Below are 45,300 nucleotides of genomic sequence, written 5' to 3'. Positions count from 1 at the left end.
TGCTCTATCCTGAAACCTCTTGGGAAGCTTCTCCAGAACAACAACAGCTCTCTCCTCCCTAGCTACCTTAATAACGAAAGACGCAACCTTGTTCCTCAAGTCTCTTTTAACGTGCTTCTCCCGTAGCTTCCTAAAAGCTATCCTGAGAGACCTCGTGTTATTTCCATGCTTTTTCTGGAGAATTCTCCTCCTGTAGGCGTAGCCCAGGACAATCCTGCTGTGGTTGGTTACGATCGTGATAGCCCTGCGATCGGGTAGTATGAGTAGAGTTACGTTGTTCTCGTTTACATCCACACCGACAACCTTGCCGTAGTTTTCCTCTTGCTTAGCACTCCTGGAGAACACCACGTAGAGCTTGAGCCTCTTGCTCTCAAGCTTCCACCTACAGGAGCTTCTGAGAACCCATCCAGTATTGTGGTATCTGTAGAACTGCTTGTGGAGTAGCAACGGTACTTTTACCCATCCCATGTGGGTAGCTACTGAAACTCCTTGTAGAGTGTGCTTCCACATCTGGTTATCACAGCCAACACTCCACGTTCTCACCTCTGGCTTGTCCGTGTAAGCAAGACCTTTCTTCTCCAGCTTGAGGAAAGACTTCAGCCTAGTAGATGCGTCGCGTACTGCTTCATGAATGTAGTGTGATGGTAGCTCTGGGTACTTCTCCCTAAAGTACTTGTAGGGTTCTTTCTTCGCTTTCACCCATGAGGTTGTGCCTTTGGTGTACATGTAGTCTAGTGCTTCTCTCAGCATCTCTCCATAGGCTTTGTAAACGTAGCTGAGGACTGTGAGCTTCTTGCTCGTAAGCTCTGGTGATACCAGTACCACTGTTCTCTCAAGAATCTCTGGTCGATTCTTCAACGCACTTCACCAGCTTCTCATACCCATGGCTTCTCTTACCGTATATCTTTGCCGCAAAAGACGTGACTATCTCGATCATGTCTTCAACAAGCTCCTGCATGTAGTCCTTCGGCTCCTCCTGGAAAGCAACAACTACGTCAACGCCGTAGGCTTTGAACACCTCGTGGAGGTAGGTGAAGCCAAACCTTGTTAACCTATCCCTGTAGGCAACAACGAGAACGTCGAACTCGTGCTTCTTAGCCATGTCCAGAACCTTCCTCAGTCCTCTCCTATCCTCATTCAACCCACTAGCGATATCTGATACTACTGCTACGAGCCTCCAACCCTATTTACGACAAAATATAAAAACTTTGTTTAGACAAATGCTTTGGTGATTAAGCTGAGGAACAGGGATAAAGTGATAGGTACTTTAAAGTTTGTTAGGAGGTTCTACGATAGGATTGGTTGGGGAGATAAGGTTGAGGAGGTTGACGAGATATTCATGAATTCGCTGGAGGAGCTTTTCTACTAGATCTACCGTTAAACCTCCACACCTATCATTCTCAGCGTCTTCCTCAATGTTGGAATGCATGCATCAGGAATCCAGATGTCGAGTATTCTCTCTATAGTGTTTTTAGTGTTAGCGACTATCTCTGCGACGTTACCGTACCCTGTTTTGAGATATCTGAGCCCCTGGAGGTATGTTGCTACCGCGTCTGAGAGCTTAACCAGCCTGGCTTCCGGACTGCCACCCCTATTAAGATCTTCAAGGAGTTCAGCGTAATCTCTCAGACCTAGCTCACTCATCGCCTCTAACTCAACTCCGTTAAATAGTTCCGGCGCTCGGGACTTAACCAACTTCACTATATCGCCGATCACCACCTCTGGTACGTCATGGAGTAGACTCATTCTCAGAACCTTCTCGACGCTAACTGTATCGCATTCGCTGTTAAGCACGTCAGCTAAATACATGCCTATTAAAGTGACTTCAAAAGTGTGTCCTGCAACGGTCTCAGCTATCGAATTAGGAACCCCCCTGATGACCCAGCCACTCCTAACAACGTATTTCAGATTCGAGATTCTCTCTAACCGCACACTAACACCCAGTAAGAACCATGGTTGAGACTCAATAAATCTACTGCCTCAGAGAATAATTGAGCGTGGTAGGATCTATATTAGTGATTTATGCATATAACCGGCATGACGGCGCTCCCAACGTCAACCTTATTAGTATGTTTTTCAAAAATATAGTTTTGGAGGGTTCGTGGTTGGGTTTTGATGAGGGTTTGTTAACGTGGTTAATCGATGAAGGCACTGCCTCAGGCGCTTCCTACGTCGAGACACGTTACCAGAGAGACCACGGCATCACGGTCGCCTTAAGGAATGGAAGGGTTCTCGGGCTTGCCTCGTTCAGCGAGGAGGGGGTTGGGATCAGGGTTCTGGTTAATGGGTCTCTAGGTTTTGCCGCTACCAACGACTTAAGTAGGGAAGGTCTGAGGGAAGCCCTTACCAAGGCGGTCGGTAGAGCCAGATCTATGGCATCGTTAAGGAGGGTGCCCATACAGTTTACTGATGAGAGAGTGGGCAGGGCATCATATGAGGTTTTAACCAGAATTAGGTTAGAGGAAGTTACTGCGGAAAGTCTAATAGACCTGGGTAAAGAAGTGCATGGGACGCTGCTTAAACTAGTTAATGAGGTCAAACTACCCGTATGCACGTTCGAGGCAGGAACACGCATGCAGGAGAAGGTGGTAGTGACTTCAGAGGGTGCCTACGTAAGGTCCAGAGTTCCGAGGATGTCAATAGGCGTTAACCTGGTTCTCACGCATCCGCAGAAGGGGACATTACAGAGGGTGAAGGACTTCGCGGGCTCTGGAGGTGGTGAATTACTTAAGGAATGGAGTCCTGCGGAAGTTCTTGCTGAGGAGGTTAAGAACCTTGAGATGGTGTTGGTTAAAGGAGTCGAGCCTCCTAAGGAGCCAGTCGATGTCGTTGTAGGATCTGAGATAGTGGGTCTCCTAGTTCATGAGTCAGCAGGCCATCCAATGGAGGCTGATAGGATATTAGGACGTGAGGCTGCTCAAGCAGGGGAGTCTTACGTCAAGCCTGATATGATAGGCAAGTTTAAAGTAGGCAGTGAATTAGCTACAGTTATTGAAGACCCAACGATCCCTGGTAGTAATGGATTCTACCTATATGACGACGAGGGAGTGCCCGCCAGAGCTAGGTACCTCTATAAGGAAGGGATAATTAACGAAGCATTGCACAATCGACACACTGCAAGCATTTTCGGGACTAGGAGCAACGCAGCCGCCAGAGCTATGAACTATGCTTCAGAACCGATAGTGAGGATGAGCAATACGTACTTCAAGCCAAGCAACATGAGTTTCGAGGAGCTTATAGAGGATATAAGTATGGGTATCTTCATGAAGTCCTATATGGAATGGAACATAGATGACATTAGGTGGAATCAGAGGTACGTTGGATTGGAGGCTTACATAATCAGAAGCGGTGAGCTGGCCGGGCCTGTTAGAAACCCCATCCTTGAGGTGACTACCCAGGGATTCTACAGCAACGTGGTGGCAGTGGACAAGGAACTCAGGTTCTATCCTGGGACGTGCGGTAAGGGTGAACCACCGCAAGGAGTCCCCGTGTGGTTCGGTGGACCTAACGTCAGGTTATCTAAGATTAGATTAGGGGTGAGCGCATGACAACGGACTCTATAGAAATAGGTAGAAGGGTAGTTGAGAAGTTAAGGAGTAGATTCGACGATGTTGCAGCACTTCTTAGAACCCGCGATAGAGTAATGGTTAAACTGTGGAATACAGAACCTTCCGTAACTCAGAATTGGCTGACAACAGAGGTAGCTCTCCTCCTAACTAAATCCAGGAGAGTGGTGATTCTAGAATTCTCTGTGGGCAGTCCTCATGAAGTGCTTGAAGCCGTTGAGAACGTCTCAGGAGTTGTGGAGAGGATTGAGGAGTCAGAACTGTATGCGCCTTTACCAGAGCCGCCGGAGGTTAAGCCCATTGAGGGCATGTTTGACCCGAATTTAGTGCATGTCATGAGCGATCCAGCGCCTTTAGCTCAAAAGATGATTGATGCAGCCCTCTCTGAAGGGGTCGATAGAGTCGCAGGCACTCTAACGTTGAGCAGGGAGCTTAGAGCCTTAGTGACTAGCAAGGGCTTCGAAGGCAGTGAAGAGAGAACATATGTTGAGACTTACTTAAGAGCGTTCAAAGGCGAGTTCAGCGGCCACTGGGCTCACGGATCATCACACATCAATGAGCTCGAGATTAAGAAAGTCGGCATGAGGGCAGGCATGTACGCAACTATAACCAAGAACAGGGTGGATTTGCAGCCTGGCAGATATGACGTCGTGTTATCCCCCCTAGTTGTAGGAAACTTAATGAATTACGTGTCACACATGTCTTCAGCGTTGGCCGTCCTAATGGGTTACTCCATATTTGTCAAGTACAAACCGGGGGAGAGAGTTGCTTCAGAAAAACTCACGTTGGTGGACGCCCCGAGGGATCCTGCGTTGCCTAACGCAACATCATTCGATGATGAGGGGATCCCAACATTCAATAAACCGATAATAGAGAAAGGAGTCTTCCGCAATCTACTCCACAACTCAGGCACCGCATCTAAGCTAAGAGCACGATCAACAGGCAATTCAGGGTGGTTAATGCCCACAGCCTGGAACCTGCATCTGGAACCGGGCGACCTGAACGAAGATGAACTACCTAACGAACTGAGAAACGGCGTGATAATAACTAATAACTGGTACACCAGATTACAGAATTACGTTGAGGGTCTCTTCTCAACAGTCGCCCGTGATGCAGCGCTCTTAGTTAAGAATGGTGAGATAGTAGGCGATGTTGGCAGGATAAGAATGGCAACAAGCTTCCCCATGTTATTGAGCAATGTGGATGAATTAACGAGACAGGTGTATGACATTATGTGGTGGGAGGTTCGGACGCCGACTAAATCACCCTACGTCCTAGTAAGGAACGTCGAACTAACTAAACCATTCATATGATTTTAGGATAATCGAAGTGTAAACTGATTCAAGGCCAGACCCTTCTTAAACTGCTTCCTCACCCTACAACTCGGCGGCTCCGTACTCCCCTGAGAACTCATCGCCTATCTCCTTGCTACACCAGGCTTCAGGACATCCTTTACCGTACCTTATAGCTGGTTTTGAGAGTTTCGTTAAGAGGGCTACCCTGGAAGGTGTTGAGTGTGACACTAACCTGTAGCCGGATTCCTCAGCCAGTTTGCTGGCAAAGTCAAGTACCTCATTCATTGAAGGCATGTTATCCCTGCTTAACCTGTCGGTAGAGCCGCCCACATGCATGTAGGCCTTAGGTTCGACATATGTTGGGGAAGCTATGTCAATCAATTTAGCGAACCCCTTAACATCCTTCTCACCCATGTTGAATCCCTTAACTAGGGTTATCCTTATGACTGTTGGAGAGGAGAACGAGGGCAATATCTCTAAGGTTTTTAATGTCTTTTCCCACCCCCTACTTACGAGAGGTCTGTTGAAATAGGAATACATCTCCTTGCTCCATGCCTCCAACGACACATACAGCTGAGTCGGCTCATCCTCCAAGGACGCCAGAACTTCTGGTCTTATACCTCTGGTCACTAGGAATGTTGTTAACCCTCTCCTATGATATGCCTGGATTAACTCTCCTAACCTAGAATACAACGTAGGTTCGCCAGTCAACGATATAGCAACATGTTTGGGATTCATAGCCTCACTCCACATTTCTTTAGAGGTCATGTGCTTGTACCCGCTCACGATCCTCCTGTGTTCCTCTATAGCTAGATCCGCTATGATGTCAGGATCGTCTAAACCATGTATCTTTATTAGATCCTCCTCTTTCAAACCTAGATCCTGAGGTCTCACTCTCCAGCAATGGAGGCAGGCGTTCCAACACCACAGCGTCGAGGGGGTGAATTGGACGCACCTATGTGACTCTATTCCATAAAACTTGCATTTATAGCAAAACCTCCCTTGGGTGAGGGCGTTATGAACCCAGAGACATTTCTTGACGGCTGAGTGTGAACCTATCAAATGATACTTCTGATTCTTCAGTCTATTCATAACCATGGTGTAAGGGTCTGCTTCCCCCGTCTGCACCGGAAGTCTTAATGCTCTCCTTATACTTGCCACCATGTCTCAAATAGTTAAAGCTGTAATAAACCTAGGTTTGACCATGACCCACGTCCGATGTTCCGGAGGAACCACTAGCACCCCATTTTCTAATGTACCTTCCCAGCGAATCGCTTATCCTTTGAGGGTCTAGGTAGAGCTCGCTAGCGTTTAACTCCCTAAGCATGTCGAACGCGCCGGCAATTACTGCATCCCCATCCTTTTGCCTCGCCAATTCAAACAGCGTCTCACTGAACGACCATGGATAGTAAATCCAAACCCACTTCTCAACTAGCTCGACATAATAGTCAGGTTTTAGAGAGCTTGAGGTCTTATAATGCAGGACTGCAGTCTTAACCTTCGATGCCCCCAGGTCATTCACAAGCCTAACGATTCTCGACATAGTAGACCCTGTATCTACAACCTCATCAACTATCAGAACCTTCTTCCCACCAAGGTTAAGCCCTCCATAATAGCTGATCTCAGGTTCTTTGAATATTATACCGCCAACCCCCCAGAACCTTGACCTAACCACGTGAAGATCGTCAACCCCGATCACATCGCTGACTATGCGAGCCGGCACCAGTCCTCCTCTTGATATGGTGACGACCGTTGAGAAGTCCTCACTCGAATCGAGTATGGACTCAGCCAACCTGTAGCACATGCTAAGAGCCTTACTCCAGGGTACGTAGAGAACCTCCATGAAAGCTCGCCTCAGCAAGGCTCTATAGTACTCGGTGGTTTGGATGTGATGGCGTACGTAACCATCGTCACCCTATTTAAACTCGACGTTATCCTTCTTGACATTAGATCTAAGATTTCGGGAGGAATTCTAACCCAATCAGCCGTCATACCGTCTGAGCTCTCAACTATTCTAATGGTTATCACGTAACCTTGATCCCTTTTATCCCCCTTAACTCCAACCCACGTATCGTCGCCCACTACTGCGAACGCTTGCCAAACACTATCATAAATACCGTGCTCCTTCAATGTATCCTCCACGATCTTAGAGGCCTTCCGGGCCAACTCAAGCTTTTCCCTATTAAAAGTTCCTATGATCCTCACGGCAAGGCCGGGTCCTGGAAAGGGATGCCTACGTAGCATGGTCTCCGGGAGCCCTAAGCGTCTGCTCAGCTTCCTCACTTCATCTTTATAAAGGTGTCTGAGTGGCTCGAGTATCTCCACGTCAAACCACTCAGGTATTCCACCTACATTGTGGTGAGTTTTAATTCTGCTTGATTCCTTAGTGGCGCCGCTTTCTATCACATCCGGGTAAGTCGTTCCTTGGACAAAATACTTTATCTCGGGGTCTCTCTCCATCAACTCCTTAAAGATCTTAACAAATTCCTCACCAATTAGTCTTCTGCGTTCCTCACAATCAGAGACGCCCTCAAGTACCTTTAGGAACCTCTCTTCAGCGTTAATGTAGACTGGATCAAGCCCTGCGTTCCTCAAGTTATTAAGGACTTCCTCATTTTCACCCTCTCTCAGAAGTCCGTGATTAACAAAGACACCTATTAACCTCTCACCGAATACCTTCTTAGCTATGAGGGCTGCTACCGCTGAATCGATGCCGCCGCTGACGGCAACCAAAGCCTTAGCTTTTAAGTCCACACGAACTGATAACTCCCTGACCGCTTCCTCAACGTAATCATCAAGAACCCAGCTCCGGTTAACCTTAACTATATTCAAGAAGTTCTCAAGAAGCACTGTTCCCTTCTCGGTGTGCTTAACCTCAGGATGGAACTGAACTCCATACACTACCTTACCGTTGAGGAAGGTCTTTAACGCTGCGATGCATTCACTATTTGAGATCGCTACTACCTCAGTGTTTGAGGGCAACGACGTAACACAGTCGTTGTGACTCATCCACACATATTCAGACTCATTCCACCCATCGAAGAGGGGATCGCATTTCAACAACCTAATGGCAGTTCGTCCGAACTCTCTTTTCTTCTCTACAAGACCTCCGATTAACTTAGCTATTAACTGATGCCCGAAGCATATACCGAGAACAGGTTTACTTCCGTTGATCACCACTTTAGATAATCGGTAAAGCTTCTCATCGTCTAACTCACCAACACTAAGCGGACTCCCCGAGAGAACTACGGCACTATACCGTGGTAAATCTACATCGTTTAAATCACTCAAAGGAACTACCGCGGTGTAGGCTCCTAATTCCCTGAAGCGCCTGGATATCAAATGAGTGTACTGACCACCTAAGTCAACGATTAGTACCCCGCCTTGCGACATTGACTCGATCAACCAGGATCCCTCTAAGTAATAGATTCAATTAAATAAAATTAAGCTTATGTTAACTCTCGGATGTTCAGCACTTAGTTTTTAACACAAATAAGCAATATATCCATTAGAGATTCTTGAATCCCTTATACTTGTTCATGATTTAACGCCTCTTCTGCCCTTCAGGATTAGAGGTTTCAGTTGCAAAATTGATTAAATATCTTGAAGGATAGCCCTTCCCGCGATCACTCCTGTGGCGGCAGCTACGTTCAGCCCTCTAGAAAGACCTGCACCGTCGCCAGCTACGTACAGACCTTCAATGTTCGTTTGGAGGTCTTTCCCCGTCTTAACTTTGATGCTGTAGTACTTGACTTCCGGTGCATACAGGATGGTCTGTGTTGCGTAAAGTCCCGGATAGATCACGTTTAATCTCCTGATAGCTTCAAGTATATTAATGACTATTCTGTAGGGAAGTATCACGCCCACATCCCCTGGTGTAACGTTCTTCAAGGTAGGCGTCACTACACTCTTCTCTATCCTGTCCCAAGTACTCCTTCTACCTTTCTCCAGATCTCCAAGTCTCTGGATTATGGGTTTACCTACGCCGACTCGGGTGGCTATTCTGGCTATGGATTTACCGAGTTCCGTAGCGTCTGAGTACGGATCCGTGAGTTTCAAAGTGACTAGCAGGGCAAAGTTAGTGTTCCTAGTCTTTATATTCCTGTAGCTGACCCCGTTGACTCCAACAGTCCCATCATCATATCTCTCCTGGACCACGAATCCATTAGGGTTCGTGCAGAAAGTTCTGACTCTATCATCATAGAACTTGGTGTAGAGTATTATCTTAGGGTCTGGATTGACCTTAGTGACATCCTCGGTTATGTACGAAGGCACCTCAATCCTAACTCCGACGTCTAGAGGACCTGGTTCATGCTCTATGTTTAAACTACTGAGAGTCTTCTGAAACCACGTGATGCCCCCTCTTCCTGGCGCTAGTAGAACCTTCCGTGAGGTGAACTCGCCCTTGTCCGTCAGTGACTTAAAGAGCGCGCCGTCCTTACGGATATCGTACACCGCAGTTTCAGAGAATACCTTGACGCCCTTCGTCTCTAAGTATGTGGTCATATTGTCTACTACCTTAATCATGATGTCGGTTCCTATTATCCTCTGAGGTGTTGGTATGTACTTAGCACCCGCTTTAGCCGCAAGCCTTTCAAGCGTGGCTATCTTTTCCCTATCTGGAACGTATAGTGTGTCCTCCGGAACTCCGAATGACGTAAAGATTTTGTCAATATAGAGAATTAATTCGTCAGCAACATTCCAGTCGCCGAGAAACTTGTCCAGGTCACCGCCCACGTCAGGCCGTAAGTTTATTGTCCCGCTACTTAAGGCGCCTGCGCCGCCTATGCCGTAGATGACGTTACACACCTTGCATCCAAGGCACTCAACACTGCTGTTCATCACATATGAGTTACCATTACCTCCTGACTTAATAGCTAACGGGCACCTCCTCTCACTAGCCCGTTTCCCCTTGTCGAAGAGGGCTACCTTAACATCGTTCTTGGCAAGGCTTACAATCTCGAAGGCCGCCATGAGGCCTGCTGGCCCGCCTCCAACTATTACTACATCGAAGTCCCTCAAGCCTCAACCCCCATCTCTTTCCTTCTGTCCACAATATGATTGACATCATCTCCAGTTCCAATTAGAGTGACGGGAACCCTAACTTTCCCCTCTAGTTCCTCTATCCATCTCCTAGCATCTGGAGGTAATCTGCTCCACTCTCTTACCCTTGCGGCCGCCGGGAATAGCTTATCCAGGCATGTCAGAGCTACTTGTGTAGCTGAGTTAATCAATACCGCCTTCCTCGCTAGCTCGTAGTTAAATGGCGCAGCCCTTCTTAATCTACCCGTGACTGAAGCCCTTTCAACCCAGCCTAATTTAACGACCTCATCTACGGGGAGTTCGCCTGGTAGGGGCCCGCTTCCGACGCGTGTTACGTAGGACTTAAACACCACTATCACCTCGTCGACGGACTTAGGACCCAGTCCCACCTCCGACAGAACACCTGAAGCCGTAGTGTCCCTGCTTGTCACATAGGGGTATGTTCCGTGATACAATGATAGGTAGGTTCCCTGAGTACCTTCAAGAAGAACCCCACCCCCTCTATCAAGCACTTTACCTACTTCCTCAGACACGTCGACTAAGTAATTCCCTAGCTCCGGAAAATCACGCGCAAGTCTCAACCTCCTCATCACTCTATCGACCATAGCCGCTCCTACCCCCTGCAGAGTCGACCCTATAGAGTTCCTGAGGTACTCGTCATTAACCTCGGTCTCGACGTGCTTCTCTTCAATAATTCCTGCATTTCTATCTACAAAGACCCTGCCAGCAACACCGAGAGCGCTAACTTCTCTGTTGAATACGTCTAGTCTAATCAGGGAACCGGCTGCTATGAATAGCTTAGAGCTCCCATTAACGAATGCTGAGGGTACTATCCTTAGCTTGAACTCCCTACCACTCCAGAACACCGTGTGTCCAGCATTGACGGAACCAACACGTACAGCAGCCTCAACACCGTCGTTGAGGGCTAGGTAAGCCACTATCTTACCCTTACCCTCATCACCGAAGAATCCACCGACCACCACGCTTAGCATATCATGTCCTAGATCTAACTTTTACTAGATAATATAAACATTAACGTTCTTCATGGAGTATAAGTCAGAACGGTTTTGTTATAGATGATGTCATAAAAATTAAGCAAGCAATACGAAAGTTATCCCAAATGAATTAAGTGGGAGGTGTTCCACAGGAGATGTGTTAGTGAAAGCATTAAAAACTCGTCACTGGTTATGTCTCTAGGATAGCTGGAGATGAGTATAGAGTGGATAACTAGAAAGTATTACGGACGTCTCAACATATTGCCACGGAGAAGGTTTCTGCTACTGATATACATCGGGCTGATAGTAGCGACAGGTCTTCTAAACACTGCAGAATACACGTTAGACAATGTCTTCAGGTCGATAGCCACTTACTTCGTCCTGGGTTCGGTGTTAACTCTAATCTACTTACCCTTAATGTTCACTAGACTCTTCAACACGAAAAGGGTTCTCGGTCTCTCGCTAGTCACTTTCGCCACGTCGCTAGTGGCTGAACTTCTTTTCTACAGGCTCATCGGGTTAAGAGGTTTAGGCCCGGTCGTAGCATCCGGCTTTGTAATGATAATATTATCGGTGTTTACATCCATGTACCAGGCTATAGCCGTGTCAACACTAACGCCCATACTTACGTTCACCTTAGTTAACACATTCTTGCTTAATCAGCAACTCAACTACACGCACCTGATTAGTGCAACCCTTATAGAGCTTGCTTCAATATCTTTAGGCATTCTCTTCATATATTATATAGACAGCAGGGGCAGAAGGTTAAGCGGGATATCACCCATAGTAGCTTTAAGAGCTTTTCTAAACACGTGGTTTACAGGAGACTCAGGAAGTCTTGAACTACTGTTCGATGGCATTGGAACTGCAGAAAGCGTTGAGATCAAAAGCATAGTGTTTAAACGCGTTAAAGAGCCCCACGTAGTCATGGTGTTCCCAAGAATTCACTTCGGACCTTTCGATGAGGTAGGCTCCTCCAGTTTCATACATTATCTAGACAGGGAGTTAGAACCTGAATTCAAGGTGCTCACCTTCCACACTCCAGGCTCACATGAACATAACCTGGCAAGTAGTAAAGATGCTGTAAGGGTCGCTCATGACGTAGCTGAAAATATAAGAAACTCCATCAATGATGAGGGAGGGAAGTTTCTGTGTCCACCCTATAGAGTGAAATTAAGTGACGGCTGGGAAGCATTTACACTCAGCAGTAAGGACTTTCTAGCGACAATAGTCGTTAACAAGACGCATGGAAATGACGACATACCATATCAGGTATGGGATTTATTGAACACTGATGACAGATCACCGACTACAACCATGGTCGTAGATGCCCACTCCTGCAAAGGGAACAAAGTACTAGACCCAGGTATCTTAAAGCCACTGTTGGATAAAGTTCTCAATTCATATGAATGTGGTGGACTCAGCGACTTTCACGTTGGTTACGGAGAGAGCAGAGCATCAACTACATGTGTAGAGCTATGTGACACTCGAGTCAAGACGCTCACCATAAACGTGGGGGGAAGGAGATACGGACTTATCTACATATACGGAAACAATGTGGATAAAGAGTTCAGGACTAGACTGGACAAGATATTAGGTAGTTTGACCTATTTAAACGACTTCGAGGTAATCACACCAGATGATCACTCGTGCGCTGCATCCATGAGCGAATCACCATATGAAGTGGTTAAAGAATGTCACGGTCTAGTTGAAGCAATAGTTGATTCCGTCAGGAAAGCGTCAATCAGTGAGGTACCAGCTACATACAGAGTTGTAAACTTCAGGTCTGAGAGTATCAAGATTGTGGGGAACAGGGTCTTCACACTCATGGAGAGTCTGAACGTGCTCGCCGGGACCACTGAAAGAGGACTAATAGTCCTCGCATTATTGTTTAACCTACTCCTACCGTTGCTGTACACCGCACTAACACTCTAGCTCTCAAGCATGCCTTTCTCTGGGCTTTAGCAACGACCCATTATAAGTCGACACAGCTTGGCGTTATAGTCAGCTTGGACATGCTGAAGTTACCCCACGCCACCTGACAACCCTATCCAAGTACACCACCACACCTCTATCAGTTATCTCGAAGAGGTGCCTCCTCATATCATGTCTGGTTCCCCTCATCTTCCATATCACTATGGATCTGACCAGCTCACCGTCCATCTCGTCTAGATCCAATCTTATTATGCCATCAGCAACGTGCTCCACTCCTGGGCCTCCGAAACCCCTGTCAGTAACGCTTACCTGTGACACTAGGAAGGACGTAACCCCAAGTCCTGAAAGAACTTTCTTCAACTGCATCAGTACACCCCTGGCTATAGACGGTTTAGTCAGGTAGAGAGTTGACACAGAATCTACGGCTGCCCTCTGAGCCTTGATTTCCCTCAGAGCCTGTCTGACGACTTCGACGAATTCCCCTATGTCGTCAATACTCTTAACTACGTACCTCTCCCTTTTAGCTGACTCCCCGACGCCTCCCGTGAAAGCGTCCACTATTGCGAAGAGTCCAGAATCCTCGTACTTCCTTACGTCCCAACCGAACTCATTCATCTCTCTCCTGACTTGAGCAGGATGCTCCTCCAACGCGATCAACACACCAGGCTCCCCGCAAGTCAGACCGTGATAGAGGAACTGATGGCTAAAGATGGTCTTTCCAGTTCCTGGACCACCTGATATCAAAACAATGTTCCTCTTTGGGATCCCGCCAAAGAGTAGCCCGTCTAAACCGGGAACACCGGTCTCCACTCTATCGATCAAGTTAACCTCCTACTACTAAAACTATGATGCACCTTAAAACTGAAGGCCTTCAGCACAATCAGTGCGAAGATTTATATGTTTCAGCTCCGAGTAGTGTATACCGGAGAAGCCTCAGGTGGGTTGGAGGACTGGAGTACAGCGCACGGCTTCCCCGGATTAGTTAAGGTGATAATGAATGGGGTTGACTAAGGTAGCTGACAACGTCTACGTCCTCATAGGACGCACTAACGTCGGCGTAGTTGTATTAGACCATGGTGAGTGTATAGTGATTGATACTGGGATAGACCGGGACTCTGGCAGGAAAGTACTAAACGTTCTTAAGGAGACGAATCTGCGCGTTGGAGCTGTGGTTAACACGCACTCCCACGCAGATCACATAGGAGGTAACAGGATAGTGTTTGAGAGAACTAATGCAGAAGTCTACGCACCGAACCTTGAGAGACCGTTCATAGAGATGCCTGCTTTAGAAGTATTATATCTCTACGGAGCGTATCCACCCGAAGTTGTTAGAACGCACCTAGTCGAGGCTGCTGGAGTCCCGGTTAGGGAGTTAAGCATCCTAGTTAAGGAGGTCAGCACCCTTAAAGTGGAGGAACTTCCCGGCCACAGCTTAGGCATGGTGGGTTTCGGTGTTGAAGATGTTTTCTTCTCCGCTGACTCATTCTTCCCAACAGAGATCCTAGCTAAGTACAAGATCCCCTACCATCTTAATGTCCAGGATGCTTATAAGACCCTAAAGAAACTCGTTGAGGAGATCCTGAAGAATTACAGGACGGTAGTTCCCTCGCACGGAAGCATACTAACTGTCGACCAAGCTATCGAGTTGATCCGTACGAATGCCGACACAGTAATGAGTGTGCGAGAGTCAGTTCTAAGGAACCTCAAAAGCAATGTAGCCCTAGAGGATCTAGTCAAGTACGTACTGAGAGATCTCTCGCTGACTCTACAGACCCCTATAAACTATCTCCTAAACAGATCCGCTATAATGTCGTACGTTTCGTGGTTACTTAATGACGGTCTCGTCGAAATGAGGATTATTGAGAATAAACCTGTATTGATTAGTTTAATTGAAACAAAAAACGGATGCTAACACTTCACGCTATTTAACTCCTTAGCTATCTGGTTATATAGATCGTTTAACCGAACTCTATGCGGCTCATAAGCCCCTGACTGCGGTAGCTCACCCCTCAATTCCTCGATAAACTGCCTCATAGCGTTCAGCAGCGTTAAATATGTACTACACGATATCTTATTGGACGCACGTAACCTCACTAGAGAGGCAAAGGAATTGATCAGTTGATTCACTTTACCGTTTAACTTGTTAGCGACCTCTACGTGTAACTTGATCAACTTTCCTACTTTCTCCCTCACTCTCTCCCTAACTCTTACGATTAACTCCTTCACTTCCTCCAGTTCTCCAAATCTCCACTTTGCCAAGGCTTTCAGCTGATCGAAGGATGGCTGTACTTTCTCTAGAGCATTCGAGAGTACCGTGAGCGCTGTCCCGATATCAGGTTCATCGCCGTCCAGGGCTACCGTAGCGTTTTCAACAGCCTCTTTAAGTGTGACGACTATATCCTCACTGAGCTCCAGTATCTCAGCGTACTTGTCTCCATTGCCTACATAGGGTTTCAGACTGCCAATTAGGTTGAGCACTCTCTCCGCTTTCTCGGATGCTGCGTTGAGATGCCTTACAGCAGATTCTAAGTCGCCTGCCTCGAGAGATTCAGCAGAGTCATTCACTATATGTATTAACGCATTGACTTGAGCAACGAGGGATGTCAGCACTTTCTCACTGCACACAACGTTAACCCACTTAACCCTTAAATCCACCTTAAGCGACTGCATCACGGTCTTAACTATCTCGTCGACCTCCTTCAGTATCTCCTTCACTCTGGTAATATTACCTTCCTGGAGAGCTAATCTGCCCTCATTTATCAGGTTAAACCCTTTAGTTATATTGTTGCGAACCCATTCAGGGACGTTAACGCCTCTCTCAACCAGCCAACTCACTGTCCTGTTTAAAGAGATTAGACTCCTCTCCCTGACCTGGAATTGAGCCTCAGTCCTTCTAACAGCGAAGTCGTCTTTAACGGTTGGGGGAAGGTTCTGAATCACGTATACGTAGACAGGGGTCACAAGTCTTGTTGCCCGCAGAACTGTCCTGAGCGCCTCACTGACGTTAATCTCCTTAAGCTCCTTAGCTTCATTGAGGAGGTTTTCAGCCTCTATGAGTAATGAGGTCATGTTCTCATCTAGCGATATGTTATATCTCTGACTGAATTCATTAATCCTCCCTATAAGTAACTCGACCCTGGACACTAAAACTTCCACCGCGTGTTCAGGACCTCTCGCTACGCTTTCTTGAACGGTAGCAGTAGGAATAGTCCTAGCCGCAACCCCTGTTGCAGCCACTACGGTCAGCGTTGGGATCATGGATATTACCATAGCTACCAGCAAGGCAAGTCCGGCCAACTTTACCTTAAACTCGTTCACTTACTTCACCTCACTCTGAGTCTCTACAGTATTTAATATTAGCAATACGGTGAAATGCACACGTAAAACCGTTTCACTATCGTTGCATCTAAAGCAGTACCTTATAATTTAAAGACCTGAGCCCTTATTTAGTGGGGGCTTGTTTGAGGTTTCTGGTTTCGAACGATGATGGGTATTTAAGCCCAGGGCTCTATCTGCTGGCGGAATCTGTGAGGGAGTTAGGCGAGGTCGTGATAGCTTCTACTGAAGTCCCTCGATCAGCCACCGGCAGGGAAATAACCTTCAACAGACCCCTCCGTTTGGCTAGAAAGAAATGGTTTGGCTGGCATGTGTACGTCACGGACGGAACTCCGATTGACTCCGTACATCTCGTGATCGAAGTTCTCGGATTCAAGCCGGATTTAGTCCTTTCAGGGATTAACGTTGGCGACAATCTATCGCTTCAACACATATTCTACAGCGGCACCGTAGCGATAGCTATTGAGGCCGCTCTAATGAAGATTCCGGCCATAGCGTTTTCATCTGATGTAGAGAGCTTCGAGGATTTCGAGGGCGAGGAGTTTAGGAAGTTGAGTAACCATGTAGTCAGGGGAGTTACGGAGTACGTCCTTAATAAAGGACTGCCCCAGGGGGTTGACATACTCTCCGTTAACATACCAGTCAGGTTTAAGGGATGCGTTGACGTCGTTAAGGCTACTAAGGTCAGATGGGAAGCCTCATATAGGAAGAGCGTTGACCCCAGGGGAAGAGAGTACTACTGGCTTGCAGGGATAAGAAGCGTCGCTGAACCCGGAAGCGATGTAAGCAGGTTTGAGGAAGGCTGTGTGACTGTGACGCCGCTTAAGATAGATTTAAACTCTGATGCAAGTGTCCTTAAGGATCTCCACGCTCTGGAGGAGGTACTGTCGACTCGGGTCGACTGGCAGAGGGTTTGATGGGGTACTTAAGTCTAGGCCCCTTTAGTCACGAACTACTTTATATATCTACGCTCATACTGATAGTTAGAGAGTGTGTTTGATGCTCAGAGGAGTTGTCGTACCAATGATAACTCCCTTCAGAGAGGATTTCGAAATAGATCTCGATGCTCTCGAATGGCTCGTCAACCACCTGATTAGAGGAGGGGTCGATTTCATATTCCCTAACTCGTCGACTGGGGAGTCAACAAGCCTCTCCCCCGATGAGAGGAAGAAGCTGATTCAGAAGGTTATGGAGCTGGTTAGCGGGAGAACTAAAGTCTTACCAGGCATAGGAGGTATCAGTACTTTGGAGGTGATCGAGCTAGGCAGGTTCGTTAAGGACGTGGGCGCTGACGGAGGGATAGCGATAACTCCTTACTTCTTTAAGCTCTCCCCTAAGGAGCTTAAGGCCCACTACAGTAGAGTGGCGACGGCCATAGACATTCCTATAGTTATCTACCATTACCCAGCACTGACAGGCATAACGTTACCTGTTGAAACCGTAGTTGAGTTGGCTCTTGAACACAGCAACATGGCGGGTATTAAAGTAACGTATGACAGTGTCGCGTATCTAAAGCGTCTTATAAACGAGGTGAAAGGGGTTAGAAAGGACTTCTCCGTATTCTCAGGCCTTGACTACCTCATGCTGTTCAACCTCATGCTCGGAGGAGACGGTAGTGTTGGCTCGCTTTCGAACCTGACTCCTAAGCTTCATAGCGGGATATACCGTGCGTGGATTTCAGGTGATCTGGTTAAGGCCTACAGTCTCTACATGAAGCTCCACAAACTCACTAGATTACTAGAGATCAGCCCAACAACCGTAGCGGCTGTTAAAGCGGCTCTCACCCTTGCCGGGACACCAGTGAAGCCCGTACTCAGACCTCCTCTAAGTAGTGTGGGTGAGGACTTCAAGAAAGTTGCGGGGGAGTTAATCAAGGAACTATCAGACTTTATCTTCTAATAAAGCTGTGAGTTAAGGGGCAGAAGTTTGCGTTTAGCGCTTCCTGCATTAATTTGCGTCATGCTTAACTTAGAAGTCGGCAGGGAGTTTAGGGGGTATGAGTAGATGGATTGGAGGGGTCACTTGGGCTTCAACATGCTTATCACGTCGGCGTTGCTCTACATGTTAAGCCTCTCTGGGGTTGAGGCTAACAGGCTCATACTACTATCCTCAGTGCTCTCGTCAATACCGGACATCGACCTAAGGTTTGAATTACCCCACAGGAAAGTAACACACAACGTCTTCTTCGGTATTACGATCTCCCTGCTTGCTGGTTACATAGCAAGTTCTCTGAACCACTACAGCTTCGAATTTACGTTTGTTGTGTTCCTGACGGCCTTCACGACGCACATATTAGGTGATTTAATGACTAAATTACCGTTCAGGCCTCTATACCCGCTCATCAGAACTCCGGTCTCGTTGAGACTGTTTAGATCCAGCAACAACTTAGTCAACACTGCTTTCCTCATTGCTGGAGTAGCTACTTACTACGTGTACATCAGCAAGTTCGGATTTGCAATATAGTTCGCAGCCCCTACTGAGTTTCATGAGGTGGACGACAAACCCGTGAACGAGCATCGAATCCAGTTAACATGAAACTGTCTAGGTTTTCTTAAGTGGTAAACATTAAAATGGTACTAAAGTAATCTCATCAAGGGTAGTTGTGGTGACCGTTAGCGTTGCCTGGGCTGCAGGTGGCGTTAATGAGTGCTTTAAGACTGACGGATAAGTATGGAAGGGTTGTGGATAGGTTCAGACTAAGCGTTACTCAGAGATGTAATCAAGCATGCGTTTTCTGTCACAGGGAGGGCATACTTAAATTTGAAGAGGAATCCTTAACTCCAGAGGATTACGGCTTCTTAGCTAAAGTTGCAAGTAGATTCTCCATAAAGAAACACAAGCTAACTGGTGGTGAACCGTTATTGAGGGATGATGTGGTGGATATAGTTAGGGAATTGAGGAGATTTTCAGATGAAGTGACTTTATCGACGAACGGGTCGCTTCTCAAGCATAAGGTACGTGCATTGCTTGATGCTGGACTCAGTAGGGTCAACATCAGCCTCCACTCTCTAAGGGAGGATGTATTCGCCTATATAGCTAAAGCCCCTCTAAAACCTGTGTTAGAGGGTTTTGAGGAGGCCCTCGACGCCGGCCTTAAAGTCAAGGTGAACTTCGTAGTGATGAATGTTAACGCCGGCGAGGTTAATAGTCTCCTCGACTTTGCCGTGTCTAGAGGAGTTTCAGTCAATCTCATCGAGTTAGTGCCTCTTGGAGTCCCCGCACCTCTCTACGCTAGAGAGCATGTAGATATCAGCGAGATAGAGAAGGTTGTCGAAGGCAGGGCCTGCAGGAAATACGTGAGCAGCTTCCAAAACAGGCCTACCTACGTTTTAGACAATGGCACAGAGGTTACGTTGATTAGAGGGTATGATAATCCCCACCTATGCGCTGGATGCACGCGGCTTAGGCTAACACCTAGCGGTAAGTTTAAAGTATGTATCTTCAGGGAGGATACATACATCGACGCTAGCAGAGCGATAAAGAACCGTGATGAGCACTCGCTAAGCAAGGTGCTAAGGAAAGTCACTTTATTAAGAGAGCCGTACTTCCACTATAGGGTGGGTTAAATGGGTGTGCGGATGGCTGATGTGACGTCTAAACCGGAGACCTTCAGAGAGGCAATTGCTGAAGGATTCATTAAACTCAGGAGAGAGACCCTGAAGATGATTAAAGAGGGATTAGTGGAGAAGGGCGACGTCTTAGCAGTCTCTACAGTGGCTGCAGTGCAGGCAGCCAAGAAAACCTTCGAGCTACTCCCTCTAACTCACAATATACCGATAACGCATGTTTCAGTAACGTATGAAATCCTTGACGACGGCATCAAAGCGATCGTCACTGTAAAGACCACCGCTAAAACGGGCGTGGAGATGGAGGCACTTACTGGAGTCGCCTTAGCCCTCCTTAACATATGGGATATGGTTAAGAAGTACGAGAAAGACGAGCTAGGACAGTATCCAGAGACTGTGATAAGCGGGATTCGAATTGTAAGGAAGGTTAAGGGGCCATGAAGGCTGATGTTAGCGTTAATGACGCCAGCTATTGCCTACGACCCATGACCTGGGTATCCTGCGCCCGTCCCCCAGAACCCAGAACTCACCATCCTCTCTTACCTCCAACTTTGAAATTGGTACTTCGTGTTTAACTCTCTCGAGGACGTGCTCCGCTGCCTTGAAGGCGTTGTCGCGCTCCTTTGCTGTAATGAATATATATATGGTGGGGTCTCCTGGCTTTAAAGTACCGACCCTATGTATGATCACCACATCCCTGACACCGAAATCTCTGATGGTTTCCTCACCTATCTCACGCATTTTCGCTAAAGCAAAGCTAGTGTAGGCATCGTAAATCAGTTTCTGTACAGTCCCCCCTCTAACCACTCCTTTAACATATCCCATGAACATCACTAAAGCGCCACATCCCTCCCTAGCGGATTCTGCAGAGAGTCTAGACAGGTATTTCTCTACGTTCACGCTCTCCTCAGTTACAAGAACTTCGAGAGCCACTACTTAACCACCAGCCGCAGGCGGCAATAGCACTACTTCATCGCAATCTCTAATTATGGAGTTGCTGGTAGCTATCCGGTCATTCACCAATATAATGACCTCCACGTCTGATTCTTTAACCTTTCTCATAAACTCGCTGAACCATTCAACCTCCTTAGCTAGGGTTTCAAGTAGATTACCAGCGCTGACAGGCTCCCTCAACCCGACGTTTATCGACTCGACCCCAGCAAGATCTTTAAGCAGGCCGAAAAACCTCACCTTCATCCCCCAACACCAGTAGAAATAGTATAGCACCTCTTATAATTGTTTGGTCTACCAAATAAGAAGTTTATTATGGCATTAATAATATAGTTATAACGGTAGCACACATGATCAATATTAAGATCGACGCTGCAGGCTATAAAGCGAGTGAAAAAGTCATCAAAGGCGTTGACCTTAAGGGGTTTGAAGGGGAGTTAATTATAGTAGGTGGGGCTTCAGGCTCCGGAAAAACCTCGTTGTTGCTCACCATGTCTGGGGTGCTTAAATCCCTGCTGGGCGGATGGGTTGAAGGTTCTGCCATAGTTAACGGGGTGGACGTGCTTAAGGCTGAGAGCCTGACAGTTGCAAGTCTGCTGGGTTTGGTGTTGCAGGACCCTGAAAAACAGGTGCTGATGCCCACCCCCCTAGATGAAGTCCTATTCACGCTGGAGAACCTAGGATATGAGGAGGGAGAAGCTATGAGGATAGCTCGCAGAATTCTGGAGAGGTTTGGACTCTCAGGCAAGGAGTTAATGCATGTTGAGGGTCTCTCAGGAGGCGAGAAGAGGCGACTGACTCTGGCTTCGGCAATACCTCATAATCCGTATTTGGTGATGCTTGACGAACCTACAGCATCTATGGATCCATGGGGTATAAGAGAAGTCAGGAGATATATTGCGGAGTTAATTAGAGGGAACCACACAGTGGTGGTGGTTGAACACAAGATCAAGTACTTCGCAGACTTGGCTGAAAAGCTTATCTTGATGGATGGTGGCAGGAAGGTTAGTGAGTTACGAGGGGATGAGCTCCGCTCAAAGAACCTCCTCATAAAACTGAGAGATGTTGGGGTTGACGCTGAACCTATCCATCTCATGTTAGGACGCAAGGATGTAAAGAAGATGATCGGTGAAACCATTCTCGAGGTTAGAGATCTAGAGTGTTGGTATGACAGTGGCAAACCCATTGTAAGAGACGTATCTTTTGAATTGAGGAAAGGGGAGATAATCGCGTTAGTAGGACCTAACGGGTCTGGCAAAACCACTCTACTGAAGACCATATCAGGTTTTCATAAACATCACTCCGGTGAGATCAGGGTTAGGGGCGACGTGAAAAAGGTGTTTTACGTTCATCAGACCCCCGATTACATGTTCCTTGAAAGCACCGTTGAGAAGGAGTTGAAGCATGTGGCTGCCAAGACAGGGCTGGCTGTTGAGGTCCTAACCAAAGAAGCGCCATTCCTTCATGCATACAGGTTCTTATCTCCTTACAGATTGAGCCTAGGTCAACGTAGGTGGCTAACGTTACTAATTGCTCGGGCCTACCGGTCCGAGTTGATTCTGCTCGATGAGCCTACAGCAGGCCTTGATCTGAACTTTCTTAAGGAATTCTTTAGGATTATAGAATCCATGAGCAGGAAGGGGATTTCCTTCATTATATCAACTCATGATCCCAGGGTTCTATCAGAGTTGGTTGATAGAGCGCTCATAATGGAGGAAGGTAGGGTGAGAGAGGCAGACCCTTTTAAGGTTGCGTTAATGCTTGAAAGCATAGCGGGTGTTTATTAATGCCACTTAAGTATAGGAAATCAACCCCCTTCATATACGCCGTAGGGGTTTCAGTGATGGCTTTCGTGGGGAATTCCGTGAGATTTCTTCTACTGCCTTCGCTGGTTAACGGTATGATTGGATTCACGTTCGGCAGTAAGAAGATGCCGGTTAAGCTCCTCCTCCTCCTACTACTCCTCAACACCTGGGGATCCTTTGTCAACGCACTGTACTTCCATAACGCGGGTGAGGTGGTAATGGATACTCCGTTCATCACCATCAGAAGCGGCGTTATTGAGTCCTTCTCACTAGTTGGTTTAAGGTTTCTCTTAGTAGTTGGAGCCACGTTGGTAATGCTCAGTATGAGCAACCCTAGGGATTTAGTGAGATCGCTTGAGAGGGACTTAAGAATCCCCCCAGGAATAGCGTTCTCAATAGCCTACGCTTTCAGGCTATTCCCTCTGATGAGCAGGGATTTAAGTGAAGTTCTGGTATCCAGAAAGGAACGGGAGGTAAGGACCTTTGTTCTTAACCCAAGCAATCTTAGAAGCGTGTTGTTGCCACTACTTAACTTAAGCTATGAGAGAGCGGTTTGGGGTGGCATTTCAGCAGAGCTCAGAGGCCTTAGATCCAGGAGGAATGTAAGGGGGGACTCGATAGGGGTTGGTGATTCGCTTATAATTCTAGCTTTGATCCTTCAGTGGATAGCCTCATACCTAATCTCACTCATGCTTTAATGGGAATTTCACGGGTTTTGAGTTTCATTGCGGCTATGTTGGTCACCCTTTCCTTAACTTCACAGACTTCCGGTGACCCGGACCTGCAGTCCTTCCATGAGGTCGTTGATGTGGGGCATCCAGACGGTCCGCAGACTACTGAATATAACATTAACAAACCCTCACAAACCCCGGAAAAGAGCCCATGAACGTGCTTCACACCAACATAACTTAGTGATTAATGTTTATATTTCGTGGTTATGCAGTTAATTCGGTGGTGACGCGATGGTTAGAGCAAGGCTCACTGGAATAGATCTGGCATTACTTGCTGTAGCCGGTGTAATTAGCGGCGTGGTCTTCACCGCCACGTGGACCCTCTTCAGTTTGATGGAGGTGATTGTAGGACCTATAGGAGCCAGACTGGCGAGCTATGGATTATGGTTTATAGGAGCACCTTTAGCGGCCTCTCTGGTGAGGAAGCCCTCCTCAGCTCTAATCGGTGAGTTGTTGGGCGCGCTCGTGGAGACTTTGATGGCGCCTGCCGGCGGCGTAACAAACGTGATTTACGGGTTTGCGCAGGGGTTGGCGTCTGAAATAGGGTATTTGATGTTCAAGTATAGGCACTGGAACGTAGCTTCCGGCGCAGTGGCTGGAGCTCTTGCCGGGATACCCTGTGTAGTTTTAGATGCGTTGCTATTCGGTGAGGTGGGAGGTCCCGTGGAGATGAGCCTTTGGGCTCTGGCTGCATGTGTCAGTGGGGCTATATATGGGGCGGTCGCATCTTCCGCAGGTCTCATGATCAGAAGGTGATATGAGTTCCTTACTCGATGCATGCAAGAGCTTTTTTGATTGCGTTGATAGCACTTCCGGAAAATACGTATACAACTGGCTCAATACCTAAGCCGCCGGCATCTGCTATGACATCGGGTTCCCTGTCCAAGCTACCTACGAGCCCATCTAGTGTTCTGAAGAACTCTTCTACGGAAGAGTGGGGTCCAGACTTAACCACTTTTAAACCCATGTCGTGCAACTTCTCGATGCAACGTCTGTCATACTTAATGACTATAGTTGATCTCAATTTAGGGAATCTCCTCATAACAGTAAGCAGAACGTTTGCGGTATGTCTGCTTCCCCCTCTGGCAGGCTCGCCAGCCACGGCTATCTTACCATTAGTCCTTATGATCCTTCCGGAGAAGCCGACAACGTCTCTGTAGTTTTCTGCATTAGGCGGGGCCGAAACTATGTTCATACCTACCTCCGGTATTATCTCGAAGCCCCTTGGATGTAGACTCAATATTTCATAAGCCGCCTTAACTTCCTCCACATACGGATCCTCAATCTCCTCAAACATCCTTAAGCACACATTACAGTCCTTAGGAATTGAAGGACTTACCTCCCTATGATAGTCACAGAGATGCCCTTCCCTCAGGAGGGAGTTGATGTAGGTGTTCAGCAACTTAAAGTACTCCTGATGCTTGCCATTCACTAGGTTTTCGGTAAGGAGATCTGCGATTCTGACAACCTCATTCATGTCGAGACCAAGCCTACTTAGCCTCTTCAGATATTCTGTTGGACTCGTGCTCAAGTACTTACTAATCATGGGTTGTGATACGTTCAATAACTTAGCTATCCTTAACTGGCCGAGACCTCTCTCATTTAATCTGTGAACGAGCAACCCTCGTAACTCTGGAATCAAGTACTTGCTTACCAGTTCGTGAGGTAGCAAGGCCCCCTGTTAATAAAACCATTTCTAGGATTTAAGCGTGCTGGGGTTCGGGCTTCATGATAGGTGGTATCTGTCGATATTAGCCTTTGGCTTCATGGACCTTTGGGGCTCCTTTCATTGGTCTCGACCCGTTCAGGGTAACCCCGACCCACAGCCTCCTTCATCGAGGTTCTCGGGTTCACGGCTGTGGGGGAACCCCACATCTTGGCGTACCTGAGGTATATGTTCATGGATGCGAGCTTCTGTCTATCCATCTCGAACCCGCACCTACCGCACTTGAACACCCCGCCCACTCGGGCCTTCGTAACATACCCGCATCGCGGGCAGGTGCGGGAAGTGTTCCTAGGTGAAACCTTAACCACGGGGGGGCTTCCTCGGAGGGTTTTCTGTGTATCTGAACTCACGGAGTCCTCGCGTTTCTCTTTCTTCTCTACTTCGAGACCTCCCCTAACCATACCCTCCTTATCCAGATCCTCTACAACGTGGATAGCGTTTGGGAATAGCGTGGTTAGTTGCCTCACCAGCTTATTAATGAAGTCCCTCTTCCTGTTCCTCCCTCGCTTAGGAGGCGTACATCATGTGTCCCCACATCCAGACTTGGGAGGAAGGAGCAGCGAAGAGCACTCCATACAACCGCTTTCAAGATGTTTTACGTGAATGCAGCAAGAGGCGAATCCCTCGTTTCTCTCGTTAATTAACCTAATCATAATATAGTTGCCGCTCATACAGGTCTCCGCTTTAGCCACATTCTGGGATATCTTGTGAAGGCATACTTCGTAATCCTTACCGCCATAACTGACCAGAAGTATGACATCGTATAGACCCTCCGACTTCCTGACCTCCTTAATGCGTGAACTCACAGACCCCTTCGTAACGTATCCCCTATAAACATGTTCTTTCGAAGGTGTTAAGCTTAACAAGGGTTAAACCATTATCTCGTGGTGGGGGATCGCATAACGTGCAGGCACTAGTGTTAACAGGGCTTGGCGGCTCGGGTAAGACTTTCCTCACAGCGGCTTTCAGCAAGTGGTTGGAGGAGGAGTTCCACGTTAGTGTTGGCATATTAAACCTAGACCCAGCTGTTGAGACACTCCCTTACACCCCAGATTTCGATGTTCGTGAACTGATAGATTTTAAGAAATTAATGATAGACGAGGGCCTAGGACCTAATGGTGCTATGGTTAGAGCGTCTGACATGTTGGCTGACATGGTAGGGGAATTTATCAATCGTGTAAGGATTTTGAAAAAGGACCTACTGCTGGTTGACACACCAGGTCAGAGCGAGCTCTTCGTGCTCAGAAGGTCAGGACCTAAAATCATTGACTCACTGAGAGGTTTGGCATCACCTGCAGTAGTGCATCTCATCGATCCCACGATTAGCGAATCCCCATCTGAATTGGTGATATCGTATTTAATGAGTTTAGTAGTTAGACTGAGGCTAAGCGTACCCGTCATCCCCGTAGTCAGCAAGTCGGATCTCCTGAATCGCGTGATTGGGAAGACCTTACCTGACGAGATAAATGATCTGGCAGGCAAGCTGGCCGGCAGTGACGGATTACTCAATGAGGTGGCGAACGAGCTAATTAAACTCCTCCAGATATACGCAGTACCCACAAGAATCGTAGCTGTATCCGCCATTACCGGCGACGGCTTCAACGATCTCTATTCAATCATACGTGAAGTCTTCTGTTCATGCGGTGATTTAACCTAGTGTATTAACTTAAACATAGTGTTCCTTATGTCAGCGAGTCTGATGAAGGTTTTGGCAGCATTAAGTGATATACTAAGGTAACGGTTGAAATCTTCGATATACGTCTTAACAGCTTCGACGAGCTTTCCACTGAACTCCTCATATTCCTTCTCATCGATTTCACCAGCTTTAACACTAGTGTATATGTCCACAAACTCTGAGATATCTTCCCCAAATAGCCAGCCGTTATAGCCGTCCTTAATCATCTCCAGAGCTGCCCCATCTCTAGAGGAAAGCGTTGGAACCCCGTTGACGCCGGCTTTCATGAAACTAGTTCCTGAAGCTTCCCAGCCAGGGAACGGCGTGAAGAGCAGTATGTCACAACCCATGAGTATGGTCTTAGCGCTCTCCAAGTCGTAGTCGTGAAGAAAGATCACGTTCTCATGTTCTCTCGACAATCTAATGAACTCTTTAGCATACATCTTCCCATAGGTGTCCTGAGGATGAGGTCTTCCGCCTAGAATGTAGAACGCGCTAAGATCCTTGTTGTCTTCAATGAACCTCGATATGAAGTGAGGTCTCTTGTACTTCACAATCCTCCTAACCCACGCAATCACAGGCACATCCGGACCTGGCACCCTCTTAATGCCTGACTCCTTCAGGTAATCAGCAAGTTTCCTTCTAAGTCCGTCCCTGATCTCCCTGAATCTTTCCACGTCAGTGTCTCCGCCCACCACATAGTTAAGTATCTTTTCGTCACACCATCTTGTCAAACTGACACCGTTCGTTGCGTCGACAAGTTTATCGGCAACTCCAGGCATTATGTTTTTCATGACCCTGAGTTGCTTCCTTGAAACCACGTAAGCTTTAGGGACTAACTTAATCAAGCATTCAGTCAGGTTTATGTAGTTGTTGACACAGCACCTCTCAAACCTCTCTTCACCGAATTCTGAGACGAGCCAATCTCTACGAAGTACAGGATGGGCCCACGGTCCTGGGGAGTGCGTCACGAACTTGACGTTGGTTAGATCCTTCAAGGCAAAGGCAGTCATCCCAGCGAAGCTCTCCTGAAGATGCACTTCCTCGACGCTACCGAGGCTTCTCGACTCAATGAGTGTGGCAGCTCCTTTACTGAGGATGACATACTTGAAGAACATCTCTTCAGCATTTTTCTCTATGTAGAGTTTACTCGCAAGCTCGGTAGCCCACTGAGGTTTAATTACTTTAAGAAGAATGAGTTTCGAGCCGGCTACTTCGAACACGGACGGCTCCAGGGTGACCAGCTCGTTCCTGACCCTGATAGTGAGAGGTTCGAGTGCAACACCCCCCGATGTAGTCCAGCTATCCTTCACTTCAACCAGGTCACCGTTGCTCACATTGTATGATGCGTACCCGCCAGGATGATACAGCGTGATTACGGCGTAATCAATGCCCATAGCTCTAGCTTCAATCAGTTTATCTCCTTCGAGAACTCCTAGACCACCCGCGAATCTTGTGAGCTTCTCAACCGCGACCTCAGGTGTCACACTTATGTACATTTCATGGAAACCTCGAGGACTATCTATTGCGTGAAGTAAAATAAGCCCGGTTTTTAGAGTTTTAAAGACCAGTGTTCTGCAGGTCGTTTGATCTAGTATTAATAAGCTCCTGTAGCGGTAGGAATATTGACCGTGATGATGGATCAACCGACTGAACCGTGATGAACCCAGGAGGACTGAATCAAGTCTTCGGGTAATATTCATGTTTGGTGTAGGCAACGCGTTAATTAGCCCATGATACTACCTCATATTCGGCACTCTAGGGGGTCAGATCCATGAAGGTCTTTACCTCTATCATGATGGGTGACGTCGAGTTCGTTGAGAACGAGCATACTGCGAGGCATGTGAAAGCTTAGTCTTAGGGGACGGGAGATTAGACGTTATAAAGGCTTATGAGAGCTCCACCTGGCTGATTTAGTGGAGTAGCCTGCGGCACTATGTTAAGGCTGTTGACTCCGCTCGCTACAACTATATCTTCGTAGTGCCCAGTGCTGGTAACTATCTTGCCGGACCTGCCTCTACTAAATAATTCGAGGAGTGATTCCCGTGCTGAACGGTACATATGGAGGGCAGCCAAGCCCTCGTCCTCAAGCACTACCCTCGGCTCTAGACTTGTTAACTCCTCTATTAGAGCCCCAGCCCCCACATAGTCCTCTATCGCGAATTTACTTAGATCTAGACCTCCACACACTATATTTATAGTGCTGTATCCCTTACTTAACAAGGCCTCTGCTACAGACCTCGCGTTTACAGTTGACGAAATGAAAATATTTTTAAACCCTCGTCTAGCAGCCTCACTGAGTATGGCGGCCCCAGAGGTGGTTCTGATCACTAGTTCGTTAATGCCCCTCTTTAAGTAGGTCGCTCCATGTCTCATGAGCTCGCTGGGAGAGTTATCCAGGTCTGCTTCCTGCGGCTTCAATCCGTGTACCTCAGCTAAGAGGGGCAACTTCCTCAACCTGGCGAAGTTAATGGCGTCGCTGAGTTCAGAAAACGCGTAGATATGTTTAAAGCCCAAACTGAGGGCGACAGCCACTGTAGTTGAGAATCTCAGCACATCTACCACGACCACGGCATCCGCCTCCTCACCTAATCCCTCCCTAAACCACGTAACACGCACTATGACCACGTATGATCACCTGTGAGCTTATAGTTAAATCAGCATAAAAATGAGTCTTTATAGAGGGGTTAGATCCAAAACAATCACTTGACGACCTTCTTAGGGAATGTTAAGAGTATGTTAAGCCAGCCTAGGAAACCGCCGAATATCCCCGCTAGACTCACCCATATCCAGAGTATCCATGGATCTATGAGTGGATTTCCTACGAGGGGTCCGGCACCAGCCCCAGGTTGCACTCCAGCGAAGTAGAGGGCTAAGTACATCGAGAGACCGTTGAAGTATGGAAGGCTCCCCTGCTGGAAGAGTGGGTGGAACCTCATAATGTACACCGCTATCGCAACCCATATGAATATCCACACAGCAACCGACACGAGTAGATCCCAACCGGCGTAAACTACGAAGTAATTGTTAAAGGTTGCGAATATAGCCATAGTAAAAGCTCCTAACGGGTACAGAATCCATATAGGTTTTAAAGCCGAAGGCTTCGCCCCAAGTGCGAAGTACTCAGCCCAAGCTATGAATGACGCCCATAAAGCCAAGTTATACCTACCCAATAACGTGCCGAAAGGCAGCGATATGATTACAGTTAGAGCCACAGCAAGCCAAAGAGGTACTCTCTGAACAATTACTTCTGTAGGTTTTGAGGTCGACATAAAGTAACCCTCATACAATATATGGCGTAAAAGGTTTATAAGTATTCTTTGAATAAATAATATTGAGGTGTTATACGTGGTTGAGTATTTACCTAGGAAAAAAATCTTAGAAAATATGCATGGCAAAATATCTAGAGGCGAGCCGATAATGGGCGTTGGCGCCGGCGTGGGCATAATAGCCAAGGTGGCGGAGCTCGCCGGCGCGGACTTAATCATAATATACAACTCCGGCAGGTACAGGATGGCCGGTTTCGGATCGCTCGCAGGTCTCATGCCTTACGGTGACGCGCATGAGGTACTCCTAGAGTTAGCTTCCGAAGTTTTAAGTGTCGTTAAGTACACGCCTGTTCTTGCAGGAGTTACTGGAACTCATCCGTTCTATCAGGGTTACAGAATGCGGAGGTTCCTCCAGCAGCTGAAGGAGATGGGGTTCTCAGGTATTCAGAACTTCCCGACCGTTGGACTCATTGACAAGAACTCCCTGTTCAGGAGGAACTTAGAGGAGACTGGGATGGGTTATGATAAGGAGGTTGAGGCCGTTAAGATGGCGCATGAACTTGATATGCTAACAACCCCCTACGTATTTGACGAGGATGATCTGGTCAACATGTTGAAGGCAGGGGCGGACATCCTAGTACTGCACTTCGGGCTCACAGCCAAGGGCACCATAGGCGCTAGGACGACAATAACGTTGGAGGAAGCCACTAAAAAAGCTCAGGAATGGGCTGACCTAGCTAGAAGTCACAAGTCAGACGTGATAGTTCTAGTGCATGGCGGCCCAGTAGCCGATCTTGATGACTGGAAATACATAGCGGAAAGGGTTAAGGGGGTACACGGATTCTTCGGCGCTACAACCTTCGAGAGACTGCCAACAGAGAAAGCTGTAGCAGAACAGATCAAGGCATTCAAGGCAGTCAAGATAAAACGTGCTTGAGAGGCTGATCGTTTTTTGAACGTTAAAACACCTATCATAGCGATCCTCGTTACTCTAGATACTAAGGAGTGTGAGGGCCACTACCTTAAGGAACGAATAAGTGCTCATGGCGGTAAGGGGCTGCTCGTAGACCTCTCGATGCGCAAATACTCCCCCAAGTTAGGTGTACCCGATATAGATAATGATACTGTCGCAAGAGCAGCGGGCTCCACCATTGATGAAGTAAGCAATCTTGAAAGAGCTAAGGCACAGGAAATCATGATTAAGGGAGCCACCAAGATACTTAAGGAGTTGTTGGCCAGAGGCGAATTAGATGGAGCTATAGGTCTAGGAGGTTCAACTGGGCTGAGATTAATTACAGACATAATGAGCGAGTTGCCGATGTTCATACCCAAGTTCGCCGTCACCACGATAATATCTGAAGCCGGCTCTGTTATAGCAGGCTCGGACATAGTGCCCATCTGGTCCATATCCGATTTAACAGGTGGTGAAAAAGTCAACATTATTGAGGCTGAGGTTCTTAATAGGGCGGCCGCAGCGGTTGTTAGGGCGGCGGCACCAGTTCCATATACAATTGAGAAAAGACCCACCGTCTTCGCCACTCAATTCGGCGTGACTACACCACACTTGATTATTGCCAAGGACTACCTTACGAGCCAAGGCTATGACTTCATATCATTCCACGCGCTCGGCATAACAGGTGGGTATACCATGGAAAGACTGATTGAAGCAGGCATGGCTGTAGGAGTTCTCGATGTCACTACAGCTGAAGTAATGAATGAGGTCGCTGGTGGAGTCTTAGTTGCTAGCGTTAGAGGCAAGTTAAGGTTGACGGCAGCCGGGAGGTTGGGGATACCTCAAGTACTCCTACCAGGTGGTGTGGATATAATCAACTTCTGGTCCCCTCAGACAGTTCCTGAGAAGTACAGAGGGAGGTGTATGTATGAACACAGTAAGGGTTTAGTGACTTTAGTGAAGCCGGATGCCGAGCAGATGTACATGACTGGTAAGCTTATGGCTGAGCGTCTTAACCAAGCGGTAGGTCCCACGGTGTTTATATTCCCGCTGAGAGGTTTCGATACGTACGACAATGACCCTACCGTGAAACCTAAGGTAGCACCGCCCGGTGTGTATTGTCAAAGGATGTGTGTTGAGGATGGTACCGTAGTCTTCAAGCCTACTGATAAGCCATGGCATGACCCACTACTAGACCTACACCTGCTGAAGGCACTCCTAGATCACCTGGATTTGGCCAGTCCAAACATAGAGTTGCTGGTCATCGACTACAATCTTAACGATCCTGAAGTAGCGTTCCTCAGTGCAAAATTACTGGACAGTATGATAAGGAAAAGATGGGTTAAAGGACAGTTGCCTGAGGTTCCCGGCCTCCAACCTGAGAGGATCGTGAGGAATCCTAGAGAGTTGGTTATGAAGTACCTGAACGGGTGACTTAATTGGCCACTTACATCCCTAGGCAAGATATACTGAAGAGATTGTATGATAAAATTGCTAGAGGGGAGCCCATAATAATAACAGGGGCGAGCACAGGCCTCGCCGCCCTTGCCTCTGAGAGCGGGGGCGCCGACCTCATACTGTTCTACAACTCAGGCAGGTACACTATAATGGGTATAGGATCGATGGCAGGGCTCTTGCCTCTGGCTAATGCTAATACAATGACCTTAGAGCTAGCTAGAGAACTCGCAAGCGTTGTGAAAACTACACCGCTTGTGGCCGGGGTATGTGCGGTAGATCCGTTCATAGACGTCAGGGCGTTCATCAAGAAACTTAGGGATGAGTTTGGCGTGTCTGGAGTAATAAACTTTCCCACAGTAGCTATGTACGACGGTGTATTCAGGAAGAACGTGGAGAAGCAGGGCTTCAGTTATGAGAAGGAACTCTCAATGATTAGTGAAGCGCATAAACTCGACATATTGACAACTCCCTACGTCTTTAACCCCGTTGAGGCTCGCAGTATGGCAGAGGCTGGGGCCGACGTCCTAATCGCGCACGTGGGTTATAGAGAGAAAATGCTGAGTTTAGATGAAGCCGCGGACCTGATTCAAGGCATAGTCAATGAGGCTAGAGAGGTCAATCCTGGCATAATAGTGGTGTGTCACGGTGACCCGATAGTCAGTCCTCAATCATTTGAGTACATCTACAAGCGCGTTAGCGGAGTAGCAGGATTCATGGGTTTTGCAGCTATAGAGAGGTTGCCTGTCCAGAAGGCAATCATCGACATCATTAAGCAGTTTAAAGATGTGAGAAGGTGAATACGTCACTCACACACGCACTTCAAGCCTAACCCTCAACATTTTTAAGTCCAGTTAATTATCTAATTGGGTGTTACATCTGAGCGAGCCATCATATAAAACCAAATACCTAGGAGCTGAGGATCCTCGATACACTCACGTGCTATGGTCTTCTCTAGATGCTTTGGACCCCGATCAGTACATAATTGCAACGTATCTCGCTGTGTTAGCGCCAGACGTAGATCTGGACGAGGCGCTAATACACGCAGCTATAGAGAACTCGACAGGCACCTGGACGCCAGTTAAGTACGAAACAGTTGAGTTGAGAGATAAGTATGGGGCGAAGATAGCGCGTGTAGTGACCTTCAAAACCGGTGATAGGAACGCAGCAGTATTCACGTTAGGCATATATGCTGAGAACTACAACCCTGAGGACTCAGGCCTCGCGACTTTGCTGGCTGATATCGCGGGGAACGCCTACGACCTCCTGGAACTGGAGAATCTAAAACTATTAGACCTTCAGTTCCCTAAATGGTGGGCTGAAGCGTTCCCTGGCCCCAAGTTCGGTCTTGATGTCAAGAGAAGTGTCGGCGCTGAAAACAGGCCTGTAGTCGGATGTATAATTAAACCTAACCTCGGCTTAACCCCCAAGCATATTGGTGAAATAGTTTACGAGCTAACCAAAGGCGGTATAGACTTCATAAAGGATGATGAGGCTTTAGTCAACCCGAAGTATTGTCCAATAGAGGAAAGAGTTGTGAAAGTTATGGAGGCGATAGATAGAGCCTCCAGCGAAACTGGTAAGAAACCTTACTACGCTTTCAACATAACAACCGATAGACAGGATAAAATGATGAAGCTTGCGGATGTGGTACAGTCCCATGGCGGCAACTCGTTAATGGTGGTCTTGCCCTACGTGGGCTATGGCGGCGTACGCAGACTGGCGGAAGACCCATCTATTAAGGTTCCGCTACACGTCCACAGATGCGGGCATGGCGCCTATACTAGGGTTCCCTACCATGGCTTCTCACCAGTGTTAGTGAGCAAGCTCGGTAGGATGAGCGGTGCTGACGAGATCCACATAGGCGTCCTCTGGGGTAAATTCCACTATGATATTGTGGAGGCTCGGCAACACTGCGAGATCCTGAGGAAACCTTGGCTACACTTCAAGCCAACGTTACCAACTTTATCCGGAGGGAATGACCCCAGCAATGTTGGTCTAGCAAGCAATATGCTAGGAAGGGACCTCCTAATACTTGCCGGAGGAGGCGTTCTGGGACACCCCTCAGGATTCAGAGCTGGAGCCATGGCTATGGTACAGGCAGCTGAAGCTGTGGAGAAGAACATACCTGCAGAAGAGTATGCTAAGCAACATACCGAACTAGCAGAAGCCCTGAGGCTTTGGTCAAAAGCCTACAAAAAGTAAGATTTTCGCAATATAACTGCATTAACATGATTGCATAAACCCGCTCCGAATGGGAATAGACTTAACACAGGTTTATTTTCTATTGATAAAGCCAAAAAGAAAAATAAACTTTTACTGGGGAGGTGTGAGATTCAACTTTTTGAAATCACTTAACGTGAGGGTCCAGGGCTTCGTGAAGTATGAGCCTTTCTTCCATCTCCCTGTGAGCATATCGTCCAGTATTCCTGCTATGAGCAGGCCGAAGTCCTTCTCGTTTATGTGTTTATCACATATTATTAGATCTAGGTTCTCCCTACTTAAGTCCAAATGCTTACTTAGCTCATCCACGAATGCCACCGACCTTAAGCTCCACTCGGGTTTCTCCTGGTGTGATGCCCAGAAAGGTCCTGATCCTGGACCAGCCCACCCTAGTTCAAGAGATGGCTCACGTATGTCGTAAGCACTCCAGCCTCTCATAGGGACTACCAATGCTGTAGGTCCTTTAGACTTATTCAGTCTAATCGCTATTTCCTGTGCTAAGCGTCTTGCTTCAACAGGCAGAGTGCCGACTACTGTGACCATCGGATGATGTACGTGTATTCTCCTGCCCGGAAGACCTTCCGCCTCCTCTACCTCAAACTCTCTTCCCGTAACCAAGGATTTCTTTCCTTTAACCTCTTCCCTAGGTCCGAAGTTAATCATATCAGCGCCGCCCGTCGACACTACCTGAGGTATTCCCTTCTCCCCCGCTGCAGTGAGCCGTTCAGGGCCAGCGCTAAGGATACCGCCGCAAACCAGGTCTGTAAGCTCATGGGTTGTTATGTCAGCTACAGCCTCTATGAAACCATCTCTAATCAACTCCTCCAGCGACCTACCTCCTGTACCAACGGCATGCAATATCATTGAGTCATACCCCCTTTGCTCGAAGTGCTCTGAGACCGCCTTAACGCAGGGTGTGGTGGTACCGAACATGGTGTACCCTATGAGGGGCCTCAACGCCACCCCTGGCTCAGGCGCTTTAGCCGCACCTACAGCGGCTCCAGCAGCCGTCGCTAATATTTTCGCAGTCACAACGTTAATACCTTTCTCGGCAAGGGGATACCACATAGCTAAGTCTTTGATGTCTACGTAAGGTCTAACATCACCTGAGGCCATGGTAGATAACATGAACTTCCCGACACCATACGGTAGGGCCCGCATGATCCTGCTGGCCATGGAGGTTCCTAGCGAGCCTCCGAAAGCAATTGCGCTCCTTATCTTGCCCTCCTCATATAGTTTGCGGGCTATCTTGACGCCGCCAGCCACTATATACTCGGCGGCCTTTTCCCTCGTTATTCTACTTAGTTCTTCGGCAGTAATGCCTGCTTCCCTAGCCACATCTTCTATTGATATGTCAGCCCACCCTGCAGGCTTTCCCGAAGCGGTAAGCTCCATAAAGATGGGCTTGCCGCCAGCGCGCTTCACTAACTCAATCAGGAATTTAAGCTCCGGGCCTTTAGTGTCAGCTATGCCCATAACGAGGACTCCAGGTGCTTCTGAACCCATAATTAATACCTCAAATATTATTTAGGTGTTATTGTTTTTAAGCATTTCCTACACGGGAGAGCTCATGTCTATTTTCGAAGTGAATACGTGGGATAGAACGATGAGCAATAAAAAGTGAAAGTTATGGATTTATTCCCGTTCTAAATCCTGTTATCCTTACTTCAGTCCTAGCTTGCTTGGCTCTACTTTTATAGATTTCCATCTCTTGCATTCTTCTACCAGGAACTTCTCCACTGGAGTTCTCTCTATAGCGGAGCCTGACACAAACCCAACGGCCTTAGTGGCGCTTAGCACTCGGGCAGTGGTTTCGGGATCCTCCATCGGACCTCCGTGGGTTATCGGTATGAAATCGCCCTCTGGCCTCACTCTGTAGGCCACGTCTAAGAGTTTATTCGTTCTCTCAATCGCCTCTTCTATCGTGACGGTGGTCTTAGCCCCTATTATTCCACCAGTGGTCAGGCCTACGTGGACCGCTATTAAATCAACACCTGCCTTCGCTAACGCCTCAACTTCATCCTCAGTGAAGGCGTAGCCGAGAGTGAACATGTCCATCTCACGGGCCATTTTAAGCACTTCAACCTCTTTGTTATATCCGAAGCCAGACTCCTCTAAGTTCCTCCTGAACAGGGAGTTCTTGTCAATTAACGCAACGGTCGGGAAGTTCTGAATACCTGAGAACCCCATCTTCTTCAGTTTCTCCAGGTATTCAGGCCATATGGTTCGCGGGTCCTGGGCACATACCCCAGCTAACACAAGCGAGTTCTTAACACGCGGGAGTATCTCGTAGCCCATCTTTATTACTAGCCTGTTAGTATCAAATATGGGCATTAGACCTGAAAGTGAGCCTATCCCCAGATGCCTTCCGAAGCCAGAGTTGTACACACCTATGATGTCTATGCCGGCCATATCGAATATCTTGGCGAAGAACCCGTCTCCAGCGCTAGCGATAACTATCATCCTGCCGGCTTTTACCTCATCCCACAATTTTTTAAGGGCCTTCTCACGAGGTACGAACTTGGCCATACAAATACCTCATTAAAGATTATGCATATAACCATTTTAAATCTTCACCTCACAGACACTTTATACGGGCATAGGACTGAGTAGCTACAGTATCGGCATTCCCACTCATACCTGGGGAATCTGCTTATGGTTAACCTCCTTATTACCTCCTCGTCGGTGACCCTATCCTCTACGAGGAATTGAGTCACTCGTTCAGGAGTCACGTAGATGAGTATTGTGTGCCTTAGGTTGAAGAGCCAGTTATATATTCTCGCCTGATCTACATGATGCTGCTTAGGTAGCTCAAGATCCGATCTGGATGTCTTTATCTCAACTCCAACCAACTCCTCGCCGGTCCTAATCAACAAGTCAGCTCTGCCCTCCACACTCACCACTCTATTGTCAGGCAACCTTACCTCACGCCTGCCTTCAACTTCCGTCAGCACGTCATTCGAGATTGTGGACTTCAGCAATTCCTGTAATCCCTTGTGAACGAGGGTGCCGAGAATATAGGTAGGTGTAAACACCTCACTCTCGACTAGTTCGGGGTATTTAAGTTCGAAGTCTCTTTTAAGAATACACCTAACAAGATCCGTGACCCAGTAGGCCTCCGGCCTCCGCGGGTGCCTTTCCCTCTCCTCCTTGCTTAGCCTATAAAGTGTGTTGATCAGATCTATGGACGAACTAATATCATTCATCCCCTTTGACACCAATAGATCTAGAACTCATGTAAGTTTTTATACACCACCTAACCTTGGTTAACCATGGTGTGATATGTGGAGAGGAGACTACTTACGGTCTTCATTCTTCTGGGACTTGTTTCATTATTTGCTGACATGACCTACGAGGGCGCCAGAGGGGTTTCAGGCGCTTACCTGGAGGTGCTTGGAGGGACTGCAGTAATAGCTGGTGCAGTTACTGTGGGCGAGTTCCTAGGTTACGTCATCAGGTTCGTCAGCGGGTATATGGCAGACAAGCTCAGAAGAAGTAGTGTATTGTGGGGATTGACGATAATGGGATACGTAATTAACTTAGTGGCGGTGCCTATGCTGGCGTTAAGCGGTAGGTGGGAGGTAGCCCTCACACTCCTCTATGTCGAGAGAGTTGGTAAGGGCTTGAGAGCTCCTGTGAGGGACGTGATTCTCTCTGAGGTGGTGGAGGGTATCGGACGGGGTAAGGGCTTCGGGTTGCATGAAGTTATGGACCAGGTCGGGGCTTTCGCGGGGCCGCTGCTGGTTATGTGGGTTTTAAGCTCTTCCAGAAGTGACTACAGCTTGGCTTTCACCTCCCTCGCCGTCCCTGCAACACTTTCCCTAGCGTGTTTACTCACAGCATTTCGCAAATATCCGGTCGTGAGGACTGTCACCGTCGAGAAGGCTAGAGTGGGGCGACGTCTTGGAAGGAGGTTCAACCTCTTCTCTGCTTCGCTGGCCCTCATGACCGCCGGCTACATAGCCTGGTCGCTTATCTCATATCATGCTAAGGAGTCAGGGTTATTGAGCGACCCGGAGATCTCACTGCTCTACGCGATAGCTATGGGGGTTGACGCACTAGTCGCGCTACCTGTAGGCATGCTCTACGACAGGATGGGACTTAAATCATTAATCCTGACGCCCCTCTTGACTCTAACAATACCTTCATTGCTCATCGCAAATTCAAGGATCGCCGCATATGCGATGGCGGCAATATGGGGGATTGTTATGGCAATCTACGAGACCAACATGAGGGCCGCAATACCGGATCTAGTGGATCCCTCTAGGAGGGCTCTCGCGTATGGAACCTACGGACTGATCTACGGGTCTGCATGGATGTTTGGCGGCTTTGCCGCGGGGTTCATATACTCGGTAAGTCCAATCTACCTAATACCCTACTCCGTGGCTATGGAGGCAGCGTCATTGTTGACAATGATTCCACTGCTCAGGTCAGGCGCTGAGACGTGAGGGGCAAGTCGTGATTAAGTACATTATTATTAACTCTTTAAATGTAGACATTATGGAGTGATAAATTTGGTTCAAGTGGTTCTCGACCTGCCTGAAGAGCTGCTCAATTCACTGAGGAAGATTTACCCCGGCTTAAAGCCTGAGGAGCTTATCAGAAAGGCGATTGAGGATTATTTAAGCAAGCCCGCTCAACGGCAAGTGACTCAGGACGAGTCTCTGGGAAGCATTCAGAGGCTCTTGAGGTCAGCTACAGACACCATAAACACCTATTCCTCACTCCTTACAGAGCTGAGGGATCGGTTAGTGGAGGTGCGTGAGGTTCTTGACGAGCTCGGGTCTAAAGTGGAGGAACTCCCCTCCAAGATAGTTGCTCAGCAGGCGGTCGAGGTCGCTAAGCCTCAGGCGCTTAAAGAAGAGGCGCCAAAGGAGAGAGTGACAGCCATTGAAATTCTCAAGAGACAAAAGATAATCTATGAGGCTGACATAGCTAAGAAGATAAGAAATAGGGATGCGTTCTTCGACAAGCTGGAGAGGGAGGGTGCGGTAGTTCTGGAGCTTAAGGACCAGAGAATAGCTGTTGACGAGGAGTTCTGGAGCGACTTCATTAAGAAAATCGAGTCGCTAACCTCAGACAAGGAACCAGACATATCCAAGACACTCAGTCGGCAGGAGGTCGAGTTACTTAAAAAGCTGTCTGAGTCTGCCATAGCGTACTATGATAGGAACAGGAAGAAGTGGGTAATCAAGGCCTGACTCCCCTTACAGCAGGGAAGTGTTTGAATTGCTGTCATGCGAATGCCTACCGTCTCTTCCCGCCATGGAGTGGTAGATACCTTATGAAACACCCACACATATTCAGACTCTTAGAAAGGTCGTCTATCCTTTCGGAGGAGCCCGAGACGAACACTACGTTAACACACATGCCCCCCACGTGTTGGTGGGTATACCCTATTATAACCTCCTTAAAGGCTTCATATACCCTCTCTAGACTTATCTCCGCTTTCTCTTTAACTATCACCATAACGCCTGTGCAGTAGTGAGGGAGATTCTCATGTTCCAAATCTGTAATGTAGCTCCTCATCATCTCCGTTATTAGCTCAGATCTTGAAACACCCCTCCTGCTGGCGAGTTCTTTAACCTTCCTTGAAAGGTCGGCAGGCACTGAGACACCGAACCTCTCTTTGGTCATAGTTCAAGGCATCCTCCTCTTTACTAGTGTCATCAAATAAAATAACGTTAACAGAATCCCAACAGTGCCTGATGGCGATACGTTAAAGTATGTCGAGAGGGGGAGTCCGGTTAGGGTTGCTATGGTGGTGAGGCCTATGCTATGGATTAAAGACTCACGTGCTTGCTTGCTTACGTTAATCGATGTCAGCGAAGGAAGCAATGCCAGCACGTGAGACAATACGTACCCCACGAGCTTTAGCGAGGTCACGGCGACCAGTCCTACTAAGGCGTAGGGGATTAAATCATAAAGGATTGCTTTAACTCCGCTCAACTTTACCAGGTCAGAGTCTATGCCAGCACAGACGCTCTCTTTAAAGGTTGTGAGGACCACTACTAGAACCAAAACCGACATCACCGTTAACATCAGAACCTCGTGGTACGGAATTAGCAGAGGATCACCCAGCATTATGGCGTTGATCGAGGTTAACCTATATTTAGTCAAGACATAGTACATTAGGAGAACACTTAACGCTGTCGTGCTAGATACGAACACGGACGTCGCTACGTCTGGATCAAGGCCTGACCTAATCATATAACCAACGCCAAGTACAAGTAGCGTTGATACGAAGATTGCTGTAACGTAGTAGTCGCTGATCCCCAAAGCCCCAGCAATAAGCATGGAGAGCGCGACAGAGAAAAGCGAGGCGTGAGGGGCGGCTGCTGAGAGGTAGTAGAGTCTCCTGGTAGCTATTAGGGGGCTTAGGGAACCGAACAGAAGTCCCAACGCGGTGAAAGTCACGTTCCACTTGAACTCGACCTTAAATAGTGGGTTGAGAACGGATAGGATTGTAGCGACCGCTGTATAGAGTATGATTAATCTGAACGTGCGCATCAACCTCGACCTCCGTCTGATATTATGTAGGATATTATTGTAACAATGAGCAGGAGGAGTATAATCAGTTCCGAAACCGCATGTGTTACGCTAGTCGTGTTAGGTAAGTCAAAAACCCCGCCCAGCGTCTCTGTGTTTTGCAACCCTGCATATTGAACGAGCACGTGAACCAGTTTATCGATTGTTGATCCATTCATATATGGCGGTAGAACCTCTATGACTGGCACATGATAACTCCTGCCCAGATTAATCAGGTAACTTGAATATTCCCCGCCTTTAACGACTATCAAGACATCAACCTCACGGTTCCTGACAGCGTTTTCAATCTCTATTACCGTAGCAGGAGTAGGACTCAGTCCCTCCTCTGGAATCAGTAATTTAGTCACGTTGATGCCGAGCCACGCCACAGCATACTGGACAGTGGGTTCAGTAGCTATCCCGACTAGCATGTTCATCGAGTTAGGCTTGCTATTCATTAAAGACTCGACCCTACTTCTGAGGAGTTCATAGTTAGTCTCATACACTGAGGAGCATGACGGATTAAGTCTCTTCATCAACTCGGTAACATTTCTTAAGAAGGCAACGTAGTTCTGAGGATCATAAGTGGGGGTATGAAGATTATCTGTTAACGTTGCCGGATTTTTCAATATCCTGATCCCAGCTATCCTGGGTATCTCCACAAGCGTGGCGTTGATCTCACCGCGTGAAATCAGTTCATTTATTTCCAGTTCGAAGTGGGTGTGGGCTGTTGATACGAGTAGATCTGCCTGCCTCAGCATACTTAAGTCGCTGGGCTTCAGGGAGTACTCGTGCGGATCTGCAGTCTCTGGAAGGAGTGAGTACACACGGTCGCTCTCACACTTAATCAGGTTAACGTCGTCTGCGAGACCTGGAGATGTAGTAACTATGGTCAACCCATCAACCGCTACCACAGTAGGGCTAAATAGCAGGATGACGGTGCAGGACAATAACACGTACCCCGCAACTCTCTTCATATACCCCATCCCAACGAGTAAGTGTGCACAAAGTTTATAAATCCTGTAATGAAGTGTGCACAGGAGAGGAAATGCTGAGAACCAACTACTTAAGCATAGGGTATTCAGAGCCTCTAATCACTGGAATTACTGTCGAGTTCCAGGAAGGCACGCTAACCCAGGTGATCGGGGCTAACGGTTCAGGCAAAACTACCCTACTCAAGACTCTTGTGGGGCTTGTAAGACCCTTGAGCGGTAAAGTGTACCTTTACGGGATGGACGTCACAGCAAAACCCAACATTGTTGGGAGGCATGTAGGGTACGTCCCCCAGATTTTCACACCGTCGTATTTCACATATCCAGTAAGTGTTGAGGAGTTTATAGAGTTCTCGTACCTCCTCTACAGGAGTAAGTGGCCGAGAATCTTTTCAGATGGGCTTGCCAGGGAGAGGGTTGACGAGGTTTTGAGGCTCGTTGATTTGGATGCGGACGTAAAGCATAAGAGCTTCTGGAGTCTGTCTGGAGGTCAGAGACAGAGGGTGTTAGTGGCTAGGGCGTTAATCCATAACCCCAAACTCCTTGTACTAGATGAGCCCTTCTCCTCAGTAGATCCTGTCGGTAAGGTCTCGTTGGCTTCAACGCTTGTCAAGCTATTTAAGGAAAAGAACGTGACAATTATAATTAGTAGCCATGACCCGACATTGCTACTGCCTCACACCGATAATGTGTTGCTACTCGGTAATGGCGAGTGGTTTTTCGGGAGGTCTGACGAGGTCCTCCACGAGGAGATTCTTAGGAGGGTCTACGGCACGGCCGTATCGATTCATGAGAAGCATATACACATTCATGACTATCACGTGTAACAGACTTAGTGAAGTATCGTGAGTTTTAATTACAGTTAAAGCGAGACATATTTCGGTGGTGAAAGTTTAAATACGTAGGATTTGCAGCCCATTCAGGAAACGTTGAGGAGTCCTTGAAGCTCAAGGCATCAAAGTTAGTTAGAGGTCTGTGTGCGTGTTACCCCAACGACTTAGTGATTGTTGTCGGGGGGTATTGGGGTTTGATGAAGGAGGTAGTTGATTCGGCCCTTAATGTGGGAGCTAGGGTATTGATAGTGCCTCCCCTAGAACAAGAACACGTCAACTTTCCTGAGAAGGCATTGGTGGTGAGGACTGGTACCTCCTACAGGGTTAGGTCTGTCTTCCTCGTCAGGACTTCCGACGCGCTCGTGATTCTCGGGGGTGGTGCCGGCTGTCTTCAGGAGCTCGTAACAGCATATACCGAGGGCAAGCCTGCATATGTGCTGGTCGGGACTGGAATGCCTACAGACATCGCTGAGACCCTGCCAGAGTACCTTGATCAGAGGAAATTAGCGTCTATCAGGAAGTACGATAGTGAAGATGGCCTGCTTAAAGATCTGTGTGAAGATCTTAGGGCAAGTAAGTTCTCTTATAGGCTTCCGCAACACGGGTGAATGCATTGAGTCACGTGCTGGCAGTAGATGTTGGAGCCACTAAGACTAGGATAGCTCTACTTGATTCTAAGGACATGAAGTTATTACGTAAGGAGGTCATTAGAACGCCTCAGGAAGGAGGTGAGGACGTCGTCGCCGGAATTATTGCAGAGGTTGCTGAACACTTGATTACGTCATTAGGGTTGAGTGGTGTAGTGGCGGTCGGCGTCGGTACTATAGGACCTTTAGACATCAAACGCGGTTGTGTGGTCAACCCACCTAATGTCCGATTAAGGGCTTTCAGTTTGAGAGAACCCTTAGTGAAGCGATTCAATGTACCCACGTATGTAGTGAACGACTGCGTTGCCGCTGTCTACGCCGAGTATATGAGCGGCGTTGGGGTAGGACGAGATAACGTGGTCTACATAACTATCAGCTCAGGCATAGGGGCCGGCGTAATCGTCGACGGTCATCTCATCCTGGGGAAGGACGGTAACGCGCATGAGATAGGACATCTGGTAGTCTCATACGATTCAAACATTAGATGTGGATGTGGCGGCGTAGGTCATTGGGAAGCCCTAGCGTCAGGGAACAACTTATGGAAGTTCATCGGACTTCTTAGGGATAGATGGCGTGGTGATTCAGAACTTTATAGACTGACTTCCTCTACGGAAGTACAGGCCGAGACTCTGTTTAGATACTGGCGTGAGGGCGATGACTTCGCCGCTTATGTAGTGAGCGAGTTAGCTAAGGTGGACGCTGCTGGAATAGCTTCGGTGATTAACGCCTACGATCCTGAGGTAATCAGCTTTGGCGGCTCAGTGATGCTTAACAATCCAGAGTTCCTTGCGTTAGTCCTGAATCACGTCGACACGTACGTAACAAATAGGATGCCTGAAGCCGTGGTAACTAGGTTTGGAGACGATGTAGTGCTCTACGGTGCGGCTTGGATTGCTCATAAACCACCTAAGGAACTGACGAGAATTCAGGAACAGACATGATTCACGTCAAGCCTTCTCCATTTCTACCGTAGGCCGTGAAGCCTTCGATCATAGCAGCTCTACAGTTGATTTTTCGAACCCTAGTGAATATTTAATTCTTAAGACCCCCTATGTTATTATGTTATATGGGATTGTAGATGGGTGTGGATACCGCAATAATTCTTGCAGGCGGCTACGCAACCCGCTTACGACCCCTAACGCTCACAAGACCTAAGGCGTTGTTACCGATTTTAGGGAGACCCCTCCTCGACTGGATACTTGATAACTTGAGGAAAGCCGGCGTTAAGAGGGTGATCATGTCTGTAAGGTATATGAGCAATCTGATTAAGGACAGGTACGGCGATGGGTCGAGTCGCCAGATTAGCATAGAATACGTTGAGGAGGTGAATCCTCTGGGTGATGGAGGACCCGTACCTTTAATAGTAAGCAGATTCAACCTCGACAAGCCTTTCCTAGTCATCTACGGCGACATATTCACTGACGCTCCCATAATCGACTTCGTTAAAGCCTACATGAATAACGGTTCGCCGGCATCCATGATTTTAACGCGTGTTGAGAACCCGTCGAGATATGGGGTAGCTCAAGTTGATGAGAGGGGTAGGGTAGTTAAGTTCATTGAGAAGCCCCATGAATCACCTCCATCGAATCTCGTTAATGCGGGAGTCTACATATTCGACCCTAGCCTGATTAAGTATTTCCCTGTTAAGAGACCCTCCAAACTTGCAGTAGATGTACTCCCTAAACTGGTTGAGTTAGGACTTCTGCATGCCTACATACATGAAGGTATCTGGCTTGACATAGGAGTTCCCACAGACTATCTTAAAGCAAACCTGAGC

The 45,300-nt window shown here is 47.8% G+C and carries 47 protein-coding genes and 1 pseudogene (1 of these 48 only partly in view); 24 read left to right on the top strand and 24 right to left on the bottom strand.

The window, feature by feature from the left end:
* Positions 1–858 (bottom strand): transposase (locus QW772_08340; protein MEM0038918.1); only part of this gene is annotated, 858 nt, incomplete at its 3' end.
* A pseudogene (locus tag QW772_08335) lies at positions 833–1,171 on the bottom strand (IS607 family transposase). The pseudogene QW772_08335 and the gene QW772_08340, both read right to left, overlap by 26 nt.
* 57 nt (positions 1,172–1,228) lie before the next feature.
* Between QW772_08335 and QW772_08330 the strand changes: the two are divergent.
* Positions 1,229–1,369 carry a hypothetical protein gene (locus tag QW772_08330; protein ID MEM0038917.1) on the top strand — a complete coding sequence of 47 codons (141 nt, stop codon included), beginning with the start codon at positions 1,229–1,231 and terminating at the stop codon, positions 1,367–1,369.
* Positions 1,370–1,377: 8 nt separating this feature from the next.
* Here the strand turns inward: QW772_08330 and QW772_08325 are convergent, their stop codons facing one another.
* Positions 1,378–1,932 (bottom strand): HD family hydrolase, encoded by a 555-nt coding sequence (locus tag QW772_08325; GenBank protein MEM0038916.1) that lies wholly within the window; start codon positions 1,930–1,932, stop codon positions 1,378–1,380.
* 158 nt (positions 1,933–2,090) lie between these two features.
* Between QW772_08325 and QW772_08320 the strand changes: the two genes are divergently transcribed.
* Both QW772_08320 and QW772_08315 read left to right on the top strand, forming a co-directional pair.
* Entirely contained in the window at positions 2,091–3,548 is a 1,458-nt protein-coding gene (locus QW772_08320; GenBank protein ID MEM0038915.1) for a TldD/PmbA family protein, read from the top strand.
* The gene (locus QW772_08315; GenBank protein MEM0038914.1) at positions 3,545–4,879 is read left to right on the top strand and encodes a TldD/PmbA family protein; all 1,335 of its coding nucleotides are present in this window, start codon (positions 3,545–3,547) and stop codon (positions 4,877–4,879) included. The genes QW772_08320 and QW772_08315 overlap by 4 nt, the downstream gene beginning before the upstream one ends.
* Before the next feature lie 63 nt (positions 4,880–4,942).
* Here QW772_08315 and twy1 read toward each other — a convergent pair whose 3' ends face one another.
* The 5 genes from twy1 to QW772_08290 form a co-directional block, all read right to left on the bottom strand.
* On the bottom strand, positions 4,943–5,953 hold the full coding sequence (gene twy1 / locus QW772_08310; GenBank protein ID MEM0038913.1) for a 4-demethylwyosine synthase TYW1: 1,011 nt from the start codon (positions 5,951–5,953) through the stop codon (positions 4,943–4,945).
* A 100-nt stretch (positions 5,954–6,053) separates the two neighbouring features.
* The gene (locus QW772_08305) at positions 6,054–6,704 is read right to left on the bottom strand and encodes a phosphoribosyltransferase (GenBank protein MEM0038912.1); all 651 of its coding nucleotides are present in this window, start codon (positions 6,702–6,704) and stop codon (positions 6,054–6,056) included.
* An 11-nt stretch (positions 6,705–6,715) separates the two neighbouring features.
* Positions 6,716–8,266: a glutamine-hydrolyzing GMP synthase gene (gene guaA / locus QW772_08300; GenBank protein ID MEM0038911.1), complete on the bottom strand. Its 1,551-nt coding sequence runs from the start codon at positions 8,264–8,266 to the stop codon at positions 6,716–6,718.
* 189 nt (positions 8,267–8,455) lie between these two features.
* A complete protein-coding gene (locus QW772_08295) occupies positions 8,456–9,883 on the bottom strand; it encodes an NAD(P)/FAD-dependent oxidoreductase (GenBank protein MEM0038910.1) in 1,428 nt (475 codons plus the stop codon).
* Positions 9,880–10,884 carry an adenylosuccinate synthetase gene (locus tag QW772_08290; protein ID MEM0038909.1) on the bottom strand — a complete coding sequence of 335 codons (1,005 nt, stop codon included), beginning with the start codon at positions 10,882–10,884 and terminating at the stop codon, positions 9,880–9,882. The genes QW772_08295 and QW772_08290 overlap by 4 nt, the downstream gene beginning before the upstream one ends.
* A gap of 228 nt (positions 10,885–11,112) precedes the next feature.
* Between QW772_08290 and QW772_08285 the strand changes: the two genes are divergently transcribed.
* A complete protein-coding gene (locus QW772_08285; protein MEM0038908.1) occupies positions 11,113–12,834 on the top strand; it encodes a DUF2070 family protein in 1,722 nt (573 codons plus the stop codon).
* A gap of 69 nt (positions 12,835–12,903) precedes the next feature.
* Here the strand turns inward: QW772_08285 and QW772_08280 are convergent, their stop codons facing one another.
* Positions 12,904–13,656 carry a KaiC domain-containing protein gene (locus QW772_08280; GenBank protein ID MEM0038907.1) on the bottom strand — a complete coding sequence of 251 codons (753 nt, stop codon included), beginning with the start codon at positions 13,654–13,656 and terminating at the stop codon, positions 12,904–12,906.
* Between the two features lie 175 nt (positions 13,657–13,831).
* Here QW772_08280 and QW772_08275 point away from each other — a divergent pair, with 175 nt between their 5' ends.
* Positions 13,832–14,746 carry an MBL fold metallo-hydrolase gene (locus QW772_08275; GenBank protein MEM0038906.1) on the top strand — a complete coding sequence of 305 codons (915 nt, stop codon included), beginning with the start codon at positions 13,832–13,834 and terminating at the stop codon, positions 14,744–14,746.
* Here the strand turns inward: QW772_08275 and QW772_08270 are convergent.
* On the bottom strand, positions 14,743–16,152 hold the full coding sequence (locus tag QW772_08270; protein MEM0038905.1) for a hypothetical protein: 1,410 nt from the start codon (positions 16,150–16,152) through the stop codon (positions 14,743–14,745). The two genes, QW772_08275 and QW772_08270, sit on opposite strands and share 4 nt — an antisense overlap.
* A gap of 143 nt (positions 16,153–16,295) precedes the next feature.
* On the opposite strand from QW772_08270, the gene surE reads away from it, so the two are divergent.
* The 5 genes from surE (at position 16,296) to moaC (ending at position 20,177) form a co-directional block, all read left to right on the top strand.
* Positions 16,296–17,087, top strand: a complete 792-nt coding sequence (gene surE, locus QW772_08265; GenBank protein ID MEM0038904.1) for a 5'/3'-nucleotidase SurE — start codon at positions 16,296–16,298, stop codon at positions 17,085–17,087.
* Between the two features lie 82 nt (positions 17,088–17,169).
* Positions 17,170–18,069, top strand: a complete 900-nt coding sequence (locus tag QW772_08260) for a dihydrodipicolinate synthase family protein (GenBank protein ID MEM0038903.1) — start codon at positions 17,170–17,172, stop codon at positions 18,067–18,069.
* A gap of 105 nt (positions 18,070–18,174) precedes the next feature.
* Positions 18,175–18,633: a metal-dependent hydrolase gene (locus QW772_08255; GenBank protein ID MEM0038902.1), complete on the top strand. Its 459-nt coding sequence runs from the start codon at positions 18,175–18,177 to the stop codon at positions 18,631–18,633.
* A gap of 155 nt (positions 18,634–18,788) precedes the next feature.
* Positions 18,789–19,736, top strand: coding sequence for a GTP 3',8-cyclase MoaA (gene moaA / locus QW772_08250; GenBank protein MEM0038901.1), 948 nt, complete (start codon positions 18,789–18,791; stop codon positions 19,734–19,736).
* A 12-nt stretch (positions 19,737–19,748) separates the two neighbouring features.
* Positions 19,749–20,177, top strand: coding sequence for a cyclic pyranopterin monophosphate synthase MoaC (gene moaC, locus QW772_08245; protein ID MEM0038900.1), 429 nt, complete (start codon positions 19,749–19,751; stop codon positions 20,175–20,177).
* A gap of 15 nt (positions 20,178–20,192) precedes the next feature.
* Here the strand turns inward: moaC and QW772_08240 are convergent, their stop codons facing one another.
* Both QW772_08240 and QW772_08235 read right to left on the bottom strand, forming a co-directional pair.
* Positions 20,193–20,669 (bottom strand): molybdenum cofactor biosynthesis protein MoaE, encoded by a 477-nt coding sequence (locus QW772_08240; protein ID MEM0038899.1) that lies wholly within the window; start codon positions 20,667–20,669, stop codon positions 20,193–20,195.
* A gap of 3 nt (positions 20,670–20,672) precedes the next feature.
* Entirely contained in the window at positions 20,673–20,933 is a 261-nt protein-coding gene (locus tag QW772_08235; GenBank protein ID MEM0038898.1) for a MoaD/ThiS family protein, read from the bottom strand.
* A 104-nt stretch (positions 20,934–21,037) separates the two neighbouring features.
* Between QW772_08235 and QW772_08230 the strand changes: the two genes are divergently transcribed.
* From QW772_08230 to QW772_08220, 3 genes are all read left to right on the top strand, one after another.
* Positions 21,038–22,474 carry an ATP-binding cassette domain-containing protein gene (locus tag QW772_08230; GenBank protein MEM0038897.1) on the top strand — a complete coding sequence of 479 codons (1,437 nt, stop codon included), beginning with the start codon at positions 21,038–21,040 and terminating at the stop codon, positions 22,472–22,474.
* A complete protein-coding gene (locus tag QW772_08225) occupies positions 22,474–23,190 on the top strand; it encodes an energy-coupling factor transporter transmembrane component T (GenBank protein MEM0038896.1) in 717 nt (238 codons plus the stop codon). Before QW772_08230 ends, QW772_08225 begins: the two co-directional genes overlap by 1 nt.
* Before the next feature lie 264 nt (positions 23,191–23,454).
* A complete protein-coding gene (locus QW772_08220; protein ID MEM0038895.1) occupies positions 23,455–23,979 on the top strand; it encodes an ECF transporter S component in 525 nt (174 codons plus the stop codon).
* A 10-nt stretch (positions 23,980–23,989) separates the two neighbouring features.
* Here the strand turns inward: QW772_08220 and QW772_08215 are convergent, their stop codons facing one another.
* The 3 genes from QW772_08215 to QW772_08205 form a co-directional block, all read right to left on the bottom strand.
* Positions 23,990–24,895 carry a thiamine-phosphate synthase family protein gene (locus QW772_08215; GenBank protein ID MEM0038894.1) on the bottom strand — a complete coding sequence of 302 codons (906 nt, stop codon included), beginning with the start codon at positions 24,893–24,895 and terminating at the stop codon, positions 23,990–23,992.
* 92 nt (positions 24,896–24,987) lie between these two features.
* The gene (locus QW772_08210) at positions 24,988–25,416 is read right to left on the bottom strand and encodes a zinc ribbon domain-containing protein (GenBank protein ID MEM0038893.1); all 429 of its coding nucleotides are present in this window, start codon (positions 25,414–25,416) and stop codon (positions 24,988–24,990) included.
* Positions 25,417–25,470: 54 nt separating this feature from the next.
* The gene (locus QW772_08205; GenBank protein MEM0038892.1) at positions 25,471–25,755 is read right to left on the bottom strand and encodes a hypothetical protein; all 285 of its coding nucleotides are present in this window, start codon (positions 25,753–25,755) and stop codon (positions 25,471–25,473) included.
* A 98-nt stretch (positions 25,756–25,853) separates the two neighbouring features.
* Between QW772_08205 and QW772_08200 the strand changes: the two genes are divergently transcribed.
* Complete coding sequence (locus tag QW772_08200; protein ID MEM0038891.1) at positions 25,854–26,606, top strand: ATP/GTP-binding protein; 753 nt, start codon at positions 25,854–25,856, stop codon at positions 26,604–26,606.
* On the opposite strand, the gene QW772_08195 is transcribed toward QW772_08200, so the two are convergent.
* The 3 genes from QW772_08195 to QW772_08185 form a co-directional block, all read right to left on the bottom strand.
* The gene (locus tag QW772_08195) at positions 26,603–28,123 is read right to left on the bottom strand and encodes a glycogen/starch/alpha-glucan phosphorylase (GenBank protein MEM0038890.1); all 1,521 of its coding nucleotides are present in this window, start codon (positions 28,121–28,123) and stop codon (positions 26,603–26,605) included. The two genes, QW772_08200 and QW772_08195, sit on opposite strands and share 4 nt — an antisense overlap.
* 373 nt (positions 28,124–28,496) lie before the next feature.
* On the bottom strand, positions 28,497–29,252 hold the full coding sequence (locus QW772_08190; protein ID MEM0038889.1) for a 2-phosphosulfolactate phosphatase: 756 nt from the start codon (positions 29,250–29,252) through the stop codon (positions 28,497–28,499).
* 74 nt (positions 29,253–29,326) lie between these two features.
* The gene (locus tag QW772_08185; GenBank protein ID MEM0038888.1) at positions 29,327–29,914 is read right to left on the bottom strand and encodes a DUF1097 family protein; all 588 of its coding nucleotides are present in this window, start codon (positions 29,912–29,914) and stop codon (positions 29,327–29,329) included.
* A 49-nt stretch (positions 29,915–29,963) separates the two neighbouring features.
* Between QW772_08185 and QW772_08180 the strand changes: the two genes are divergently transcribed.
* The 4 genes from QW772_08180 (at position 29,964) to QW772_08165 (ending at position 34,505) form a co-directional block, all read left to right on the top strand.
* Entirely contained in the window at positions 29,964–30,830 is an 867-nt protein-coding gene (locus tag QW772_08180; protein MEM0038887.1) for a phosphoenolpyruvate hydrolase family protein, read from the top strand.
* A 15-nt stretch (positions 30,831–30,845) separates the two neighbouring features.
* Complete coding sequence (locus QW772_08175; GenBank protein ID MEM0038886.1) at positions 30,846–32,279, top strand: Tm-1-like ATP-binding domain-containing protein; 1,434 nt, start codon at positions 30,846–30,848, stop codon at positions 32,277–32,279.
* A gap of 5 nt (positions 32,280–32,284) precedes the next feature.
* Positions 32,285–33,100 (top strand): phosphoenolpyruvate hydrolase family protein, encoded by an 816-nt coding sequence (locus QW772_08170; GenBank protein MEM0038885.1) that lies wholly within the window; start codon positions 32,285–32,287, stop codon positions 33,098–33,100.
* Between the two features lie 70 nt (positions 33,101–33,170).
* Positions 33,171–34,505: a RuBisCO large subunit C-terminal-like domain-containing protein gene (locus tag QW772_08165; GenBank protein MEM0038884.1), complete on the top strand. Its 1,335-nt coding sequence runs from the start codon at positions 33,171–33,173 to the stop codon at positions 34,503–34,505.
* Between the two features lie 111 nt (positions 34,506–34,616).
* On the opposite strand, the gene QW772_08160 is transcribed toward QW772_08165, so the two are convergent.
* The 3 genes from QW772_08160 to QW772_08150 form a co-directional block, all read right to left on the bottom strand.
* Positions 34,617–36,029 (bottom strand): Tm-1-like ATP-binding domain-containing protein, encoded by a 1,413-nt coding sequence (locus tag QW772_08160; GenBank protein MEM0038883.1) that lies wholly within the window; start codon positions 36,027–36,029, stop codon positions 34,617–34,619.
* A 156-nt stretch (positions 36,030–36,185) separates the two neighbouring features.
* On the bottom strand, positions 36,186–37,052 hold the full coding sequence (locus tag QW772_08155) for a phosphoenolpyruvate hydrolase family protein (protein ID MEM0038882.1): 867 nt from the start codon (positions 37,050–37,052) through the stop codon (positions 36,186–36,188).
* A gap of 44 nt (positions 37,053–37,096) precedes the next feature.
* Complete coding sequence (locus tag QW772_08150) at positions 37,097–37,729, bottom strand: CRISPR-associated protein Cas4 (protein ID MEM0038881.1); 633 nt, start codon at positions 37,727–37,729, stop codon at positions 37,097–37,099.
* A 78-nt stretch (positions 37,730–37,807) separates the two neighbouring features.
* Between QW772_08150 and QW772_08145 the strand changes: the two genes are divergently transcribed.
* Positions 37,808–38,971: an MFS transporter gene (locus QW772_08145; GenBank protein MEM0038880.1), complete on the top strand. Its 1,164-nt coding sequence runs from the start codon at positions 37,808–37,810 to the stop codon at positions 38,969–38,971.
* Positions 38,972–39,037: 66 nt separating this feature from the next.
* On the top strand, positions 39,038–39,724 hold the full coding sequence (locus QW772_08140; protein MEM0038879.1) for a hypothetical protein: 687 nt from the start codon (positions 39,038–39,040) through the stop codon (positions 39,722–39,724).
* Positions 39,725–39,770: 46 nt separating this feature from the next.
* Here the strand turns inward: QW772_08140 and QW772_08135 are convergent, their stop codons facing one another.
* From QW772_08135 to QW772_08125, 3 genes are read right to left on the bottom strand one after another with little or no spacing between them, the layout of a single operon-like run.
* The gene (locus tag QW772_08135) at positions 39,771–40,160 is read right to left on the bottom strand and encodes a ribbon-helix-helix protein, CopG family (protein MEM0038878.1); all 390 of its coding nucleotides are present in this window, start codon (positions 40,158–40,160) and stop codon (positions 39,771–39,773) included.
* Between the two features lie 3 nt (positions 40,161–40,163).
* Positions 40,164–41,033: a metal ABC transporter permease gene (locus QW772_08130; protein ID MEM0038877.1), complete on the bottom strand. Its 870-nt coding sequence runs from the start codon at positions 41,031–41,033 to the stop codon at positions 40,164–40,166.
* A complete protein-coding gene (locus tag QW772_08125) occupies positions 41,033–42,037 on the bottom strand; it encodes a zinc ABC transporter substrate-binding protein (protein ID MEM0038876.1) in 1,005 nt (334 codons plus the stop codon). The genes QW772_08130 and QW772_08125 overlap by 1 nt, the downstream gene beginning before the upstream one ends.
* 44 nt (positions 42,038–42,081) lie before the next feature.
* Here QW772_08125 and QW772_08120 point away from each other — a divergent pair, with 44 nt between their 5' ends.
* The 4 genes from QW772_08120 to QW772_08105 form a co-directional block, all read left to right on the top strand.
* Complete coding sequence (locus tag QW772_08120; GenBank protein ID MEM0038875.1) at positions 42,082–42,870, top strand: metal ABC transporter ATP-binding protein; 789 nt, start codon at positions 42,082–42,084, stop codon at positions 42,868–42,870.
* 113 nt (positions 42,871–42,983) lie between these two features.
* Complete coding sequence (locus tag QW772_08115) at positions 42,984–43,484, top strand: hypothetical protein (protein MEM0038874.1); 501 nt, start codon at positions 42,984–42,986, stop codon at positions 43,482–43,484.
* Between the two features lie 14 nt (positions 43,485–43,498).
* Positions 43,499–44,464, top strand: a complete 966-nt coding sequence (locus QW772_08110; GenBank protein ID MEM0038873.1) for an ROK family protein — start codon at positions 43,499–43,501, stop codon at positions 44,462–44,464.
* A 137-nt stretch (positions 44,465–44,601) separates the two neighbouring features.
* A protein-coding gene (locus tag QW772_08105; protein ID MEM0038872.1) for an NDP-sugar synthase crosses the window boundary here: on the top strand, positions 44,602–45,300 show its 5' portion. Its footprint extends 408 nt past the window's final position; only the first 699 of its 1,107 coding nucleotides appear in the window; it begins with the start codon at positions 44,602–44,604; the stop codon falls past the right edge of the window.

The organism is Zestosphaera sp. (assembly GCA_038727705.1).
Lineage (GTDB): Archaea > Thermoproteota > Thermoprotei_A > Sulfolobales > NBVN01 > Zestomicrobium.
This window is presented reverse-complemented; position numbering and strand designations above follow the sequence as displayed.

What these genes read in the sequence shown, in the direction of transcription:
- QW772_08255 (MEM0038902.1), top strand. Translation starts at nt 18,175, where the DNA reads ATGGATTGGAGGGGTCACTTGGGCTTCAACATGCTTATCACGTCGGCG.
- QW772_08275 (MEM0038906.1), top strand. Translation starts at nt 13,832, where the DNA reads ATGGGGTTGACTAAGGTAGCTGACAACGTCTACGTCCTCATAGGACGC.
- QW772_08235 (MEM0038898.1), bottom strand. Translation starts at nt 20,933, where the DNA reads ATGAAGGTGAGGTTTTTCGGCCTGCTTAAAGATCTTGCTGGGGTCGAG.
- QW772_08285 (MEM0038908.1), top strand. Translation starts at nt 11,113, where the DNA reads ATGAGTATAGAGTGGATAACTAGAAAGTATTACGGACGTCTCAACATA.
- QW772_08155 (MEM0038882.1), bottom strand. Translation starts at nt 37,052, where the DNA reads ATGGCCAAGTTCGTACCTCGTGAGAAGGCCCTTAAAAAATTGTGGGAT.
- QW772_08150 (MEM0038881.1), bottom strand. Translation starts at nt 37,729, where the DNA reads ATGAATGATATTAGTTCGTCCATAGATCTGATCAACACACTTTATAGG.
- QW772_08260 (MEM0038903.1), top strand. Translation starts at nt 17,170, where the DNA reads ATGCTCAGAGGAGTTGTCGTACCAATGATAACTCCCTTCAGAGAGGAT.
- QW772_08305 (MEM0038912.1), bottom strand. Translation starts at nt 6,704, where the DNA reads ATGGAGGTTCTCTACGTACCCTGGAGTAAGGCTCTTAGCATGTGCTAC.
- QW772_08195 (MEM0038890.1), bottom strand. Translation starts at nt 28,123, where the DNA reads ATGTACATAAGTGTGACACCTGAGGTCGCGGTTGAGAAGCTCACAAGA.
- QW772_08315 (MEM0038914.1), top strand. Translation starts at nt 3,545, where the DNA reads ATGACAACGGACTCTATAGAAATAGGTAGAAGGGTAGTTGAGAAGTTA.
- QW772_08220 (MEM0038895.1), top strand. Translation starts at nt 23,455, where the DNA reads ATGGTTAGAGCAAGGCTCACTGGAATAGATCTGGCATTACTTGCTGTA.
- QW772_08230 (MEM0038897.1), top strand. Translation starts at nt 21,038, where the DNA reads ATGATCAATATTAAGATCGACGCTGCAGGCTATAAAGCGAGTGAAAAA.
- QW772_08135 (MEM0038878.1), bottom strand. Translation starts at nt 40,160, where the DNA reads ATGACCAAAGAGAGGTTCGGTGTCTCAGTGCCTGCCGACCTTTCAAGG.
- twy1 (MEM0038913.1), bottom strand. Translation starts at nt 5,953, where the DNA reads ATGAATAGACTGAAGAATCAGAAGTATCATTTGATAGGTTCACACTCA.
- QW772_08225 (MEM0038896.1), top strand. Translation starts at nt 22,474, where the DNA reads ATGCCACTTAAGTATAGGAAATCAACCCCCTTCATATACGCCGTAGGG.
- QW772_08130 (MEM0038877.1), bottom strand. Translation starts at nt 41,033, where the DNA reads ATGCGCACGTTCAGATTAATCATACTCTATACAGCGGTCGCTACAATC.
- QW772_08160 (MEM0038883.1), bottom strand. Translation starts at nt 36,029, where the DNA reads ATGGGTTCAGAAGCACCTGGAGTCCTCGTTATGGGCATAGCTGACACT.
- QW772_08125 (MEM0038876.1), bottom strand. Translation starts at nt 42,037, where the DNA reads ATGGGGTATATGAAGAGAGTTGCGGGGTACGTGTTATTGTCCTGCACC.
- moaC (MEM0038900.1), top strand. Translation starts at nt 19,749, where the DNA reads ATGGCTGATGTGACGTCTAAACCGGAGACCTTCAGAGAGGCAATTGCT.